Source organism: Stieleria sedimenti (assembly GCF_025060895.1).
Taxonomy (GTDB): Bacteria; Planctomycetota; Planctomycetia; order Pirellulales; family Pirellulaceae; genus Stieleria; species Stieleria sedimenti.
This window is the reverse complement of sequence record NZ_JANZKV010000148.1, coordinates 1-54418: the sequence shown is the minus strand read 5'-3', so window position 1 is coordinate 54418 and position 54418 is coordinate 1. Positions and strand designations below refer to the sequence as shown.

Sequence of the window (54418 nt, the reverse complement as noted above, 5' to 3'; positions counted from 1 at the left end):
AAAAGTGCAAAACTGGAACTTAGGCTGCGGTCGAGGGTTACCCTCGCTAACGGCATTGTTGTTTACACCACCGAAGAAACGCTCCCTGGCAGGGAGGGTCGAGCGGAGCGAGGGGAGGGGCGATTGGTTGTCGCTGCGTGATTTCGAGCCTCAGCAACCCTCCCCGCGTCGTCGCAAACTCCTCCGCGACCCTCCCAGAGGGAGGGTGGCTTTGAAACCCAAACGACCTCGCGGCTCGGGGCGTTGCCGGACCGATCGAAGCTCCCGTTCAACCCCAACGAAGTCGATGGACAACCAGCAGCAACCAGCAGCCGGCTCGGACGATGCCGCGGCGGGCGGCCCCGAGCGGCCCACCGCGATGCGCGAGATCAATTACCGGCACAGTTCGAAATTCGTTCCGTTGCTCGAACACCTCGGTTGCTCGTTACTCATTTCGACCTATGCGGCGGGCAAAGTCGTCAGCGTCGGTGCCTGCGACGGTCAGCTTCATTTGGGGTTTTCGAATTTTCAACAGGCGATGGGGATTGCGCCCCCGAGGCAGGCGTCCGATGCGGTCGGGGTGAAGACGTCATCGATCGCGGTCGGGGGGCCGAACGTGATTTGGTTTCTTCGCGATGGCGGATCGTTGGCGCGCCAAGTCGATCCGGCGGGGACCTATGACCGCGCCTACCTTGCCCGAGAATCGTTTGTGACGGGCAACATCCATGTGCATGAAATGCAGTGGGGAGCCGATGGCCAATTGTGGATTGTGAACACTCTGTTTTCTTGTCTCTCGACGTTGCACGAGGATTTTAATTTCGTTCCACGCTGGCAGCCCCCGTTCATCACGGAGTTGGCGCCACAAGACCGTTGTCATCTCAACGGATTGGCGATGGACGAGGGGCGGCCCAAGTATGTCAGCGCGTTGGGAACGAGTGATGCGGCGCGTGGCTGGCGCGAAAACAAGTCCGACGGCGGGGTGCTGATCGACGTGCCCAGTGGGCAGGTGGTCGCGGGCGGTTTCTGTATGCCCCATTCTCCGCGGTTGCATGACGGAAAGGTTTTCATGCTTGACAGTGGTCGCGGAAAACTGGTCACGATCGATCCACATCGCGGCCAAGCCGACGAGGTGGCGTCCTATCCGGGTTATGGACGCGGGTTGGCTTTCCATGGCCGGTACGCCTTTGTGGGCATGAGTCGTGCGAGGGAGACCTCTGTTTTCGGAGGCGTGCCGATCTGTCAGGATCGCGATTCGATGCGTTGTGGCATTGTCGTGATCGACTGGATGTCCGGGCAGAGTCTTGCGTTTCTGGAGTTTGAAAGCGGCGTGGAGGAGCTGTTTGATGTTCAGGTGATGCACGGCAGCAAGCGAACGGTCGTGTGCGGGCCCTATCCACGAGAGGATCAGCAACTGCCCGTTTGGGTGGTCCCGCGCGGCGAACAGGTCGATGCGATCCTCGGTGGAGCGAATGGCGAGTGCGTTCAAAGAAAACGGACCTGCTGAATCGTCCGATTTTGCGGCCTTGAACGCGCGGTTTGTCTATACTGCCACCCTTGTTCTTCGGTGAAGTCGCATCAAGTCGCCTTGGGGGCCGCATCGGCCGCTCTCAACGTCGCCTTCCATGGGGCCGTTTCCGGCTTGGGGTCGGCGCCGCAGCACGTCGGTGTTTACGCCTGCGGTTTGCTTCATCCTCGTCACGCTAAACCTCTGTTGAGAAGCCCCTATGGACGGATTGCGATCGCGACGATCGGCCGTGTCGCGGTTCCCTTTGCGGACACGATTGTCTGGACCAAGCGATGCAAAACGGCATCGAACGCGTGTTCGTCGTACGCGTCGTCGGCGATTGGGGTCGGCGATCGAATCGCTGGAGAGCCGTCGTCTGCTGACGTTCGCGATTGACCTGTTCCAAGACATCAACATGCTCGGCGTGTCCTCGGGGATCGATGAGCTGGTTTCGTTCGGCGATGAATCGTTCTTCGTCGCCGATGACGGCGTGCATGGAACCGAGCTTTGGAAAACCGACGGGACGGTCGACGGAACGGCGATGGTGAAAGACCTGTTGCCGGGACCTGACACGTCATCGCCGGCGGAATTGACCGTGCTCGGAAACAAATTGTTTTTCACCGCATTGGATGAGGGCGGCGAAACCGATTTGTGGAAAAGCGACGGAACCGAAGCGGGGACGGTCAAGGTCTTTGATGCCGATGCGGTGGGCGTGTATTACTTGACCGACCTGACCGCGTCGGGATCGAAGCTGTTTTTCACGGCGTACCAACCGGAGTTTGGAGGCCAACCGGCGACCGGATATGAGCTTTGGGCGCACGACGGCACGTCGGGAGGCACCGCGTTGGTCAAAGACATCAATCCCGACCAACAGGTGATCGATCGTCCGCAAGAGCTGACCGACGTCAATGGCACCTTGTTTTTCACCAGTTACGACAATGGATACTACAACCGCGAGCTTTGGAAGAGTGACGGGACCGCAGCAGGGACGGTGATGGTGAAGGATCTGGGGATTGATCCAGGCACGGATCCCGGCACCGCCGACGATGATCCCACGGTCAGTTCCAATCCTACGTACTTGACCAGCCACAACGGGCTGTTGTTCTTTGCCGCCGAAGACTTCACCGATGGGGTGGAGCTCTACAGAAGCGATGGAACCGAAGCCGGCACGGTGCGGGTGTCGGATTTGAACCCGAACGGTTCGTCATACCCCGAAGAGCTGACTCCGTTCGGGGCGGAGTTGTTTTTCTCGGCCAGCGATGGAACCAGCGGACGCAACTTGTACAAATCCGACGGCGCCACGATCACGTTGGTCGCCGACACGACGCTCGGTCTCGGTTCATCCACTCCGTTCGAGTTTCAAGTGGTCGGCGACACGTTGTTCTTCGTCGCCAACGGGGCGGTACCCGCAACGACGATCTCGGTGAGTTCGCCGACGATGACGGCAGACAATTCTCGCGTGGTCAATGGCAACTATGCGGGGATCGTCGCCGAGACGGCGACGGCTTACGGTGGGACGTTGTCAGGGTTCAACGCATCGATCCAGTTCAACAGCACCGCACAGGGCGGATCCAACGACAATCTGGGTTGGGTCTCGTCGAGCGCCCGCATCGGTGACTCGGGCGTCGGGCTGCAATCGATCGAAGTCGGCGATTTGTACGTCGAAGACATCGACAACAATGGTGAGCTGGCGGTCAACGCGTGGGAATGGACGATTGCGGATTCCGCCGGTTTGACGAATCTCCGTTTTTCCGGATTCGCGTCGGGGAACGGATTGGCCGATGCGACGTCGGGAAGTGAAGAAGGATTGTTGTTCGAGTTGTTTCTCAACGGCAGCACGACCCCGGCAAGCTCCACGACCGTGTCAGGCCCCGAGCTGGATAATTGGTACCTCGGTCGAGATGCCAACAATGTCAATCTGACCAATCCCGGCGGTGCGACGGTGACCACCGCAACGGTTCGATTGTCTTTCGGCAATTCGACGTTCCCGGGTTTCCCGGATGAGTCCACCGAAGCGTTTGTCGTCGGTGCGACGTTGTCGGCTGATTTGAGTGTCGGCACGACCCAGTTGGTAGATGCGGGGCGTGAACTACACAAGACCGATGGGACGACCGGTGGTACCAAGATCGTCAAAGACATTGTTCCGAGGGGCAGTTCCAATCCGTTTCAATTGACCCAGGTCGGCGACAAGTTATTCTTCGCCGCCGATGACGTCCTCGTCGACGGTTTGGAGCTTTGGTTGTCCGATGGAACCGAAGAAGGAACGGTGCAAGTCATCGACTCGTTGCCGGGCAATGACCTGTATGGTGCTCCGTTGGATGGTGCACCGAGGTTGTTCGGTGAACTCAACGGCAACTTGCTGTTTACGACGACTGATTTGGCACGCGACCGTGAATTGTGGATCACCGATGGCGATCCGTTGAATACCGAAATGCTGGTCAATCTGAATCCATCGACCGCTGACGCCGACGTCAGAGATCTGGTTCCATTCGGTACGGACATCTATTTCGTCGCCGATGATGGGCTCAACGGCGAAGCGATTTGGAAAGCGGATACCGTGGCCGGAACGGTTGAATTGTTCGAAGATATTTCTCCGTCAAGCACCGACCGGATCTCGACCCTGACGGTGTACAGCGCCCTGACCGAACAAGTCGTTTTCTACAACAACTCGCTCGGCACCGAAGGAGGCGTTTACCTGACCGACCCGAACGGTCCGACGCGACAGTTGTCCGATCGACGTCCCGTCCCACTGGATGAAGACGGGACGATGTTTGTGATTTCCAACGGGCTGATTTACTTCGTGGCCGACGACGGCGTCAGCGGGAACGAGTTGTGGAAAAGTGATGGCGGCGGTCCGGCCGAGAGGGTCTGGGACTTGATCCCGGGTTCGGTGGGAAGCAATCCGATGGAACTGACGGCGCTGGAGAGTTTTCTTTACTTCTCTGCCGATACCTCCGCGGAGACGGTGACCGACGGCGTCGATCGCAAGGATATCGGCCGCGAGTTGTTCAGGACCGATGGGACGTCGGTCAGTTTGGTCCGAGACATCAATGCCGTCGTGGACCCGAATGATCTCAATCGAACGTTTGATTCATCACCCGAGGAGTTGACGGTGGTGGGGACCGAGTTGTTCTTCACCGCAGACAACGGAATCAACGGGCGCGAGTTGTGGCGAAGGGATAGCTTGGGGAACACCCATCTCGTTTCGGACATTCGCAGCGGAGGCAACAGCTCGGATCCGGTTGACTTGACCGACGTCAACGGGACGCTTTACTTCTCCGCCAACAACGGCTCAGACGGGGTGGAACCCTTCCGCTCCGACGGCACCGGCGATGGCACCAGCCAGATCGCCAACATCCATTCGGGCGGCGGATCGAGCAACGCCGGCGGTTTCTTTCCTGCACTCGGGGAGGTTTACTTTGCCGCCGATGATGGAACCGTTGGCGAAGAGTTGTGGAAGACCAGCGGAGTGGCCGGCAACGCGACGTTGGTGTCGGACATTCAATCCGGCGGCGGCAGCGGGCCGGTGCCGCTGTACGACACCGGCAAGCGATTGCTGTTCAGTGCAGCCGGTACCACCAACAACGACCGCGAGCTGTGGGCGACCGATGGCAGCGACGCCCTCACCTTGTTGGTGGAAGATCTGTATCCGCCGGAGTTCTTTGGCAGCCATCCGCGAGAGATCGTCCAGATCGGCGGCAAGTTGTATTTCACCGCCGAGAACGGTCCCTTCGGACGCGAATTGTTTGTGCTCGAGGAAATCTCGCCGTCGGTGGTCGACTTGATGGTCGGCGGTGATTCCGGTGCGCCGGTTGAGGAGTCGCAGCGTTCGACGCTTGATCAGGTGACGGTGGTGTTTGACGGCAACGTCGATGTGCCGGCCTCGGCGGTTCAGCTGATCCATCGTGACACTCAAACGCAGCTGACGTCGTTGATCGTCGCCAGCCGTTTCGAATCGGGGCAGACGTTTGTCGAAATCACGTTCGGCAGTGGGCCGTCGGTGGTCGATCGAGACCCCGGCGGAACGACGGGGCTACGCAACTCATTGGCCGACGGCAATTATCAACTGACCTTGCTCGCCGCCCAGATCTCGTCGCCGGTCAGCGGAGCCGTGATGGCGGGGGACTACGACCACGGAGCTGTCCAGGCGGATCGATTCTTCCGGCACTATGGTGATACCGATGGCGACCGCGATGTCGACGGCCAGGACTACGGCCGGTTCGGGCTGACGTTCTTGCAGCCGATGGGCGCGTCGGCGTTTGATGAATCACTCGATTTTGACGGCGATGGTGATGTTGACGGCCAAGACTATGGCCGCTTCGGTCAACGGTTTTTGAAAACGCTGGGTTTCTCGTGAGGGGGGCCGTCGGCTGAGCATCGTTTGACATTCGCCGCGAGCATGCCTGTGTCCGCGCGGCTGCCTCGGCAGGTGTGCCAAACGAGCGCGGAGAAAACGCGAGCACGGCAGTAGCGGCGAGCTAGAGTTCAGCACGCCACGCTTTCCCTCTCGCCGCCGCCGCCGACGATGTTCGCCCGCTCGATCACGAACCCCCAACAACGACCGGATTTGATCCGCCGCTGGCGGTGTGGACGCATCGTGATGCAAGCGGGCAAGCTGGTGCGGATCGAGCGACGCTGGATCTGCGGCAGCGTTTCGATGGCGCAGGTCTGGTGGCAGAGTCGTTACGGGCGACCCGACGACGATCTGTGTTGGTTGGATTATCACCAGCCGTTGGGGATGCCGTCGTTCTTGACGCTGGATTATGTTCGCAGTGGCCGCCGTGCCGGCTACCGGTCATTCGTCGGCGCCTGCCACGTGTTGCACGAAATCGCACGGTTGCGGGGCGCTTCGGCGATCGTCGCCCACGTCTCCAACGGTTCGATCTCGGACCGATTCTTGGAACGCATGGGATGGGAGCGACATCTGCAGCACTGGTCGGGGCGGCACTGGATCCGCCGGTTCTACGACGGGTATCCGCAGGCGGGGGTCGAGCGGTATCTTGCCTAGTGGTGCGTCAGCGTTCAATGTTCGGGTTGCGTTTGTCGAGCGGAAAAGGGGGCGGGTACCAAAAACCAAATGGCCCGAAGGGTGCTTCGCATTTTTGGTACCTGACCCCTTTTCCGCGGCACCCTAAGTTTGAAAGTTGACGCATCACTAATGCCGAGCGGGCAAAGGTTGTCTGCTTGGTGACGCTGCGGCTCAGCCCCCGAGGGTCGTTGCCCCGAGTGGTTCCTGCCCCGCCCTGTCCCGCATGAATTCCTGCCCCGCATGAATTTTCTCTCCCACGCGATACCGTATCTGGATCACCCGCTGGTCGCGGTCTGTACCGGTGTGCCGGATTTTTTGAGCGTGGTGGACCGCAAGATTCGCGCCCGAGAGCGGATGGCGACGGCGGCGCTCGATTCGGACGACGATGCGGTGCGGGACGTCGCGACCGGGATTCTGCATCACATACGTGACGATCGCTGGTTTCACAACACGACGGTGTTCGTCGAGTCCAATTTGCAATTGGCCGTGGGGCTGCGAGATTTATTGCCCGGTGATCGCGGATTTCGCCCGATGTTCGTCGGTCACATTCTGATCGAGATCTTGTTGGATGCGTTTTGGATCCGCGATCGACCCGAGCTGATCGAGCGATATTATCAACTGGTCGATGACATGTCGCCGGAATTGATTCAGCGGTGCGTCAATCAGATCACCGGGAAACCGACCGACCGATTGGTCGGCGCGATCCGTCGCTACGCCGAAGCCCGGTTTTTGTACGACTACGTGGACCACCGCCGGCTATTGATGCGGCTCAATCAGGTGATGCGGCGTGTCGGTTTGGCCGAATTGCCGGATTCGGTTTTGCCCTGGCTCCAAGAAGCCAGCGAGTTGGTAGAATTCCGGCGTGTTCGATTCCTGACTCCGCCCGACGGATCGACTCTATTTCCACCCATTCCCTAGGATGAACGATCAATGAAGTACGGCATGAATCTGCTGCTGTGGAGCGGCGAAGTCACCGAAGCAATGTATCCGGTTTGCGAAAAACTCAAGTCAGCCGGTTTCGACGGCGTGGAATTGCCGATTTTTAATTTGGATTTGGATTACGCAGCGATCGGCGCGGAGCTGGATTCATTGGGGCTTGGCCGCACCGGCGTGACGATTCGCGGCGAGGAAGACAATCCGATTTCTGCCGACCCCGCAGTGCGTCAGAAAGGAATCGATTTGACGAAACGGACGTTGGATCTGTGTGCCGCGGCGGGCGTCGAAACGCTCGTCGGTCCCTACCATTCGGCGATCGGGGTGTTCAGCGGCGCCGGCCCGACCGACGACGAATGGAAATGGGGCGTCGAGAGCATGCGGCAGGTCGCCGAACATGCCGGTCAAGTCGGTGTGCGGTTGGGCGTCGAAGCGTTGAACCGGTTCGAATGTTACCTGCTCAACTGCCATGCCGATTCGGCGCGATTTGTGCGCGAGGTCGATCATCCGGCCTGTGGCATGATGTACGACACCTTCCACAGCAACATCGAAGAAAAAAGTGTGACCGATGCGGTCCTGGCCGGCGGCGACAAACTGTTTCACATTCACATCAGCGAGAACGATCGCAGCACACCCGGAAAGGGTGGAATCAATTGGAAGGATAACTTTGATGCGATCGCCAAGAGCGGCTACAACGGCTGGCTGGTGATCGAAGCGTTCGGATTGGCGCTGCCCGAAATCGCGGCGGCCACAAAGATCTGGCGCAAAATGTTTACCGACGAGATGACACTGGCCACCGAGGGTCTGGCGTTCATGAAATCGGAATTGGCGAAACGTCAGTGAGCCAGACGCCTGTGAACCAAACGAGCGATATTGACGGCGCACCCGCCGTCGTCTTTTTATCGGGTGATCTGATGTTTGCCTCGCGGGTTCGCGCTGCGGCCGAGGCTGAGGGGCTGGAGTTTCAACTCGCCGCGTCACTGCCCGACCGCGGTGACATCCGCTGCGTGATTGTCGACCTGTCGACGCGCAGTGGTGTCGTCGAGGGATTGATGGAGCGGTGTCGTCAGGTTTGTCCCGACGCGAAAGTGATGGCGTATGGACCGCACGTTCAAGTCGCCCGATTGGACAAGGCCAAGCAGGCGGGGATTCCCGTGGTCGTGACACGCGGGCAATTTGATCGATCCCTCGGCTCGCTCTTTAACAGTGCTGACTGACAGCGATGAAAACTAGTGATTGTCCGGAAGCAGGGCCGTGGTTGGTTCTCGCATCCGGCGATGAATGAAAGGAGATTTTGATGCCTTCGGTTCTTGCCATTGCCGCTCACCCAGACGACATTGAGTATCTGATGGTCGGCACGATGTTACAGCTCGCGCGGCGCGGTTGGGAGTTGCACTACGTCAACCTGTGTGACGGTTCGCGTGGCAGCACGACGATGGACCGCGAAGAGTGCGCGCGGACGCGTTTGGCCGAAGCCAAGAACGCGTGTCAAATGATGGGGGCGACGTTTTACGATCCGATCTATCCCGACATGGCCGCGACCTACAGCTTCGAGAATCTGGCCAAGGTCACCGCGATCGTTCGGACGGCCAAACCGTCGGTGGTGCTGACCCATTCGCCTTCGGACTACATGGAAGATCACGAGATCGCCTGTCGTCTGGCCGTCAGCGCCGCGTTTTCGCATGGCATGCCCAATCTGGTCAGCGATCCGCCGGTCCCGCCGTTCTATGAACCGGTCACGGTGTATCACTGCCAGCCGGTCGGCAATCGGACTCCGCTGGGCGAGCTCGTGACGCCCCATTTTTTCGTCGACCATTCCGATTTGATCGACAAGAAAGTCGAGCTGCTCGGCTGTCATGCCAGCCAGAAGGAATGGTTGGATGAAAGTCAGGGGATGGACAGCTACCTGCAGACGATGCGGGACATCAACGCCGAAACGGGACAGATGAGCGGCAAATTTGAGTACGCCGAGGGCTGGCGGAAACACCTTCACTGGGGATTTTGCGGTCCCGACGATGACCCATTGCGAAGCAGCTTGGCCGACGTCATCGTCGAGGCGAATGCGCCATGACCGCTGAGCGGACGCCGATCGTGATCGCGCACCGTGGTGCGAGCGGCTATGTGCCTGAGCACACGCTGGTCGCGAAAGGAATCGCCCATGCGATGGGCGCGGATTATTTGGAGCAGGACGTGATTGCGACCAAGGACCATCATCCGGTCGTGCTGCATGACATTTATCTGGATACGGTGACCGACGTCGCGAGGCGCTTTCATGGACGTAGTCGTCCGAACGGCCGTTATTACGCGATCGATTTCACCCTCGCCGAACTGAAGACGTTGGAAGTCCTGGAGCGGTTCGATCACCGCAACGGGCGGAATGTCTTTCCGGGACGCTATTCCGGCGGCGCCGGCGGGTTTCGGATCTGCACGTTGGATGAAGAGATTCGTTTCATCCAAAACCTGAATCGGACGACCGGCCGCCAGGTGGGCATTTATCCCGAGATCAAGCAACCGTCGTGGCACCGCGATGAAGGCTGTGATTTGACCAGCATCGTGCTCCAGTCTTTGGATCGATTCGGTTATCGGGACAAGAGCGACAATTGTTTCTTGCAGTGCTTCGATGAATTCGAGGTCCGTCGGATCCGCGAGGACTTGTCCTATCAGGGACGCTTGATCCAGTTGGTCGGTGACGGGCACGACGCCCGCTCGGGAACCGATTACAGCCGTATGAAGACGTCTGAGGGGCTGGCCGATTTGGCGAAGGTCGTCGATGGCATCGGCCCCAACCTGGCCGCGATCGTCCGCTGGGATGATTCCCAGGCGGCGAAGCTGACCGAGCTGGTGGCCGAGGCGCACCGATTCGGTTTGGCAGTGCACCCCTGGACCGTGCGGGCGGATGACTTGCCCAAGGGATGCGCGACGCTGCAGCAATTGATCGACACGCTCCGACAAGCCAAGGTCGACGGTCTGTTCAGCGATCATCCGGATCAAGTGCTGACTTGCTTGGCGGCCTGTTGATTTCATCGGAGTCCTTCCCGTCATCCATCCACTCACGCCTGATCCGACGAATTGACTCATGCATAAAGATTCAAGCGCGATCATGTTTCTGCTGCGCTGTTCCATGCTCAGCGTGGTTGCTTGCTCGACGACGTGGCTAGGTGTTTCCTTTGCCCAGGAGCGACAGACGGACAATGCGGAACAGATCGGCCTGTACATCGATTCGTTTTGTCGCGGCGGCACGCCATTGCCGGTACCTGGTGCGATGGCGACCGACGGCGAGACGGTCCGATTGTCGTACACCAGTGCCGTGCCTCTCAAGTCTGCCCAATTGCACGACACGACAGATACGGGGCTGCGTTCAAAACGCGATTGGCAAAGTCTTTCCGCAGAAATCGCCAGCGACGAAGTCACCGCGCCCCGGCCGCCCGCCAGCGCCAATACCTGGTTTATCGCATTGACCGATCAGCGCGATGCGATGGTGACGACTCCTGTTCAGTTTGCCAATCAGTGATCAACCGGCGGACGTGGCCACCGACTGCCCGCACGTTGATCACCCACAACAGTGGCGTGAGCTTCCAGCTTGCGACTCCGGCACCGCAAGGTGCCCGCCCACACCATCCTGCGCCGCGTTAAAAACCCCCTTCCCCTTTTTGTCTTTTACCGGAACCGCAGCAACCGATTCAGAAATCGGACGGTTCTGCCAAGAATGGAAATCGGTTCGGCGGTGATCCTGGCCGAGACGTCGGCTCCGGTTAGCAACGCGTCTTTGGCGATGGGGTCGGTCGTGTCGAGTTCCACGCGGACCACATACGATGTTTCAGTCGGCGTCTCCATCCGCGTCGCCTGTTCATCGTCGCGTCGTTGTCGGTTGTCATCGATCGTCCATTGTTTGGATGAGATTTCGGCGACAGAGCCGGTCAACGGATGCGCGGGGTCGGATTCCAATATCAACTTGACCTCGTTGGAAACCTTGATGCGTTGGACTTGGGAAGCGGAGACCACGAGTTCGGCATCCCAGCGGTCAGCGCCGATCACGGTGAACAATTCGGTGCCGGGTTCGACATAACAGCCGCGGTTTCGAGGCTCCGTCGGATCGCCGCTCCAGCGGGTCAGCGTCAAATCCGTCGCTCGGGCTGAGGCGGGATCTGTGGTCGCTGGACGTCGCGGCGGTGCGATCAAACGTCCCGCCGCCGGCGAGCGGATCTTTAATGCCTGACGACGACGTCGATGCGTTTCGAGTTGTTGTTCCAGTTCGACGAGCATGGCTTCGGCCACCGGCAATTCGTTGGCGGCATCGGGAAGTTTCAGGCGGCTGGATTTCAGCGTTTGGACCAGTTCCCGTTGGGACTTCACCCGCGCTTCGGTTTTCGAAAATTGATGAACGACTTCGGGGTTGGACAGCGTCGCGATCAGATCACCTTCGTCCACCGACATGCCGGCCGAGACGACCAAGTCGTCCAGATGACCTCCGGTGGCAATGTAGATCGGAGTCTCTTCGCGGGGTACGACGCGGCCGTCGGCTGACTCGCCGGACGGAAATGGAATGCTTGCGATGACCAGCAGTGTCGCGATCACCAATCCGGAACGGATCAATCGATTCATGCGAATCTGTCTCCTTTTGCCAGGGTGGCGGAGAAACAAAACGGGACCACGGAAGCTGGACACGAGCAAGCCGCCGGCGGCGACGATGCACAGCACGATGCCGATCGATTCCAACCGGTAGGGACGCAGCATCAACATCAGAAACCACAAGATCAGCAGCGTGAGTGCCCAGCGATACACGGTCGCCATCACGGCGTAGACGACCAACCAAAATCGTTCCCGGCGGCCGATCGATTGTTCGTCGGGGGCTGCGACGCCACACAACACATGTGCCGCCAGTCGCGACGTCAGTTCACGTGACTTCTGGCCCAGGTTGGGTACATCGCACAGGTCGGACAACACATAATAACCGTCGTAACGCAGCAGCGGATTGGCGTTGAACAAGACCGTGCTGACGCTGCAAACGACCATCACATTCATGGCCAGCGAATGAATCAACGACGGCCCCGTGGATGCCCACAGGAGCGTCGCGATCGATGCCAAGAGAACTTCGGTGCCGATGCCGGCCAGTCCGACCGCGGCACGGGCGAAGCGGTTCGGCAACATCCAGGAATCCGACGTGTCGCAATAGAGCGCCGGGGTAAACACGAGCAGCATCGGGCCGATCTGATGGCACTCCCCGCCGAAACGTTTGCAGACCAACGCGTGCCCGAGTTCGTGCAGCACCTTGGTGGCACCCAGGACGGCGGCCAGGGTGAAAACGCAGCGCAGTTGGAACCACTGTTGCATCGAGGGGAACTCGGCCGCGAAACGATCCCAGTTGGAGGCCAGCGTCAGGATCGCCACGACCGCGAGGAGCGACATGGCCGCCAAACCCGCGGCGCTCACCAGCGGCCGGACCAGGGGGTACAAACGCCGCAGCAGCGGTTCGGGGTCGACGCCTGGGAATCGCAGGAACAGGATGCTTGAAAATTGTTGGGTGATGCGTCGTCGTCGATCGGACTGTCGTTTTTCCAACAATCGATCGCCCTGCCCTGCCCTGTCCGAAACGGTCAACCCGAGTTGATGGAGTCGAAACAGCAAGTCGTTTAATTGTGACAGCGTGACCTTGGCCGGGCGAAAGCGTGCCTGGTATTGGTCACGAAGCGATTCGAGCGAAACACCCCGACACAGCCGCTGGAGCACGAACCATTCGTCGTCGCGCAGGCGGTGATACTTCATCGCGATCGGATCTTTGACGACGACCGCGGAATCGTGTTTGTGTTCGGTTTTTACAAACACCAGATCCGGGCGTTTGCGCAAACCGATCGGTGATTTCGCGGAGCTTTGCGATCGGTGGTGACGAAGCGGCGTCAGCGTCATCGTATCGGTGTCATCGCACGTAAAAGAGAAGGTTGCGATGGACGAAGTCGGCGACGTCCCCGAACCAGCTGCCCAGAATGGAGCGTCGTCCACAACGGATCTTGGCCGTCGCCTCGACACCGTTGTGCGCATCGGCTGAGGCAAACGTTTGCATCCCGAATCGGCGATCGGCGTCGACTGGCGGATCGACCGTCGCGATGGCATCGATCACGGTGGCGCCCTGTGCGTTTCGTCTGGCCGCGCCGGAGACGGACTGGAGTGTGGCGACGAAGGTTGATTCGGGATGGGATGCGGCGGCGAATTCGACCTTCAGTGCGTCCTCGGCGGTCGACGCGCGAAAGATTTCGGCGGCGTCTTCGTCAGGAATTTCCAGCCGCAGCTGCCAGGGGCCATCGGTGCGAACGATGCTCAGCAGATGATTGCCCCGCGCGACCGGCCGGTCGGACAGTTTGCGTTTGAGTTGCCACGCCGACACCACGCCATCGATCGGAGCGGTGATCTGCAGTTCGGAGAGTTGGTTGCGAACAAGATCCAGCTGGCTTTGCAGGTTGTTCAGCTCGCTTTGCAGTTGGCGTTGTTCGATCGCCATCCGACCGGACTGTTTTGCATCGGTGGCCGGATCCAGCAGCATCGATCGGATTGACGTCAGACGCTGCGCGGTCGTCTGGATTTCACCCGACAGCGATTCGGCGGTGGATTCCAAGTCGGCGTTTTCCAGACGCATCAACAGGTCACCTTCTGCGACCTGTTGGCCGTCGCGGACATAGATTTCTTTGACGACTCCATCGGTACGTGCGAAGACATTTTGTTGTCCCGACGGTTCGGCGAATCCCGTCGCAATGATCTTGTGATCGACTTGGATCATCGTCGCCGCGATCAGCAGCATGACTATCGCCATCAGTCCGAGCGTGGTGTACGGCAGACGACGTCCGCCAAACCAGTCGCCGAGGGATTTCAGGACACGCAAGCCGAAGATGCGTTGGTGCTCGCGAGAATTCGCCAGCGCCATTGCGGCTTCGGCAGCGATTTCACGCATCGCCGCGGTGGGGTCGACTTCGGCGTCTTCGGAAAAAGACTCCAGCAACAGCACTCCGATCGGTTCGGCGTCGCTGAAGAGGTCGTCGGTGAAATCGGCGTGTGACGGTTCCACAACCTCGCCGGCGGATGATCGATTTCGATCGTCGTCTGTCGCCTTGGACGTGAGGGGCTGATACAGCGGCATGATCCATACCGAGGCGACGTCCGTTTCTTCCAGGTAGTGATCGAGCGGATCGGCCAGCTGTGGCGGCAGCGGGTCTGAAGAAGGCAGCTTGATCGGCCTGCCCAAGACCAGGGCACGCTGCGCAAGCGTCTCCGCGGCGGCGATCGCGTTGGCCCGTCGATCGACAACGGCAACGCCGCTGACCGATTCGACGCGCAGCCGGCGACCCTTGGCGACCAAGACCGTGACTCGATCGAACGCCAGCACTCGCCGGGTTTCATTGGCGATCCGATAGGCGGTGGCGGTGACATCCAAATCGCGATGGAAGTGGCGCAACGCACGCTCGCCACCGGCAGCGATCCCCGTCACCGGCAGCTCTTGTTTCGCGTGATCGTCGCGGTAGCTGTGAAGCGCGATCCGGCAGCAGCCGGCGAATTCGGCCAACTGCCTCAGTTGACGAATTTGAGCGGCGACGTCGGGGACGTGGCGATCGGCGTAGATCAGCAAGACGGCGCAGGGTTCGCGTCCGTCCATCAAGCGGACGTGCAACCCGCGAGCTTGATTTCTCGAATCTGGTCCGGTTGATTCAATCGACCGAGAGAGCGTTTCCGAAAGCGGCGAGTCAGGCGAGGGCTGTAGTGGCAGATCGCAAGCGGTTGCGGCCGAGGTGGAAGCCGCCAGCAGGTTTCCGATGCGATGGGGATCGAGCCGCCGAGTCAGCTCCGCGTCGGACGCCAGCACCATCGGCGCGGGCCAGTTGGGATGCGCGACCGCGACAACGTCCGCCGAAAACGAGGTCAGCCAGCGGCCAGCGATCTGTTTCAGGAATTCGGTCGGGCAGGATGACTGAGCGGCGATGGCCAGCACGGTGGCCGAAATCGGATCTGTTGAGTTGCGCTGCTCCAGACCTCGATCGACCTGGGCATCGGGCAGCGTCGGGGGCTCCGATTGCCATTCGTCGTGGGGAGCGGTGGGGGACGCGGCGTCGTCAGATGATTTCGTAGAACTCGGCACGGTCGTGGTTGCGCGGATCGCGAATCGAGAAACAGGGGTGGGGCGATGTGGTGAAACTAATCGGATTACCGCGCAGGACGCAAATTACCGTGGGGCTTCCGCCATGAATTCTAAACGGGGGGGCGATGGGGTGGGATGTTCGGGTCGGGAGGGAGACGAAGAATCCCAAAAGACAGGAATTCCAAACTTGACGTTGTAAGAGAGCGAGTTCCGTCGGGTAGTTCTTGCGGAGGAACGTGCCGACTGTCATGGTCGGTTCGGTCGCTATACTGTCTTGCACAATCGCACGCTTGGTTTTTTGCGCCGTCACCGCCGGTGGCCGAGTGGACCGAACTTCAAAATTGAGACAGACAGGGTGAGCGAATCTCCTGTGACGCGAGCGACGCTCCTTTTGAGGCTTCGCGACGCCAACGACCACGAGGCATGGAGCGATTTTTTGCGTGACTATGGCCCGATGCTCTACCGATTCGTCCGCAGCCGGGGGCTGCAAGACGCCGACGCGGCGGACATCGTGCAAGACGTCTTTCGGCGGGTCGGTTCGGCGATCGGGCGGTTGGAGTATGACAAGGAAAAGGGCGGCTTCCGTTCGTGGTTGTTCACGATCACCCGGAATCGGCTCTACAGCTATTTTGAAAAGCGAAAAAAAGCCGGACCGTCGGGAAATGATACGGCTCAATTGGAATTGTTGTCCCAAGCTGCTGACGACCGAAATGAACTCAGCGAGCAGTGGGAATTGGAACACCTTCGTTCACTTGCTGCGATCGCAATGAAAATCGTCGAAGAAAATTCGGATCCCAAAACTTGGTCTGCCTTTCGGATCACGGCGGTCGAAGGCCGTCCGGCTGCCGAGGCGGCGAAGGAATTGTCGATGAGCACCGGCGCGATCTACGTCGCCAAAAGTCGAGTGACGGCGCGTCTCCGTGCCGAGATCCAGCGACTGGAACAAGAAGAGGAAACGCGATGACAGTTTCAGCGTGCCCGACCAAGACACAATTGAAAGCGTTGGTCGGTGGTTCGTTGCCGGAGGCGGAAGCAAGTGGTGCAACCGAGCACATCGGGGGCTGCACGCGCTGCCAAAGTGTCCTCGAATCGGTCGCGATTTCAGGCAGTGCGATCCTCCAAGGTGCCGCGGCCAAGGACATGCCGATCGAGGATCTCGTCGGGCAAGCGGTCGGGGCGCTGCCGCCGAGCGATTCAGCGTATTGGAAGGCGGTCGCCGCGGTGTCGGGCAGTGTTCACGGTCAGGACACCCCAAACGTGGACGCCAGCGTGACGCACCTGCCCGCTCGCGCGGGCGGCGAATCGGGCACGCGTGGCGAATCGAACTCCGCCGGCCCATCGGGTCAGCCCCCGGCGGGATCGGATCCGGACTTGACGCCGACGATCGAGGCGGCCACTCCCGTCGCGCTGCCGTTTCTGAAAAAATCCGACGACCCGGCCTACATCGGTCGCCTGCACCACTTCGAAGTTTCACGAGTGATCGGTCGAGGCGGCATGGGGATCGTGTTGGAAGCCTTTGATACGCACTTGCAACGCAACGTCGCGATCAAGGTGCTCAATCCCGAGTACGCCAAGAACGACGTGGCCCGTCAGCGTTTTTGTCGCGAAGGCCGTGCCGCGGCGGCGATTTCCCACGAACACGTGGTAGCGATGCATCAAGTGGCGCGCGAGGATCAAGGCGAAGTCGCGTTCCTGGTGATGCAGTACATCGAAGGCGTGACGCTGGAGAAGCGACTGCAAGACGAGAAACCGTTGCCGCCGAGTGAGGCCGCTCGTATCGCGATGCAGATCGCTGCGGGACTGTCGGCCGCGCACGGCCGCGACATGGTGCATCGTGACATCAAGCCGGCAAACATCTTGATCGAATCGGGAACCGACCGCGTCAAGTTGACGGATTTCGGTTTGGCCCGCGCGACCGATGACGTCCGCTTGACCAAGACCGGGATGGTCACGGGAACGCCGCTGTACATGTCACCCGAACAGGCCACCGGCGCGACCGCGGACGAAAAGAGCGATCTGTTCTCCTTCGGTGCGGTGCTCTACGAAATGTTGACCGGTGTGTCGCCGTTTGAAGCCCCGTCGATCGTCGGCGTGATGAAACGCATCATGGACGAAACGCCGACGCCGCCGGTGAAGCTGGATTCCAAGATCCCCTTGCCGTTGTCCGAGCTGACGATGGCGTTGATGGACAAGAACCCTGCGCGGCGCCCCGAGTCGGCTGCCTTTGTGGCCGAGACCTTGGCCGAAATCGTGACCAGTTATGGCCCGATTTCACCGTTACAGGTCCCCGCGGTCGCGAACACGACGAAGAAACTGCGACGCAGCGGTTCGCATCGACTCGTTTCCCGCAATACACTCCGCGCCGCTTGGGCAGCCGGATTGATCGGGATCGCCAGCTTGTGTGCCGCGATGATCTTTCTGGCCACCCGCGGTGAACCGGCCGCGGTCGCTCAAGTCGATGCCGGTCCGGTGTTTCCGTCAGTCGTTTTGGGCGGAAACCCGGGAACGGTTTGGGCGGTGGACTTTGACGCGAGTGGTGAAAAGGTGGTCGCCGCGATCGAAGACGGCAGCGTGCGGTTGTGGGACGTCAAACAGCAAAAGGTGTTGCGGAGCTTTGACGCCCATCGCGGAATCGTTTGGATGATCCAGTATCATCCGACCAAGTCCATCGTCGCGACCAGCGGCAACGATGGCAGGGTCAAGATTTGGGATTCCGAAACGTTGGAGCTGCTTCAGGAGTGGGACGCCCACAGTGCGGTACGTAAGATTGCGTTCTCACCCGATGGGACGCGAATCGTTGCCGGCGACCAAGACGGCATGATCCACACCTGGGACATCGATTCCGGTCAACCGCTGGCAAGCGTGACGCAACCGGGAGCGATTTTCGGCGTCGACTGGTCACCTGACGGACGCTTGATCGCATCGGTCGGCAGCGACAAGATCGTGCGAATCTGGGATGCCGAAACACTCGAAACACGTCAAACAATGCTCGGTCACTCCGGTCCCATCTACAACGTCAGATTTGCGCCCTCGGGAACCCAGGTGGCGACCGTCGGGTGGGGAAAAACCATTCACATTTGGGACACGGCGACGGGGCTGGAAGACCGTCAGCTTGTCGGCAGCAGCGGTGACAATTGGAGCGTGGCGTTTTGCGGCGATGGAACGCATGCCGTCGTCGCCAGCCAAGACGGAAAGTGTCGCATTTGGGACTTGGCCAGCGGCGAACTGGTGACCACGCTGTCCGGACACGAATCCGCCGTGCACAACGTTTCCCTGGACCCGGTCGCACACCAAATCGCCACCAGCGGCCGCGACGGAACCATCCGCGTCTGGGACTTGAGCGGGCTGCAGCAATAGCGGTTGCGACGCAGAACGTCGAGGGGAGGGTGGGGAAATTCAAACGCGAGAAACCCACATTGCTCGGCGTAGTGTTGCCACACTTTGTGATAGGGAGCTTCCGCGTGTTGCACCCCAGTCCGGATGCTTCCCACTCGGCCGCGACCGGAATAGCCCGTCCCCGGGTATCTCCATTTCTGTCCGACCTGTTCCAGGAGCTTGTCGTTGCGAACGCCGATGATTTCTTCGGCAGCCGGAGCTGCGGCGAGAAGGACGACGACAAGACAGATGGGAATGACAAGCAATCGTTTGGGAAAGCTGAAACGCATGATTGATCTCCGTGAAAGGAATTGAAAAGAGGTGTCCGGCACGAATCGCAGGGGCATCGTTAACGGGGATTCAGCAACCGTTGGTGTCTAGCTTTTAGGCGATTCCCGGTGGCTGCGTCGCAGCGACAGAGACTAGGCACCAACGGTTACTGAATCAATTCTGACTGAATTCTCCGCTGTTCGCGGCCGAACGCTGTTTTGATAGAAATGTGACTTTGATACGATGGAAATATCGATCTTGTCAGCAATCTGAGTGATGAGTCGCAGCTGCATTCCTACAATTTGAAAGGAGAATGCCTCGATGCCAGCGGGTGACGCGCAGCGAGCTTGGTTCCCGGAGATGCTTACGGAACTGGAGTCGTTTTGGAAGACGGAGAAGAGTTGGCCTGAGGTCATCTCGTTTTGCGAACAGATGACCGCGATGCGATCGGACACCAGAAAAGTGATCCGGATGAAACCGGGCGAACCGCAACGTGCGGTGGAGAGGGGGTCTCACCGACCTGATGGGCAAGGTGGCTGCGTGGGGAGGTAGGAAGATTTTGGAGGTAGGAAAATTGGCAGAATCGAATCGAGGGTCAATCGCAGCATCGATTAGGCGTGGCGGTTGTGGGCGAGACAAAGGGGCGCTAACACGATCCGGCTGTAGGGCATCAACACCGCGGTCGCCGTCACGCAGTGCCACAAGGCGACACGGTCGCTGGGCATCCATTGCCAAGCGATTGCCGCAATCAGGAACGTGCCCGCGAGATAGCCGACGAACAGTCCGATGACGGTTTGGCGCTCGGCCAGACCGGAGCGATAGAGCAGCATGGTGGCGATGATGACGAGGACCGCTTTGGTCGCTGCCAACCAGGGCAGCAGTGCCGGTAACTGGGCGATCGATTGCCACGCCCAAAGCGTCCAGGCTTCCCAATCGGGAAACCGCAAGAACTGAAACAAGAACCAACTGAAGGCGGCGAAGGCGACGGTGAACTTTGCGGCGATCATCCAGTACACGAATCGTTTCTCGTCGGTCGAACTCGCCGCGATGTTCCACGTGGTTTGGCGGATGACAAGTAGCATCGCGACAAGGACGGAGATTCCCGTGAGTCGCGTGAGGGCGTCGGGAGCGTCGAATTGCGAGCCGATCACGCGCTGCCAGGCGCCGACCATCGGTGCACTCGCGCCGGTGGTGTGCCAGATCAGCATCACGACTGGAACTCCAAGTAGCGATGCAAACCAGATCACCGTGGTGATCAGTTGATGGGTCCAGACGATCGTCGTCGTGCGGATCGGCGCCATCGCCAGCGTGTGTGGCAGGAAGTTCTCGTGCAGCCCCGACATCTTCCATTCGTTCAGGAAGATGCCTGGAAACAGAAACACGACCACCAGGAAGACAAAGGTGTCGGTTCCGGTCTGGCTGAATAGGGAGAAGAACAGGACGATCAGCAACCAGCAGGCGGCAACGATCTTCGTCCCGGATTCGGCGAATTTGGACGCTTCAAATCGCAGCAGTGCGACGATCGGTGAGATCTTCGCGGGAGGTCTCTGTGATGTCGGGGACGATGCGACCGCGGCCACGGCAGGGGAAGCGGTTTCCGCAGACGCCATCCAGCCGCGTGACTCACTGATTTGCCCGGCAACGTTGAAGCGTGCCAATCGGACGGCGCGGAGCGCGAGCAGGGTCAGCGCCGCGTAGGCCGACAGGCCGATGATCCATGCGGCGGTGATCGAGGTGGGATCCGACGGCACGTCGGAGCGTTCGTTGGCGAACGCGAGTGAAGCCGATGCGATCAGCCATGCGTAGGCGGGGACGAATAGGATTCCGATCAGCGAAAGACGTGTGTAGGGCCAGCGAAACGGGTGCCAGATGACCAGGCATGCCAAGACGAAGATCGTGGTGATTCCGATCGCCGGCATGAACCAACGCTCCAAAGGGGTTCCGAAGAACCGCGCCGTCAACGCAATGGCACCACAAATGGCGAGCGTCCAGAGCGTCTTCAGACCCAGCGGAACGGCGGCCAGTTTCCATGTTTTTACCGGCATGCGTAGCAACCATGGCAAATAACCCGTCGCCCCGCTGCTGATGTCGCCTTGTTCACTGAAGTCGAATAACGCGAACGTGATCCCGAGCAGCGGCAGCGAGAGCATGACGACGATCATCGTCGCGGTGCGTTTGAGTGCAAGTTCGCCACCGACATCGCCGTCGCTGAACACGCCCACGCTAAACAGGGCCGCGCAAACGTGGATCACCAGCAGGTAGGCGATGGCGAGGGTCAATGCCGTTCTGGAACGTGTGATCAACAATCTGGCCAGTGCAATGCTTTCAGACATGTTGCACGCCCTCCATTGGAGTCGAGGATGCCGTCGGCTTGCGTTGTACGCGACCGGCGAACCAGCGGTGAACGGTCGCCGGTTCTTGACGCACCAATTCCCAACGCGATCCGTGAGATTCGATCGAGGTGGTCGTCGACAGAGACGCTTCATTTTCGGAGTCTATCAACACCGACCATTCCGACGCGTCGCCCGTTCCGCCGAACGAGCCCGGGATCTCGGGAGCACGCGACGAAGGTGTTTCGGTGCGATAAAAACACTCGGTGTAACGCTCGGGCAAGGTCGCCGCGGGAATCGATTCCAACAGCACGCCGTCGTGCAGCAGCGCGATGTGGTCGCACACCCGATCGATCTCTTCGAGCAGATGGCTGGAAAACAACACCGTGCGGCCTTCGTCGGCCACGGTGCGGATGATCGCTTCCAAAATGTCGGCCCGCGCGATCGGGTCCAGCCCGCTGCTCGGTTCGTCCAAGATCAGCAATTCCGGTCGGTGCGCGATCGCCGCCAACAGCGCCACGCGGGCTCGGCCGCCCTTGGACAGCGACTTGAGTTTTGCGGTCGTCGACAAACCAAACATGTCACACAGTTGCGTCGCATAGCTGTCCGACCACGTCGGATAGACCGTCCGGCAGAAGCTGATCAGGTCGCGGATCCGCATCCATTTCGGCAGCGAGTCTTCTTCGGTCATGTAGCCGATTCGGGCGAGCAGCTTTTCCGGGCGGATCGTCGGATCCTGGCCGAGCACGTTGACGCTTCCGTGCAACGCTTTGAGGGAACCGATCACATGTTGGATCAGTGTCGTCTTGCCTGCCCCGTTGAGACCGACAAGTCCGAAGACGGACCCGCGGGGGATCTGCAAGCTGACATCGATCAGCGCCTGCGTTCCACGAAAGGAACGCGAGAGTGACTGGACCCGTACGGCAAAATCGTCGGCGGAAGTCATGGCATTATTCCTTTCGTTGAAGGGCTTGCTGACGTGATGCGATCAGTTCATCCAACTCGGCCGCGTCCGCGCCCAGGTGGCCGGCGAGCACGAGTAGCTTGTCGATCTCGGGCGTGAGAATTTGGCGGCGGCGCGTGCGGCTGAGTGTTCCCGATGATTCCGCGACGAAGGTCCCGGTGGTTCGACGCTTTTCGACCAGCCCTTCATGCTCCAGCTCGCGATAGGCCCGGGCGATCGTGTTCGGGTTGACCTTCAGCGTTTCGGCAAGCCCCCGGATCGTCGGCAACTCGTCACCGGCCTTGAGCTGCGCAGACAGGATTCGAAAGCGAATTTGATCGACGATCTGCTGGTAGATCGGCTGGCTGCCGGATTGGATTTGGATCAGCATCGGTTGCACCTTTGTATTAAGTCAATGATACAAGGTGTGGAGGCGGTGTCAAGCGTTGGTGTGACGCTTCGGAGGCGATCGGGAGAGGAATGGCAGAACGATTCGGGGCAGAATGATGGGGGCAAGACAATGGGGGCAAGACGATGGGGGCAAGACGATGGGGGCAAGACGATGGGGGCGGAACGACACGCGGCACTGGCTGACGCCCAATGCCATCGACGTTGACGCCAAGCGGGGTGTTTTTTGTTAGCGGTAGGGCGCGAGCCCTCCCGTTTTTCACGGCGTTTTTGAAACGCGACCGGACGGCTCGCGCCGTTCCGCTAACACTTTTAGAGCCAAGGTTGATGGCATTGGGCTGACGTCATGTGCAGGGATCGCGATGAATCGCAGGCGAACCGTCACGGGTTTCGGACGGTGGCGGTGAGATTTAGACTGGTGGCGGTATTCCGATCGGAATGCGCGGCTGAATCCTCCCCCACCAAAGCAACAGCGTCCCACGCATGTCCTCTGACGACCAAACGCCTGATCCACCCGAGTCCGGCCAGTCCGGCCAGTCCGGCCAGCAGCCGCAGCCGAACCCACCGCTGCGGGCGCGGGTGCCCGATCACGTCGCCGGGGGGACGTTCAGCACCGGTGCGATCGTGATGACGGGACCGAGCGAGTACATCGTCGACTTTTTGCAGACGATCGGACGGCCACATAAGGTGGCCGCGCGGGTGGTGATTCCCCATCCGGTGATGCCGCAGTTCATCGAGGCATTGACGACCAATCTGGAGCTTTATCGGGGACGGTTCGGTGATCCGCACACGCCACAACCGCAGCCGCCCAACCCGGACGCGCGTCGACCGAGTCCACAAGAAATCTATGACGATTTGAAGATGCCCGACGAGGTGCTCAGTGGTACTTACGCCAACGGCGTGATGATCGGGCACGGTGCGACCGAGTTCGGACTGGATTTCCTGACCAGCTTCTTTCCGCAGTCGGCCGTCAGCGCGCGGGTCTTTGTCGCCGCCGGCCAAGTGCCACGTCTGCTGGAATCGCTCAAGGGGGCCGTTCGGCAGCTGGAGCAACGCCGGCTGGGTTTGCCGCCGGCCGATCCGCCGTCCTCGGGCCCACCACCAGCCGGCCCACCTCCGGCCGGCCCACCTCCAGCCGGCCCGCCACCGTCTGGTCCACCGCCGACTGACCCGCCACCGGCTGGCCCCTCGGATTCGGGCGGCGGCTAACGCTTTGTCAACTTTTGAACTTCGGGTGAGACCGGACGGCGCGCGGGGCTGCCGATTGAATGGGATTTGTCGAGTCAATGGTGAGCCGCTGGCCGTAAGGCCTCGGGCGGGCGCCTGGATGCCCGGCCGCTTACGCGTCGCGGCTCACTAAATCGACTGCCCGCTCGCGCTGTTCCGCTACGATTTTAGCGGCAGGGCGCGAGCCCTCCCGTCCGAACCAACCCCTAAGTTAAATCTAGACAGGCCACGACAGTCTTTTTCACATTCGGTGCCAGTAGTATCTCGGTTTGATTGAAGCGATGGCAATTTCAGATGATCTGCCGCTGATGCGCGGTTTAAGTAGAGCCCCCATCCCCGACGGAATTCCGTTGGTACTGGCCAGCGGTTCGCCCCGACGCGCGCAACTGCTACGGGCGGCCGGGTATGAGTTCACGATTGATCCGGCCAGCGACGACGCCGAGTGCGGGGTCTGCAGTCGCGAAACGGCGCCCGAGCTGGTGGCCCGCTACGCGTACCGAAAGGCAGAGAGCGTGGTGCGGCGACACGGTCGGGCGATGATTTTGGCCGCCGACACCGTCGCATCGTGCGGGGGACAGATCCTGGGCAAACCGCACAATGAGGAGCACGCCGCAGAAATGCTGCGAACGCTCAGCGGGCGTCGGCACGACGTGTACACCGGCGTTTGCCTGTGGTCCTCCGGCGAGTCTCGCTGCACCGTCGACGTCGTCCGCACCGAGTTGCAGATGCAATCGCTGTCCGAAACCATGATTCGAGAGTACCTCGACACGCTGTTATGGGAAGGAAAAGCGGGGGCGTTTGGATTTCAGGACGGAAACGACTGGATTGAAATCGTCGGTGGGGGCAGCGAAAGCAACGTTGTCGGGCTTCCAATGGAGCGGCTGAAAGAATTACTGGAAAATTTCCACTCAGTTGCCGAAACCATAGATGCCAGACAATCGGAAACGCCTACTTCAAACGAGTGAGATTTGGTAAAGTTTGACGGTGGTATGCCGATGGCCCACATCGACTCTCGCCGAACGGTCCGAATTGATGATTCATAGTTTTCCCGCCGTGTTGTCTCGACGCAGCACCATGCCTTTGGTTGCGTGGTGCTTGCTCGTTTGTTTTGCTGTCAATTGCGATTCCGCATTCGGGCAGATTGAATCCCGCACGGTTTCGTCACGACAGACTTCCGCCGCTCCATCCTCTTCGGGTGAAAACTGGGCGGAGAAGATGTTCAAGACGACGAGCCACGATTTTCGTATCGTCGGGCGGGGGGCAAAGTGTGAGTACCTGTTCGATTTCACGAACCTGTATCAGGAAGATGTTCACGTTGCGGCGGTTCGGTCGAGTTGTGGTTGCACGACACCGACGGTCACCCAAAACACGCTCAAGACTCACGAGACCGCTTCGGTGGTGGCCCGTTTCAACACCAGCACCTTCATCGGCCAGAAGTCCGCGGTCGTCACGGTGGTGTTCGATCGGCCCTACTACGCCGAAGTTCAACTGAAGGTCAGCGGATTTATTCGAACCGATGTCACGTTTGATCCGCCCGAAGTCGCATTCGGTGAGATTGCCTCGGGGGCTGGAACCCAGCAGGACATCGTGATCACGCACACGGGAAATCGTGATTGGCAGATCACCGATGTGCGATCGTTTTGCGACGACTTGGAAGTCCAACTGAGTGCACCGCAGAAATCACCCGGGATGGTGCGTTACCGGATGCGGGTGAAGGTCTTGGGATCGATGCCCGAGGGCGATGTGCACGAACGGTTGACGTTGATCAGCAACGACGTCGATTTTCCGACGACGGAAATGTCGATCAACGGACGGATCCGCCCGTCGTTGAGTGTTTCGCCCTCGGCGGTCAGTTTCGGGACCGCGGAACCTGGGGCGACGGTTGAAAAGCGACTGGTGATTCGGGGCGACGAACCCTTTGCCATCAAAGAGATCGTTTGCGCCGACCAACGGTTTGAGTTCACGGCGCCCAGTGGCAGCAAAAAACTGCACTTTGTGACCTTGCGATTCAACGCGGGGGAAACCGAGGACCGCGTCGGCCAGGAGATTCTGATCAGCACCGATCTGGATGGCGGCAAGTCGGTCAAGTGCATCGTCACCGGCGTCATCAGCGGTTGAGCCGACTCGCCGCGGCGACGTTCACTGGCTGTTGATTGGATCAGCCGTTTGGCGCGAGCCTACGGGCCCTGGAGTGTTTTCTTCGTGTTACGCCACCCGCTCGCGTGAAACGGCTGATTTCAGCTGTGATCGGATTCGATCAACGGGCCGTTGAGCACGCATCACGCGGCTTTTTGAGACGGTGCGTCGGCCTGAGGTGTCGTGAGCTCGATGCATGTCGCTTCGGCAGCAGCCGATTCGACGGAGCCGGTTTCGACGTTCCCGGGTGCGAATGCCATCGCCAGGGATTCGATGCCGGAGAACGCCAGCAGTAGATAGCCGAACAGTTCGGCGAATTCCTCCACCGCTGCCTTCGTCATTTCAGGCGATTCGCTCAGTCCGCCGGCGGTCCAAAGGTCCGGGACATCGAACGCCTGGCAGAGGGTGCAGATGTAGATGCCCGCGATCGCGAAGATCGTCATCGATGGCGTCCGCAGCAGCACCCGCGACTCGATGACGATCCGTTTTCGACCGCGTACCAAGGCCGCCATTGCCACGCCCAGCAGCGGCAATCCGGCCAGATACTTGTAGGCATCATCAAAGAACACGGATTCGAACCAGGAATCGCATTCACGCGCCGCGGCGTAACCGACCAGGCAACCACACACGACCAACAGCGTGCGGCCAAAGGGCATCTGGACGGCGGCAATCATCAGGCAAGCGGAGGCGAATAGGGCCATGCCGACCTGCGCCAGTTCGACGGGACCGTTTTCGCGGGCGACGAACTCGATTCCCAGGCCACGGACCGCTAGCAAGATCAATTGACAGACGGCAGCGGCAATCAAGGTGTAGGCGACTAAGCGGACGGGATAGTCGAACGTCGTCCGGGGTTGCTGGGCCAGTTCCTCGCTCCGCCCGCCGCCGCTTCTTCGCGATTTTTTCATTGAACCTTCCTTGATTGACCGATGAACGAACCACTCTTAGTGCTTACCCGCTCTGGTGGGAAGGTCAGATGTGAAACTGTCGCTGGGAATCGCTCAGCGACGACCGCTCGACCCTCCCCTCGCTGCGCTCGACCCTCCCTGCCAGGGAGGGTGACTTGACTTATCGATACCTCTGCCAGCAAGGAGGGTGACTTCGGACAGTCAACGACACCGCCCGTGTAGACACCGATACTTGATCGGTTCGGTTACAGCACGGCGACCGGGTACGACCCCAAGATTTCCAGTCGGCGTGTGATCGAACTCAATCGATCGATCGCGGTGGCCACCCGTTCCTCGCCACGGTGCCCGCTGAATTCGACAAAGAACAGATACTCGTTCCGCGATCCGGGCAGGGGGAAGGATTCGATCCAGGTCAGGTTCAGTTGCGACTGGCTGAACACGCTCATCGCGCCGGCCAGGGCGCCGGGCTGATGTTCGACTTGGAACAAGAGTGACGTTTTGTCTTTGCCGGTGGGATGGGTTTCGTCGCGTCCGAGGACGGCGAAACGCGTGACGTTCTCGCGGTTGTCTTCGATGTTTTGATTCAGCACGTCGAGTCCATATTCACGCCCGGCTGGCAGGCTGGCCACCGCGGCGATGTGGGCATGCCTTGCGGCGGATTCCGCGGCCGCCGTCGTGCTGCCGACTTCGATCAGCGTGGCGGCCGGGAAATTGGCGGCCAGCCAAACGCGGCACTGGGACAGGGCTTGGGGTTTGCTGTGGATCTCGGTGATTTGATCGCGTTTGCCGCTGGCCAGCAGGTTGTGGTGGATCGGCAGCAAGACTTCGCCGCAGATCTGCATGTGGCGACGGGCGAACATGCCCAGCGTGTCGACGACGCGGCCGTCGGTGCTGTTTTCGATCGGGACCAGACCGCCGGCGGCATCGCCGCGGTGGACGGCATCGAAGACTGCGGGGATCGTCGCCACCGGGGCAAACGGGGTTGCGTCGCCGAAATACTTGATCGCGGCCAAATGGCTGTAGCTGTACTTCGGTCCGAGGAAGCTGACGGCGCCCGGCCCCACCCCAAGGCGACAATAGCTGTCGATGTGTTGGAGGGTTTGACGCAACGATTCGACGCTCTTTTTTTCACGCGTCTGTGTTGACTCGCGGCAGAAGCCGTCCAACGCCTGGTCGAGCCGGGTGTTCGATTGGCCGACCGAGGGAAGGGATTGGTCGTCGGCCAACGTCTCGACCAGCTTGCGGCGCTGTTCAATCAGCCGCAGCAATTGAAGATCAAGTTCGTCAAGCGTTTCGGGTTGCGAAGCAGGCATGAAGGAGATGAATGGCAGTGTAAAATGGGATGATCTCGTCGCAGTTTATCAAGGATTGTTCGTTGCCTTGCAATGGTGGCGTCGACCGGAGGACATCGACGGATCGAATTGACGTGTCGCCGCCAGCGGCGTGCTCCGCATCTGGGTGGGCGTAACTCAAGGTTACTCAGCCATTGCGGAAAACAGGTAAGAAGATTTTGGAGGTAAGAAAATAATGCAGTGCACGATCCATTCGATTTCGGCAATTTTCCTACCTCCAAAATCTTCCTACCTCCCCGCCGCCACCGTGTCCTGGCCGGGGATCAAACAAAGTCGCCCTGGTCATCGAACCGGAGCGGTTGGGGATCATCGAGGATTTCAAGCTGGCCGCTGCGTCGTGCGTCTTCCAAATAGGCTTCGCTGCAATGGATTGTTTCCAGATCGAGTGTGTTGGGGATCCGCAGCCAACGCCGTTGATCGGCGTCCATCGGTGTTTGTCCGATGACGGCCTCGAGCACATCGCGATCGCAGTCGAACCAGACCGGCAGCGCGGCCGCGGTCGCGTGGCCTGCGGTGATGCAATTGATGCGCGTCTTGACCGGATCAATCTCCTCGGCGACGCGTCGATGCGTGTATTCGGCGATGCCGATTCCGGATGCGTTGCCGGCGGTCTTTTCCGTCAGCGAGCGAACGTAGATCTCGTCGATCTTGGGCCATTCGTCGTCTCCGGCCATCTTGTCGTGCCACTTACGGCCGACGACATTGGTGTCCAATCCGGTGCCGCTGATCTCTTTACCGATCGCATCGATGATCAGCAAGTCGGCCGTTCGAAACGGCAGTTTGGGCATCCACTCGATCGCCCGGCGGAGCAGTGTCGGTTCCAGGTCCAGCAATTGATCACCGGTGGCGACGGCGATCTGGCCGATCGAGTCATGGGCGTCTTCGACGAGTGCGATTCCGAACAAGAACGGTGTCGCCGCCAGGATCTTTGGAATCACATCGCTGGTGATTCGGTCCAGCCGATGATCGAAGGATTTGAACGCGGGATGAAAGGCGAGCGCACCGCGATGTTTGCCGAGTCCGATCATCAACATCTTGCAGACACCGCTTTGGATCGAACCGGTCAGTTTGGTGTGGGGCTTGATGCGATTGATCACGATCAGATGGTCGGCGGCTGCGGCGTAGCGGTCAAAAGACAGCGGGATGCCGCCGGGGCCTTCACCGATCGGGACGGTTTCCATCGATGACCGGATCGGACAACCGATCGATTCGGGAGTGATCCCGAGTGCCGCGAGCGTGGCGGCTTGGCCTTGGTCGGTTGCACCGCCGTGGCTGCCCATCGCGGGGACCACGAACGGCTGGGCATTGCGATCGATCAACAGACGCACAACGGTTCGCGTGACTTCGGCGATTCGGTCGATGCCACGGCTGCCGACGGCGATCGCCACCGATTGCCCGGGATGGATCTGCGTGATCGTCGCTTCCGCCTTGAGCTGCTCGGTCAGTTCGGCCGCGACGTCGTCGATGCGATGCGAAGTGAGTGATTGCTTCGCGGTGAAGAAGCGGGGAAAGGTCATGGGGCGCGGAGCTGCAGGGGATTGATGTTGCAATCGGGACGAAGCGTTTTGAGTTTTGCCAACCCGTTGCTGGTGATGTCGGTGCGTTGGACATCGATCGATTGCAGCGTGCCGATCGCGGCGAGCGTGGGAATCGACGCATCGGTGACTCGGGTTCCCGTCAACCACAGCGTTTGAAGCGCGCGGTGGTTCGCGATGGCCGCGACGGTTTGGTCGCCGCACGGGGTCCAGCTGAGATCGAGTTCGCGCAAGTTCGTCGCCTGCCGCAGCCAGGCTTGGAGGGAATCATCAACCCGCGTCGCTTCGAGTGACAATTGATCCAGCTGAGCCGGTGTGGGGCAAAGTCGCGTGACATCGGCGGTGGCAACCGGTTGTCGCGACAGATCCATCCATTGGCAGTCATTCGACGTTGTCAGTGAAGCGAGTCCGGTTGGGGTGGTTTCACAATTTGACAAACACAGTTGCGTCAACGGACGGCTGGTGGGGTTGTCACGAAGCACGGTGTCGTCGACTCGAAGGAAATCGATCAGCCCGCGTTCGGGCGACTCGGGAGCGGCGGCGGCCGGCACGTCGAGCGGGATTTGGTAAAGCGTGGCGAGTTGCTGGTAGACCCAGCGCCGATGGGCAACGGAGTCACCGTCGAGCAGCAGATGCGTGTAGGCGATCGCGTTGGCGTACCAACGGGCCAGATCGGATTGTTGTTGTGCGGCAGCGTGACCGGCGCTTCGTAATTCTTGTAGCGGTATGAAATCGCGACCACCTAGAACCCGGTAGCGGGCGAATTGCAGACGCGGGCTATCCCAGCCACCGACCGTCGCGCGGGCACGGTCGACGTGCAGCGATTCGAAGTAGCCCGCGATGCCTTCGATCAACCAAAAATCAGCTCGCGCGCCGGGCAGTTCACCCATCAGTCGGGATCGTGTGGCTTCGCGGAACAGTTGGTGGATCAATTCGTGTCGGCGTGATGCGACGGCGTCGGCCGATGTCGAGGGATAAAAGAACGACGTCTGTCGTTGGTCGCTGTAGAACCCGGTCGACTGGTCGATGCCGGGCATCGATGTGCCGAGTGTTCGTGCATAGTCGTCGGCGTCTTTGAGCAACACGATGCGTAGCTTGCGCCGTGACGAAAGTCTGGCCGGATGTTTTGCCAGAGCGTCGGCGACGCTCTGGTCGGCATCGATGTCGCGCAGATGAAGAGCGACTTGATGATTGCCTTCCCAAAGCGGAAAGAACAGTTGTGTCCAGATCCAGTACACACGTTCCATGTCCGTCGCGACTTCACGCGTGGTGGCTTCGTCGGCGTGGGAGAAGAGTTGCAGGTGGGGCGTCTCGATTTGCCGATAGGATCCGCTTCTCCAGCCCAGCCATTTCGGGGCGCTGCGGCCGCGCGCCGACTTGATCACAAACGTGTCGTTTTCGGCGGCCGATCCGATCGGAAGCCCGAGGTACTTTCGCAGCGCCGGGTCGTCGGGGTCGGCGGCCAATTCATCCCACAGACGTTGGTAGGCCTGCCAGCCCTCGACGTTCCAGCTAGGAATGTTCTTGTCCGGTTCGGCTCGGCAGAGTCGCCGGACGCTGTTGCCGCCGGGTTGGTCATGCGGCTTCGGGGTGGAGGGTGAAATCGTGATCGCCGCCATCCGGTCGGCGGTCATCGCCGCAGACGGTTGGGCGTGCACGGGTGCCTGGGCAGACACGGCGATCAGCAGGGCGGCGGTCAGCAGCAACTTCGCCCCGCTCCGCTCGACCCTCCTACAAGGCATTGGTGTCGACACAACTTCAGTCACCCTCCCTGGCAGGGAGGGTCGAGCGCAGCGAGGGGAGGGTCGAGCGGTCGTCGCTGAGCGATTGCGAGCCACATCGACCCTCCCCGCGTCGTCGTAAACTCCTCCGCGACCCTCCCAGAGGGAGGGTGACTTCGACTCTTGCGATTCGTGTCGACGCCAATGCGTGTCACTAGGGTGACTGGGACAATGGCAGGCCGAGCAAGGATGCCGCCGATGTTGCAATGGAATCTTCATGCGTTCCATTTTAAACAGACGCTCGTCCCGGCTGGGTCAGTAAGCTCGCAACCGGTTGCGGTGGTTGCGAGCTTACTCCGGGACGAGCGTAGCTGTGTCGGGCGTAGCGGTGTGGGGCGTGCGGCAGGCCACCCCGGGCCAATCACCCGAGACATTACCCCGGGCCGCCGCCCCTGCCGTCGGCGTTAGTGACGAATGTTTTCGTCGCGAGAGGCGAGTTGGAAATGTCCGTAGAGGGTTTGTTCGCGGCGGACGATGTAGAACTTCGCTCGCGGACCCTTTTTCATGTCGGGGTGATCCAGGATGCCCGCCAAGTCACCGATGCTGGCGGTTTGCCATCCGTGGATGCCCAGCAGCACGTCACCGACTTGAATCCCCTGCTCCGCCGCGGCCGAGCCGGGGCGAACCGAAGTGATGTACAGACCACCGCGGTAGGGTGTTCGCATTCGCGAGTTCAGCCGGTTCATGGTCGATTGGCTGACCGGTTTGGCGCGGATTCCGAGCACGGCCCATGCGGTGTCGCTGGGGTTGTCGGCATCGGATGCTTTGGACGGCGTGGTTGCGACGGCCAGTTCCAGCGTGCTGCCGTCACGTTCGACGGCGATCGGGATGCGTTGGCCCGGTCGCATTTGCAACAGGGCGAGCGAAAAGTCCAAACGGTCGTCGACGGGACGCGAACCAACGCGGACCACGCGGTCACCCGGCTTCAGCCCCTCTCGTGCGGCGGGGCTGCTAGCGGAGACATGTGCGATGGTAATGCCATCGCCGTCGCGCGGACCGCCGTTGGTTCGCAATCCGGTATCAAGACGCTCGGCGTTGTGTTCGTCAATCATCGACGTGACGATTTCGACGACCTGGTCGATCGGAATCGCAAACGCGATCTGTTGGGCACCGACACGGACGGCGACGTTGACGCCGATGATTTCACCGTCGATGTTCAGCAGCGGACCGCCGGAGTTGCCCGGATTGATTCCGGCACTGATTTGAATCAGGTCTTCGTAGTCCTGCGTGTCGTTGACCGGGACGTCGCGATGCAGGGCGCTGATGATGCCTTGGGTGCAGGTGTGCACGTAGCCATACGCGTTGCCGATCGCGATCACGCTTTCGCCGACCATCAAGTCGCTGCTGGTGCCTCGGGGCACGGTCGGCAAGTCCGATTCGACATCGACTTTCACCAAAGCCAGGTCGTTCCGCGGCCGGGCGGCGATCAGTTCGGCCGATGTCACGGTTCCGTCGTGCAGCGTGACGCGGATGTTATCGACGTCTTCGACGACGTGATAGTTCGTGATCACGTAGCCACGCGGGTCGATCACCACACCGGTGCCCATCCCGTTGACCTGTCGGAATCCGCCGCCGTCGGTGGCACCGGCCAGGCCGGCGGCGGTGCTGCGGATGGTTTTTTGACCGTGCAGGTTGACCACCGAGGGACTGGCACGGCGGACCGCGAGCACCGTCGGAGTTTCACGTCTGGAATCGGTCACGCGTCTCGACGCGGTCGCCGGTTCGAAGGACGTCAGCGAGGCAACTTGAGCGCTAACGCTCGAAGCATCAATCGCCGTCATCATCGAAAGTGCGAAGCCGACTTTCGCGATTCGATGCAGCCACTGGGTCGTGGTCTTGCGGAATCGTCTGTTGGTCGGGGCAAGTTGGATCGGTGGTCGCATAGGTCCCCGTACCCGTTGAGCAGAACTGGATGCGTCGCTTGTCGATCGAAGGTTGCGGGCTTTCGATCGTCATGGGAGCCGGAATCCCCGGCACGAGAGAGTGAATCGGAACAACCAGTAGGATCCCTTGATGGCATGGTCTGAACGCCGCAAGGTTTACCAGCCTTGACTAACCGCCACCGGGTGGTGTCCAAATTGCACGGTCGCGCAGCGTTTGTGGTCGCCGGCGCAAGACGCTCCGATGCCTGGCTGAAGTGAATCACGCGAAGAATGAAAAGAAAGTGAACGAATTCGCGTTTCAGTTTGCCAAGAATGCCCATCTGACGGGCGAACAGGATAGCCTGGATTTGCGGTCACCCTTGGATCGCGCCATCGCGATGAGCCCAGCCACCGCGAAAGCGGGCAAGAGTTTCAAAGTTTTTTTTCGCCTCGACCGATCGCGGCTCGCCGTTGACCGCTTCACACCGAATTCTGTGCAATGAAGTGATTGAACCAACCAACGAATTGTCTTCCCCGGAAATCGAATCGGTGGACGAGACTGGCGGTCAGCAGATCGGTCGGCAGGCCGACACACATGCGTCCTCGGCCGCAGTCGGCACGATGCCAATGACCGAGCTGCCAGCCGAAGTTGAGGCAACGACCGAGGGCGAATTGCCAGCCAGCGGTGAATTGCCAGCCAACGGCGAATTGCCAGCCAACGGCGAATTGCCAGCCAACGGCGAATTGCCAGCCAACGGCGAATTGCCAGCCAACGGCGAATTGCCAGCCAACGGCGATGCGTTGGTTTCCGCGGAGGAGACATCGTCGCCTGCCCGCCGGGGTGTGGTTCGGACCGTCGTCGCGGGAATCAGCTGGTTGATCCGTGGTCTGTTTAGCCTTGCCTCGTTGATCGTTTGTCTGGCGGTCTTGGCGGCGATCCCGATTCTGCAGTTGATCACGTTCGGCTATCTGTTGGATGTTGCCGGCCGATTGACGCGTGGGGGAACCCTGCGTGAATCGTTGCCCCATCTTCGTGCGGCCGGACAAATCGGGATCGTGGTGCTGGCGGTCGTCGTCGGATCGTTGCCTGTCCAACTGTTAGCCCATTGGGAAAGTGTCGCTTCCTTGATCGCGCCCGGTGCGGCTCAAGCAACCGTTCTCCGCATTGCCGCGATCGCCGCGGCTTGTCTGGGGGTTTTGTATTTGCTCTGGGCGTTGGCGCGGGGCGGACGGCTGGTCCATTTTTTGTGGCCGCAGCCGAAGCGGATGCTGCGACAGGCGTGGCGGCCGAGTACGTATCTTCCATTGCCCGACCGGCTATGGGATTTCACGCATTCCTTGGAACTGGGGCGTTTCTTTTGGCTCGGATTGCGTGGAGCGTTGGGGACGTTGGTGTGGTTGATCCCGGCGATGATCATCATTGCCGCCAACCGCAACGGCGAGACGGGGTTGGCGGGGCTGGTCGGCGGGTTGGCGTTGATCGCTTTGGGGGTGGTGCTGCTGTACTTGCCGATGCTGCAGGCGCACTTTGCGGCGGAGAACCGAGTGCGGGCGCTGTTCGAGGTGCGTCGCATCCGTCGGTTGTTTTGCTATGCGCCCTGGGCGTGGCTGACGGCGATGGTGCTGGGGTTGGTGATCCTGCCGATTCCGCTGTACCTGCTGAAGATCGAAGCGACGCCGCGCGAGGTCGTTTGGTTGCCGACGCTGATGTTTGTGGCGTTCATTTTGCCGGCGCGATTGGCCGAGGGGTTGGCGATGCGTCGGGCCAAACGAATCGCCCTCCATTTCGGGGACGGGGCCGTGAAACCGACCGGCAAATGGAGTTTTCTTTCGCGTTGGACGGTGCGATTGTTGCTGCCCGGTGTCGTTGCGATCTATTTGTTCTTCGTCACGCTTTCGCAGTACACCAGTTGGGACGGATTGCAAACCTGGGTGCAACAGCACGCGGTGCTGATTCCGATTCCATTTTTGGGCGGGGTGTAGCCATAAGCGGCTGGGCAGGTGGGGATTTCCGTTGGGCTGATCGACGCCGTACAATAGGCAGTTCGCGGTACCGGCGTTTGCGCTGCCCCGATCACAGCCTGACGATCACCGCCCAAATCCCTTCACACAAGTTTGTTTCAGCGTATGCCACCCCGCAACTTCAATCTGATTCTCTTTGCGGTGGTCGTCAGCATTTTGTGTCATTTCACGTACCGCAACACCCGGACGGCGAGCATTTTGGGTGAAGCGATCGAACTGATCGAACAAAACTATGTCGATCCGGTCGACCGCAAGGGGTTGGTGATGGCGGCGATGGAGGGCGTGGTCAGTCAGTTGGACGAGCACAGCGGGTATTTCGCCGTCGATGCGTATCGGTCGTTTCAGGACAACATGCATCAGGAATTCGCCGGCATCGGGATCTACGTGGATCAGCCTAACCCGGGGGAGCCGGTTCGGGTGGTCACGCCGCTGGTCAATTCGCCGGCGTTGCGTGCGGGCGTCTTGCCGAACGACCTGATCATCAAAGTGAACGGTCAGGATGTTTCGGAGATGTTGTTGGCTGATGTCAGCGATCGGTTGAAGGGACCGCCGGGCACGATGGTGTCCCTGACGGTGCTGCGTGGCGACGAGCAACACACGATGTCGGTCCAGCGCGCGACGATCGAATTGGAATCGGTCGTCGGTGATCATCGCGACGCGTCCAACCGCTGGGTGTACCGGTTGGCCAGCGAGCCTTCGGTGGCCTATGTCCGGCTGAAAAGTTTTGGAGAAAAAACGGTTCGCGAGTTGGAGCAGGTGTTGGCCGATCTGGATAACGATTTCGATGCCTTGGTGATGGATCTGCGCGGCAATGGGGGCGGGTTGTTGTACGCCGCACGCGACGTCAGTGACATGTTTTTGTCGAAGGGGCAAATCGTTTCCACCCGGATCCGCGACGGCGAAATCGAAGAGTCTTACGCGGCCACACCCGGAACGCTGGTCGATGCCGCCAAGCCGATCGCCATCCTGATCGATGAAAATTCCGCCAGCGCCAGCGAAATCGTCGCCGCGTGTTTGCAGGACAACGGGCGGGCGATCGTCGTGGGCACGCGCAGCTACGGCAAGGGAACCGTGCAGGAGATCATGCCGCTGCAATACGGCCGCAGCGCCTTGCGGTTGACCGTGGCGAGATACTTTCGCCCCAACAACAAGAACATCCACCGCACCGCCGATGCAACCGAAGACGACGATTGGGGCGTGACGCCGGATCCGGGATTTGTGATTCCGATGGAACCCGAGGCGCTCGCCAAGCTGGCCGATCGTTGGCGCGAGGCGTCGTTCCCCATGCTGGTCGGCATCGATCCACCGGAGGCCAATTCGCCGAGCGAGCCGGACGCGGCGGCCGACATCGCTTCTCCCGTACTGGATGCCAGGAAGCGAGAGATTTTGAAGTTGGAAGCCGAATTGAATGCGCTGCAGTCCAAGATTCAGCGGTCGGTCCTTTCCGACCAGGCCAAGGCGAATCTCGCTCGCGGCCCAGAGGAGCTTTCTGACGATCCTCCGCTGCGTGCGGCGGTCGGTCGGCTGCTGGAACTGTCCGGGGCGGGGCGAAACGCCGAACCAGAACAGGTGGAACCTCCCGCAGACGCTCCGCCCAAGGAACCCCGAGAAAAAGCCGCCTAGTCGGGGGCTGACGGTCTGGTGAACCCGTAAATTCTGGACCGACGGCTCGAATCCGTTTGCCCGAGCAACTCGGCACAAGTATCCTACAGGGGTTCAATGGCCGAATTCTCTTATCGGTCTGTACGCCGACCTATCGGCAAGGTTGCTGTCGTCTATTCTTCCGCAATATTCGCCTGCAACGGCTAACTTGCACGCAATCAACCGATCGACTTGTCAGAGGACCCCAACGTGATGATCCGACATTCTTTTTCTCTCGCACCGCTGGCCGCGCTCGCGCTCATCGGAGCAATGCTCGGCTCACACCAAGCCAGTGCACAGAACGAATCCATCCTGGCCGAGATCTATGGCCGGGGGGTGCACGCGTATTATGCCGGTCAATACACCGAAGCGTACGACTACCTGTCGCAGGCCATCGACGGCGGAACACGTGACCCGCGTGCCTATTACTTCCGCGGCATTGTGGCCCACAATCAGGGACGGACCGCCGAGGCGGAGCTGGATTGGCAGGTGGGAGCGCAGATGGAAGCACGTACCGGAGGCGCAGACGGTATCGGGCGGTCCCTGTCGCGGTTCCAGGGTTCGGCTCGCCTGAAGCTGGAAGAGATTCGGCAGAAAGCACGGGTCAATGCGATGATGAACGCGGCAACTCGATCCGACACGCGAATGATGGAATTGGGAGTCCAGCCCAGCGCTTCACCGGCTGCCGCGGCACCAAACGCGACGGCTCCGCCGGTTGCGGTCACACCGGCCCCGCCGGCTCCGAGTGCGCCTGTGCCCGATGATCCGTTCGCCGACGACGGTCCCGCGCTGGCCGACGGACAGCCCAAAGTCGAAAAGAACAATGCCTTGGAAGGACTCGATGACAATCCGTTTGCCGACGATGCACCGGCAGGGGCTGCAGCCGACGCCGGCGATGCGGGCATGCCGGCCGCGGGCGACAACTCGAATCCATTCGGCGAGCCTGCTGCTCCTGCCGGAGGCGATCCGTTCGGCAGCGATGCGGGAGCGGATCCATTCGGAGCTCCGGCGGGCGGAAGCGCCGATCCGTTTGGCGGCGACCCGTTCGGCAACTGAGAGGTCGGTGCGTAGGGAACGGCGGAGTCGGGTGATCCGGCACCGGAACCAGATCACCCGACTCGAAAGCCATCCGTCAAGTTCTGCCCAGCGAGGTGTCTCGGCAGCACTCTCTGATGCCCGAGACACAATTCCCCGTTGCGTCTCAAGCGACCATCCATAGAAGCATGTGCATCCCTGCTTCCTCCCTGCCCTGAGTCGGTTGCATGCGACGTGCCAGTACGCACGCGACGCGGACCAGAATTTCACGGCGCGGCCGCAAAGGTGTGTGTGGTGGTTTTGTTTCTGCTTTAGCGGTCTCCTGAGTGCCTTTGTGGTGCTCGGCGACGTCATTGGAAAATTGCATCAGCGTATCTTGCCAGTCATCCGAGCATTCGGTCTGCCCACGAAGTGGGCACCGGATTGGAAACACGGTGCAAGGAATGAGCACGTGGTCGGGCGCGTCGCGCCGCGTCGGTGGACGGCAGCGCGAGGGGACAGACCCCGGTGCCATGGGAGGAATGGGACGGATAGGACCTATATGACCCATAGGGCCCATTTGCCCTGGGTGGTCCGTTCGGGCGAGAAAGGTGCCAAGGGGACAGACCCCGGTGCCAAGGGGAAAATGGGCCGGATAGGACCTATATGACCCATCTGTCCTATAGGTCCCATCTTCCCTGGTGGGCTGTTCTGCCGGGGACAGGGCTCGAGAGCTCGGATTTCGTTTTTTAACGCTAGATGGCGTCTTCGTTGCGGCCCATCAGATTGACGTTGGTGGCCGGGACGATGCGGGTGACGTTGACCTTGTTGCGTCGCAATTCTTCGATTTCGGCGGCCATTTCGGCAATCAAATTTGCAATTTCCGTCCCCGCGGCCTCTCCGATATTGTTCATCAACGCCTTGCGAGAATTAAAGGTCAGGCCGGTACGATTCATCGTCTTTCTCATCCGAATAGAAAAGGGTTCCTGGTCATGGATTGCTCGCCGGGTCGACTTGGCCCCCGTCTCGGCGACGATCATCCCATGCTCATTGGGCAACAATCAAGAGCGTAATTTCGCTGCGGGTATCCGCAAGGAAAGAATGCCATTTTGGGTGGAATGTCACTACTCCACCGTCACACTTTTGGCCAAATTTCTTGGCTTGTCGACGTCACAGCCCCGCAGCAGTGCGATGTGATAGGAGAGCAGCTGCAGCGGCACGACGGACACGATCGGCTGGATGATGGCCGGAACGTCGGGGATATGGATCACGTCGTCGGCGACGGCATCGATGTGCGGATCGTTTTTGCTTGCAACGGCGATGATCGGGCCTCCACGGGCCTTCACCTCCTCCATATTCGCCATCACTTTGTCATACGTGGTGCCTTGGGGGATGATGAACACGCTGGGGGTTTTTTCGTCGACCAGTGCGATCGGGCCGTGTTTCATTTCCGCCGCCGGGTAGCCTTCGGCGTGGACGTAGCTGATTTCTTTCAGCTTCAGGGCGCCTTCCAGGGCGGTTGGGAAGTTGTATTGGCGGCCGAGGTACAGAATGTTCGTGGCGTCCTTGTACTTCTCCGCGACGGTTTTGACGTGTTCGTTACAGGTCAGGGCCTCCTGGACCGCTCCGGGGGCTTGCTGCAGGTCGCGGATGATGTTTCGTCCGGCTTCGAAGCTGAGGTGTCGGATCCGTCCGAAGTACAGCGCCAGCATGGCCAAGACGCAGCACTGCGACGTGTAGGCTTTGGTGCTGGCCACGCCGATTTCCGGCCCGGCGTGCAAGTAGACGCCGCCGTCGGCGGCCTGGGCGATGGAGCTTCCTACGACGTTACATAAGGCCAGCGTGCGGTGTCCTTTGCGTTTGGTTTCCCGCAATGCGGCCAGCGTGTCGGCCGTCTCGCCGCTTTGGGTGATCCCGAACACCAGCGTGTTGTTTTCGATCGGCGGGTTGCGGTACCGCAATTCGCTGGCGTATTCGACACAGACGGGGATCCGCGCGAGTTCCTCGATCAGGTACTCGCCGACCAGCGCGGAATGCCAACTGGTGCCGCATCCGGTCAGGATGATGCGTTCGACGCTGCGTAGTTGTTGCGGCGTCAGGTTCAATCCGCCAAACACGGCGGTGGCGTTTTCTTCGTCCAGCCGGCCGCGCATCGCGTTCTTCAGCGATTCGGGTTGCTCATAGATTTCCTTGAGCATGTAGTGTTCATAGCCCTGCAAGCTGACCTCTTCTTCGGCTGCTTCCAAGGGCTGGATCTGGACCGTCACTTTGCCCTGTTCCCGGTGCGTCACCGAAAAGCCTCCGGGGCGGAGCACTGCCAATTGGTGATCGGCCATGTAGACGATGCGATCGGTGCAACCGGCCAACGGGGACGAATCGCTGGCGACGAAGTATTCCCCGTTGCCGATTCCGATCACCAGCGGGCTGCCGAATCGAGCGGCGATCAACAAGTCGGGTTGATCACGGAAGGCGATCACGAGTCCATAGGTGCCGCGCAGCTGGGCGACGGCCCACTGGACTGCCTGCACGTATTGCAGCGACGGATCCTCGGCCGTCTCCGGCGTCACGCGCAGGCCTTCGGCGATCAGGTGGGCGACCACTTCGCTATCGGTCGCGGACTGAAACGCGTAGCCTTTTTCGATCAGCTCGTTTTTCAGCGTTTGGAAGTTCTCGATGACTCCGTTGTGCACCAGGATCACTTCGCCGTCGCCGCCGATGTGCGGGTGGGCGTTTTCCTGGGTCGCCGGTCCGTGGGTGGCCCAGCGGGTGTGGCCGATCCCGATCGGTCCGTCCACGGGATTTTGGCCCAACGAGCTCGCGAGGGCGTCGATTCGGCCGACAGCGCGGGTGATATGGAACGTGTCACCGCCGTGGATCGCCACGCCGGCACTGTCGTATCCCCGGTATTCCAAGCGGCGCAGACCACTGAGCAGGAAATCGCCCGCTTTGTCCGAACCGACGTATCCGACAATTCCACACATCGCAATTCAATCTGTTTTGGAGGTCAGTCTGTTCATTCCCGGCCGGCCTTGACCGGGGGGAATCAATTTAGTTGCCGTTTCCGGCATGAACAAACCTAGCTCAAAACACAGACGCTGCCGATCCCAGAAATCTTTCCGGTCCCGTCGACGATGCCGGTTGGAACGGCTGGGATCGATCAGGCGGCCCGTTTTCCGGCAGCCAGGCCGGGCAGCGTTTCGGTCCAGCGGCCGTTTTCCTGGGCGAACACGATGGTCTGCGACTTGCTCAAGCGAGCCAGCGCGTTGTGCTGAGCCGGGGTCGGCGGCAGCTCGGCGGACCACAGGATTAGATCGACTTGACCGTACGTTCGGACCACACGATCCAGGCCGGCGTCGATCGCCATCGGCACCAGGTGTGCTTTGGCCGGGTACTCACGCAACTGTTTGTGAAAGTCTCGCAGCGAAAGCGCGTTGCCCCCCAGTTCAAACTCATCAATCGCGATGTAATGGATCGGGGTCGAGTGGCCTTTGTGGGTCAGTGCGTGCAACATCGCCAGCGATCGCCGTCCGTCACCGACACCGACTTCCAACACCGATTGAACGGACAGCGATTCCATCCGCCGAAACAGTTTCTTGTCGTCGCGTGTGGCGGCACCTGAAATGGACTTGGACGTCGCAGCGCGAGCCGGCGCGGTCGCGGGGCGTTGCGTCGGCGGGGAGGTTTGCTGGGCGGGCTGCATGCCTGGTGCTGGATTCAAACCTGGTTCCGGGCACCCTGTCCCTGGAATCACCGTCTCTGAACTCGCACGGGCTTTTGGCGTGGCCGACTTGCCACGAATCGAATTCCAGAGTTTTCGAAGTGGCATCACACCCTCACCGATACGAGAACGCCAAACGAAACAGACCAACGACACACCGGTTTTGAATCGGCGGCGAGTGGTTCATCAATCGAAGGAAATTGTCGGGATTCGCTTTGGTGCCGGTTTGGCAAACTGTGCGGGCTGATCGCCAAGCCCGCCAAGTTCAGCTCGACGAGGAGGCCCGGACGCTAGCGCNNGCGAGCCTACGGGCCCCGGTTCTGGGCACGACCGCGCGAACTTAGCGGTATTGGGTTATCGTCCCAGTCGAATACCCAGGGGCAGCGAGTCGCCGAACACGGCGGTCTCTTCGTCACGATCCAGCGTTCCGCCTTCGGTGAGCAGGGTGACGAAGTGGCCCGCCGCGTCCCTGGACTGCAGATACCGAGCGGCTTTGTCTCGGGTCGCTGCGGCGATGTCCCGGTAGCGGTCGCCTGTTTTTCGCCCCAGTTGAACGAGTGTCAGCGGCACGTCGGATTCGGGCGGATCGATGGCGACCAGCGACTCGATCCACGATTCAACTTTGGCGACCGGGATGGTGGTATTGAGCGGGCCGTAGGCGGGTTGGCGTCCGCCGAGTCGGCCCAGCGCCCAGAGCAGTGCGGGACGCAACCGGACGTTTTTCTTGCGGCCGAATTCTTTCAAGGCGATGTCACCGAGTTCGATTTTTTGTCGCACGTCCAACCGTTCCAGCGACGCGATCAGCCGCCAAAACTCATTGGCCTCGTGCGGCTCGATGCGTCTGGACTTGCTGCGCAGCGTGGCCAGCATCGGAGCGGCGAGTTGCTGTTGTTGGCCGGCCGTCAGTCCGCCCGCGATCCGCCGCCACAGGATCATCGATTCGGTGCGTGATTGGGATGCCGGGAACGCCAACCGTCCGTGCAGCATCCGCCACATTTGTTGAACCCGCCAGTCATCCACCGCGACGCCATATCCCGGCCGCAGACAGAAGCCGGCCAAGTTCAACCAACGGGCTTCGTGGGCGGGGGTTTTTCGGCGGCCGGTTTCGGCATCGGCCAAGAATTGCCACAGTTCGCGAATCAGCGTGGGTGGCCAATCATTGCGGCTGGTTTCGGTGATCGATTCGAGTCGCTTGACGATTTGATTGGGTTTGATGTCGGCCTCGGCACCGAAGGCGGATTCGATCGCATCGGCGCAGGCTTCCACGGTTTCGCTATCGACGATCCCCGCCGTTTCGCCGCTTCCGGTATGCGCGTCTCGGTCGGTTTCCAGGGTGCTGCGGATGTCGAATTCCAATTTCCATCGTTTGCCGTGTTCGGCGTCGACGCAGTACATGCCGACCGTCCCGATCTCGCTCAACTCGGATTCCACGAACACGCTCAATTCGGTTTCTTCACGGCGTCGGCCGCGTACCAGGGCAGTGCAAATCGGCGGCAGCGCGGACATCTCGTTCGGGTCGATCGCAACCAAGTCGCCGACGCGATCAGCCAGACGTGTGCTGCTGACCCACAGCGGGAACTGCACCGGCGCGCCGACTTGCAGGTGCAGCGGATGATCATCGGCGCGGAATTGCTGTCCCGCTTCGGCGTCGCCGGGGATCAGGCACAGGGCGCGGGGCGGATCGTGTTGCACTTGCATGTAATACGAACGACCCAGATTGGCCGCGATGCGGACGCCCTGACCTCGCCGAACCATCGCGTAATAGGCGGCGCCGCGGGCGACGGCCAAGTCCAAACGCTGTGACGCGAGAACCTTGGGTTGCCAGCTTTCGCCGGGGGCTTGGAACCAGTCGCGGAGCGAATCGACGATCCGCTGTCGAATCGCCGGAGCGGCCAACACGCCGCCGTTGAACAAAACCAGATCGGGACGATCGGCCGATTCGGCGTCCTGCTCGTCGATGCCGCTGCGACGATGTTCGGAGAGAAATTCTGCCAGGTGGCGTGTGATCGCGGGGTCGGCGGCGTAGGGCAAGCCGAACTCTTGAAAACCGCTCTGTTGGCGACTGGGGCGATCGGTGAACTGGACGCGTGGAAAGAAACCGTCCAACAGCGTGGCATCAATTTCTTCGGCCGTCAGTTCGACCTGGATCGCACCGGCCAACAACTTTGCCCCTTCGGCGGCTACGTTCAGCGTGAACGAGGCTCCCCGCGCTTCGTCCAACATGGATTCTTTGACCGTGCGAGATGCTTGCACCATGCGGTCCCACTGGCTGGCCGAAGGAGGTGTGCCGCCGGAGGTCTCGTTGAGCTTTGCCTCGGCCAGCTTGGCGACCGCCAAATCCATGTTGTCGCCGCCGAGGATCAGGTGGCGACCGACGGCGACGCGGTGGAACTGAACTTGATCGTTGGACTGGCCCGCCGGCCGCACGCGAATCAGGGTCAAGTCGGTCGTACCGCCGCCGATGTCACAGACCAAGATCAACTGACCGGGCCGAACCAGGTCTTGCCAGTCGCGGCGATGGCCATCGATCCAGGCATAGAACGCCGCCTGGGGCTCTTCGATCAGATAAACACGTTTCAGCCCCGCCTGCTTGGCAGCTTTGATCGTCAATTCACGAGCCACTTCGTCAAACGACGCTGGCAACGTGATCACCACGTCTTGTTCGTGCAGGGGATGTTCGGCGAAGGCATCGTCCCAGGCTCCGCGCAGGTGACGAAGGTACTCGCTCGACGCCGCGACCGGTGACATCCGCGGCACGTCGGCATCCCCATGCCAGGGCAGAAAGTCGGCGGTGCGATCGACCCCGTCGTGGGACAGCCAACTCTTGGCGGAATTGATGCGTCGACCCGGATGCCGCGCGCCCGCATCACGGGCGAACACGCCGACACAGGACGTCGGTTTCGCGGAATCGTCGTGCCAGGGAAGCGTGCCGGCTTGTCCGCCCGCTTCGCTGGCCGTCAGCTCGTAATGAAACGAAGGCAGGGTCTCGCGTTTTTCGAGCTGACCGAGATCGACCCACTGCGGGATTCGAAACGTTTCGACCTGCCAGTCGGATGCGGACGTGTCGACGTAACACATCGCGCAGTTCGTCGTGCCCAGGTCGATGCCGACGACAAATCGTGCTGGTGTTGCGGTGGGGTCCGTTGACGTGTCGTTATGCTCAGACAAAACCTGCTTCCATCTCGTGGTAGACCGTTATCGTTTCTCGCGAACGTTGAATTCCATTTTCCACTGTTCGTCGGTGCGCGTCGAATGGCACCACAGTTCAAACATCCCCAGTTCGGTGACGCGGCTGACGAACCGCACGGGGACGAACGGTTCGCCGGAGCCCGATTCGCTGCCTGTTTCGCCGGCGGAGTCGCGCGAGAGTGTCAATTCGATCGGTTCGCTTTCGACCAGTTCGTCCGGTGTCCAACGATCCAGTTGGGTTCCGACGGTGTCGTCGCCGCGTTTGGAGGAGGCGAAAAAACGGAACCGTGCGGGCGTTCCAACGACCAGGCCGATTTCATTGCCCGGCACTTCGGCTTCGGTGCCCTCTTCCATCCCCTGTGGGGCGACGCAGAGTGCTCGTAAAGGACGCGGTGCGCCGGGGATCGCCAAGCCGGCCGTCTCGATGCCGATGTAATAGGAACGCGCGGTGCCGCCGCGGATTCGGATGCCGCCGACCTGCTTGGACCAGCCGTAGTAGGCAGCACCGAGGGCGACGGCACAGTCCAGGTCTTGCTGCTGGCCGAGTACTGTCGGCGCGGTGTCGCACCAGCTGTTGATGACGTCGCGCATCCGCGTGCGTAGCGTTTCGCTGCGGAACACGCCGCCGTTGAACAGCAGGTGGGTCAGTCCCGTGGCGCCGCCGGTTTCGGCATCACCGTTTGACGCGGGAAACGCTTCGGCGTGGTCGGCCAAGAAGGCGCTGACTTGCTTGGTGATCGCCGGATCCGCTTCGTAGGGTAGCCCGATGTCTTGGAAACCCGACGCCGTACGGCGCTCGGGACGTTCTTGGGCGGTGCACTGGGGGAAAAAGCCGTCGACGATCAAACCCTGGGTCTCGGCCGCGGTCAGCGCAGTCGAGATCGTGCCGCCGATCAACGAACTGCCTCGGCCGAGCACGGAGATCGTGTGTTCCTCGGGGCCCTCGGCGGCAAGCAATTTTTCTTTCGCATCGCGACAGGCGTGCCACAGCGAAACGCTTTGCCAGGGATCAAGATCGTGGCCCTGTTCTTGCAACCGCGTGGCGACGTGGTGGGCCAAGGCCAGGTCCATGTTGTCCCCGCCGAGCAACAGATGGTTACCGACGGCGAGTCGTTGCAGATTCAGCTCGCCACCGTTTTCTTCGACCGTGACCAGAGTCAGGTCGGTCGTCCCGCCGCCGACGTCGACGACCAACAGCACGTCACCGGCACCGAGTTGCTCGCGCCACTGGTCGGCATTGGAACCGAGCCAGTGATACACCGCCGCTTGCGGTTCTTCCAGCAAGACGAAGTGATCCGGCAAACCGGCTTCGATCGCGGCTTGACGCGTCAGCTCACGGGCGGCCGGGTCGAATGATGCGGGCACGGTCAGCACGACTTGCTGGTCCGCTAAGGGAGCTTCGGGATGGGCGGCGTGCCAGGCGGCAACCAGGTGTGCGAGGAATCGCTGGGTGCAATCAAAGGCCGACACCTTGGTCACTTCTGGCGGGGATTGCCAGGGCAGGACCGCTTCGGTGCGTCCGACGTTTCCGTGGCACAACCAGCTCTTTGCGGCCACGACGACACGTTGTGGGTTTTCAGCCGATTGCTGCCGCGCGTAGACGCCTGCGATGCCGCGACCCGGATCGCCCACCAGCGGCGTCTTCAAGGATTCGATTTCGCCCTCGCGAGGCAAATACAGAAACGACGGCAGCGACGGCCGCGATTCAATCTGACCCGGCGCGATGACTTGGGGGATCGGAAGCAATTCCAATTTCGGCTCGGATTTCTTGCCGTCCTCCGAAAGCGGCGCAAAGGCGACCACCGAGTTGGTGGTGCCAAGGTCAATGCCGATGCAATACCGTGAGCCCATGTCGAATCTACTGGTGTGAAGTCGATTGGTGTGAAGTGAACGGAGTGTTACGGGGCTTGGACTTGGGCCGCGGCGACGATGTTGGCATCGGCGGCGTCACCGGTCCACGTCGGCAATTCCAGCTTAGAAACTTCCCAACCGTGATGAACCAATTTGCCGGACGTGCCGGTGCCTTCGCCGATCCACTGATAACGGGTTGGTGAGGCGTCGGCGGCCACATCGACCATGGCGCCTTCGGCGGCATCGAGCAGGGGTTTCAGCCCCATCACCCGCTGCAGGACTCCGCCGCACTGTTGCAGACAGGGCCGTGCGGCAGCGCCGACTTGGGCGTCGGAGTATTGGCTGAGGTCTTCTTGGATCAAATCGATCAACCGGGCTTCCCGTTGCAGCGTCGCCAACAGCGTCACGGCGGGGTCGCGAAGCGTGGGTTCGGGTTGCTTCGCGACGGGGCGTTCCGCCGGTTTCTCTTCGATCGCCGGGACGCTCGGCTGCTGGCCACGCAGGATCCCATCGATCTGAGTCGCCTTTTCTTTGTTCCCCAACGCGGCGAAAAAAGCCTTCAACGCGATTCCTAAACTCATCTTGCCAACCTGCAATGAACAACGGCCTGAAAATCAACCGTTCAGCTTGGCGTTCCCGCCGAGTGCGTCAAGAGGCGGGGCGGAGATTGCGGGGGGATCGGCCGTAGCGGGGGCGTGCGGTCGATGCCACGTACTTTCGCTCTGAAGGTGTTAGCGGAACGGCGCGAGCCGTCCGGTTTTAGCGTGAAAGACCGGAGGGCTCGCGCCCTACCGCTAACAAAAGCACTCCGCTTGGCGTCAAACTAAGTGGCATGGGGCGTGCGGCTCGGAATCTCGCAGTGGCAACGAAACGACCCTCCCCTCGCTTCGCTCGACCCTCCCTGCCAGGGAGGGTGACGTCCGAAAACGGCTCGACCCTCCCTGCCCGGCAGGGTTCTTTCAAGATGTGTCGACACCGAGGCCTGGAAGTTGTTCGAGCAGGTGCAGCGGCCGACGGCAGCGATTATGTTACTCGCTCCCCGTTTCCGTCTTCTTGCGAGTGAGTCCCTTGAAATCAATCATCGCGTTTGGATTGCTGATCACGTCAGCCTTCTCGTTTGGCCTGGCACACGCCGAGACGAAAAAAATTGTTTTGGTGGCGGGCAAGCCGTCCCACCCGCCGCGGATGCACGAATTCAACGCCGGGGTGCAGCTGATGGCGAAATGCTTGTCGGGTGTGCCCGATGTTGACGTCCAGTTTGTGCTCAACGGCTGGCCGCAGGACGAAACGATCTTTGACGATGCCAACGCCGTGGTGTTCTTTATGGACGGCGGTGGCAAGCACGAAATCGTCCAGCAGGACGGACGTCGATTGAAATTGATCGACGACTGGGCCAAGCGGGGCGTGGGACTGGGGTTCATGCACTACGGGGTGGAAGTCTTGGCCGATCAAGCCGGCAACGAAATGAAGCGTTGGATCGGAGGCCATTACGAGCACCTGTTTTCGTGCAACCCGATTTGGCAACCGGCATTTGAATCCTTCCCCGAACATCCCGTGACGCGGGGCGTCCAGCCATTCGAGATCAAGGACGAATGGTATTTCAACATGCGGTTTGTGTCCGACATCACCGGCGACCGGTCGGGTGAGTCGGCGGGAATGAAGTTCGTCCCGATTCTGGTCGCCGTGCCCTCGGCGGACGTCCGCGACGGACCTTACGTCTATCCGAGAGGCCCGTATCCGCACATCCAAGCGTCCGAGGGTCGCGCCGAAGCGATGATGTGGACGGTCGAGCGTGAAGACGGCGGCCGGGGATTCGGCTTCACCGGCGGCCACTTTCACGACAATTGGGGCAACGACAACTTCCGCAAAGTCGTGCTCAACGGCCTGCTCTGGATCGCCCAGGCCGAGGTGCCCGAGGGTGGCGTCGAGTCCTCGGTTTCGGCATCGGATCTGGATGCGAATTTGGATCCGAAACGCGCCCGCAAGTGATCACGCGTCTCTGAAAGGAGATGCGGAGATGCAGGAAGAGGGTAGGAAGATTTTGAGGGTAGGAAGATTTTGGTTGTCGAAAAAAGGTTCTCCTAATCCAATTTTCCTACCTCCGAAATCTTCTTACCTTTTCTTCGACGCCAGGCAGTACGCCGGGGCTTCAACGGCCCGTTAGGTGGCTGATGGGGACGCATCGTCGGTCGGTCCGTTCGCTTCATCGACGGCCGCGTCCTGGACGCGGCGAGGCAATTCGATCACTTGTTCGCCGTCGGTCAGCGAGGAGGGGCAAACCTCTTGTTCATGGCACTGGCGGCACACCACCTTGATCGCGTCTTGGCTGGCGATCTGAAGATCGTGTTTTTCGCACAGGGCAAACAGTTCTTGCAGGTGTTCGCAGGGCATGGCTTCTATCTGGTTCGAAAGGGGGGGCGGAAACTGAACGCGAGTGGCCAATTTCCATGATCCTCCTGATCGCCCTGTGATGCAATATGTCGTGATGTCAGACGCAATCCGACGTCAGCCGACGGTCTCGGTCCCGCCGCCGGCCCATCGGTGCTAAGATTGACGGCGTCAAACCGTGATTCGTTCGAGGATTAAACGCAGTGAAAGTTGGCAGTGGTGGTGGATTTCGGGCGATCTGGTACACGTTCAAAAAGGGGCGTGAGGCGGGCGGCATTTGGAAGCTGTTCAAAGCCATGCGAACCCGCAACAGTTGCAAGACCTGCGCCGTCGGGATGGGGGGGCAAAAAGGCGGGATGGTCAATGAACTCGGCCATTCCTTTGAGGTTTGCAAGAAGAGCCTGCAGGCCATGGTCGCCGACATGCAGCCGGGGATCGATCCGAATTTTTGGAAACAGACTTCGATCGAACAACTCAAGCAGCTCTCGCCGCGCGAGCTCGAATCGCTCGGCCGATTGATCCATCCGCTCCGCTATCGGCAGGGCCAGTCGCATTACGAGGTCATCACGTGGAAGGAGGCTTTCGAAAGCATTGCGGCAAAGCTCTCGGCGACCGCGGCCGATGAGACGTTTTGGTATTTCAGTGGCCGCAGCAGCAACGAAGCCGGCTTTTTGCTGCAGTTGTTGGCCAGGGTTTACGGCACCAACAACGTCAACAATTGCAGCTATTACTGTCACCAGGCCAGCGGTGTCGGATTGCAAAGCAGCGTCGGCAGCGGCACGGCAACGATCGTCTTGGACGACCTGGAAAAAGCCGACACGGTCTTTCTGATCGGTGGGAACCCGGCCAGCAATCATCCGCGTTTGATGACCAGCTTGATGCGGGTGCGTCGTGCCGGTGGCAAAGTCATTGTGATCAATCCCGTCCGCGAAACGGGGCTGATTAATTTTCGCATCCCCAGCGATCCGATTTCGCTGTTGGCGGGCACCAAGATCGCCAGTCACTACGTTCAGCCGCACATCGGCGGCGACCTGGCGTTGTTGTGGGGGCTGGCTAAGGCGACGAAGTCGCTGGGGGCGATCGACAACGCGTTCCTGGCCGAGCACACCAGCGGGTCCAAGGAGTGGTTGGCGGCCGTCGACGAGTTGTCTTGGCAAGAGATCGAAACCAAATCCGGCGTCGCTCGCAGCGAGATCGAATCGATCGCCGAACTCTACGCCGCGTCAAAGACGTGTGTCTTCGCGTGGACGATGGGCATCACTCATCATGCCCATGGCGTCGACAATGTTCAGGCGATCGCCAATCTTGCGTTCGCCCGAGGGATGGTGGGACGTCCGGGTTGTGGCCTGATGCCGATCCGCGGCCACAGCAACGTGCAAGGCATCGGTTCGATGGGAGTGACCCCGAAGCTGAAGGATCAGATCTTTACCGCACTGAAAGACAAATTCGGAGTCCAGTTGCCCGAGACACCGGGCAAAGACACGCTGGCATGCATGGAGGCCGCCGCGAGCGGCGAGATCAAAGTCGGCTTCTGCTTGGGCGGCAATTTGTACGGATCCAATCCCGATTCCACGTTCGCCGATCATGCACTCTCGAGTCTGGAGATGAACGTGATGGTGAACACGACCATGAATACCGGCCATGCCCACGGTCTGGCGAAAGAAACGATCGTCTTGCCGGTGTTGGCGCGTGACGAAGAGCCGGCGGCGACGACACAGGAGTCGATGTTCAACTTTGTGCGGCTGAGCGACGGCGGACCGGCTCGGTTGCCCGGACCTCGCAGCGAGGTGTCTGTGATCGCCGCGATCGGTAAAGCCGTCGTGCCTGACGTGCCCGGCGTGGACTGGGATGACTTGGCCAATCCCTCGACCATTCGCAGGTGGATCGGCGCGGTGGTTCCCGGTTACGGCAAGATCGCCGAGATCGACCAGACCAAACAGGAATTTCAGATCGATGGCCGCACGTTTCACGATCCGAAATTCGGGACCGCCGACGGCCGCGGCGTGTTGCATTGCCATCGACTGCCGGATCTCAAAGGCACCGAAAACAATCATCTGCGATTGATGACCGTACGCAGCGAAGGGCAATTCAATACGGTTGTCTATGAAGAAGAGGATCTGTATCGCAATCAGGAACGGCGCGATTTGATTTTGATTCACCCGGACGACCTGAAACGATTCGGTCTGGAAAACGACCAACGCGTCACCGTCAAAAGCGAAACCGGGGCGATGAGCGGAATTCTGGCACGCTCGTATGATTCCATCCGCAGCGGGAATGCGTTGATGTATTATCCCGAATCCAATGTGCTGGTTGCCCGGCATGCCGATCCGCAAAGCAAGACGCCGGCATTCAAAGGTGTCGTCGTCGAGCTGATCGCCGAGTGACGCCGCCGAATGCTCACCACGCCGTCTGATTCCGGCCGATTTGCGCCGCCGCGGCATGCGAGTTACAATGGCAACCATGTCCTCGATTTCCGCCCCCTCCCTACCTGCTTACCCCCGCACCATGGCTCACCGACTTCGGCTTTTCCTCTCGGTCGTTTTGTTCAGCGCACTGTTTGTTCCATTCAGCTCGGCCGCTCCGCCCAACATCGTCCTGCTTCTCAGTGACGACATGGCCTGGACGGACTATGGGTTCATGGGCCATCCAGACATCCAGACGCCGAACTTGGACAAGCTGGCATCCGAAGCCGCGGTGTTTCCCCGCGGCTATGTGCCGACCGGACTGTGTCGACCCTCCCTGGCGACGTTGTTGACGGGCCATTACGCGTCCACGCATGGAGTGACCGGCAACGATCCGTCGCCCAAGTACGCTGCCCGTGATTCGGAGTTGTTTAGCCGGCAGCGTGCGCAACTGATTTCGTATCTGGATCGTTTTGAAACCGTCCCCGAAGCGCTCGGCAAACTCGGCTACCTGAGTCACCAAAGCGGCAAGTTGTGGGAGGGCAGTTACCAGAACGCCGGTTTCACTCACGGCATGACACGCGGGTTTCCCCAGCCGGGCGGGCGTCACGGCGATGACGGTTTAAAAATCGGGCGTAACGGCATCGAGCCGATCAACGAGTTTCTGGATCTGGCCGTTGCGGAGGACAAACCGTTCTACCTGTGGTACGCCCCCTTCATGCCGCACACGCCGCACACGCCTCCCCAGCGGTTGTTGGATAAGTACCGCGACGGACGACCGATCACGATTGCCAAGTACTACGCGATGTGTGAGTGGTTTGACGAAACCTGTGGCCAGCTGATGGAGTCGCTTGAACAACGTGGACTCGACGACAACACGATGATCGTTTACCTGACCGACAACGGTTGGATCCAAGATCCAGAGAAAAACGGGTATGCACCGCGGAGCAAGCAAACGCCTTATGAAGGCGGAGTGAGAACGCCGATCTTTTATTGGATGCCGGGCAAGATCAAGGCTGGCACACGACCCGAGCTGGTCAGCAGCATCGACATCTATCCGACGATGTTGGCCGCCGCCGGTGCTCCGCTGCCCGATGATCGTCCCGGATTGAACCTGTTGCCCCAACTGACCAGCGGCGACGCGATCCCCCGCGACACCCTGTTCGGCGAAGGGTTCGCACACGACATCGCGGACATCGAAGACCCCGAAGCCACCTTGCTCTATCGCTGGTGTATCGAGGGCAAGTGGAAGCTGCTGCTGACCTATGACGGGGAAGTCAATCGCTATCAGTCGACTCACCCCAGAGACGAGAAAGGGCCGCAACTGTTCGATCTGATCGCCGATCCCGCCGAACACAACAACCTGGCCAAAGAGAACCCCGAAGTTGTTGCCCGATTGGCGGAGAAGATCAATAATTGGTATCCCGTCAAACGAGCCCAAACCATCACCACGCCGTCCCCATGATCCGATCCAGGCACTTCTTTTTATCAACCTTCGTGATGCTGGTTTGTCTGGCGGCGACCGCTGCGTCAGCCGGCAAGTACAACACGGTTCTGGACATCGGCGATACCGCTCCGGCGTGGAGCGAGTTGCCGGGGACGGACGACCGTGTGCATTCTCTCGAGACGCTTGAACCGAAGAAGGTCGTCGTCGTTGCGTTCACCTGCAATTCTTGTCCCTATGCGGTCGATGCCGAAGATCGTTTGAATGCGTTGGTCGATCGTTACGAGGGCAAGTCGGTCGCCGTGGTCGCGATCAATGTGAACAAGGTCGAAGAAGATCGGATGCCGGCGATGAAGCAGCGCGCCAAGGAGAAGGGATTCAAGTTTGCGTACCTGTGGGACGAGTCACAACAGATTGCCAAAGATTACGGCGCGAAGTACACGCCGGAGTTCTTTGTGTTGGACGAGGATCGCAAAGTCGTCTACATGGGGGCGATGGATGATAGTCCCGCCGGCGACGAAGTCACAAAGACCTACGTCATCGATGCCATCGAAGCCAGCTTGGCCGGTCGAGAGGTCCAGGTCACCGAGACGATTCCGATCGGTTGCCGCATTCGGATCGAGCGGCAACGGCGAACGCGGTGAAGAAACCTCTCGGGCCAGTCGCTCAAGCGAATCGTCGACGCCCTCGGTTTCGATCGACCTCGCGACCGCGTGGCGGTGTTTGGGCCGTGTTGGGGGGCCTGGGCGGCGCCTTGTGCTTCGCGTTCTTTACGACGTTGTTGCTGCTCGTCAACGGCACCGCCACCCTGGTCCTGTTCGGCGCATTGGTCGACTCCGACCCGTCGTGGGCGGATCGCAAAGGGGTGATGCAATTCGGGCTCTTTGCGCTGCCGTTGGCCATGCTCGTGGTGGAATGGTTGATCTGGGACGTTTTGTGCGGCTTATTGCGGCGCGAATCGGCGGATGAGGATCGATGAATGCGACTTGTCCGGCGTTTTTTGGGAGAGACATCCAGACGCAGGCCATTCGTTGAATCGGGGCGATGGGGGCAGAACGATG

41 protein-coding genes are annotated in these 54418 nt (G+C 60.4%); 23 read left to right on the top strand and 18 right to left on the bottom strand.

Annotated elements, in window-relative coordinates:
* Window positions 1-286 precede the first annotated feature (286 nt).
* The 9 genes from NZK35_RS19240 to NZK35_RS19200 all read left to right on the top strand — a co-directional run bounded on the left by NZK35_RS19240 (window position 287) and on the right by NZK35_RS19200 (window position 10956).
* Window positions 287-1483, top strand: a complete 1197-nt coding sequence (locus NZK35_RS19240) for a TIGR03032 family protein (protein WP_259634148.1) — start codon at window positions 287-289, stop codon at window positions 1481-1483.
* A 277-nt stretch (window positions 1484-1760) separates the two neighbouring features.
* Complete coding sequence (locus NZK35_RS19235; protein ID WP_259634147.1) at window positions 1761-5840, top strand: ELWxxDGT repeat protein; 4080 nt, start codon at window positions 1761-1763, stop codon at window positions 5838-5840.
* A 168-nt stretch (window positions 5841-6008) separates the two neighbouring features.
* Window positions 6009-6491, top strand: coding sequence for a hypothetical protein (locus NZK35_RS19230; RefSeq protein WP_259634146.1), 483 nt, complete (start codon window positions 6009-6011; stop codon window positions 6489-6491).
* A 261-nt stretch (window positions 6492-6752) separates the two neighbouring features.
* Complete coding sequence (locus tag NZK35_RS19225) at window positions 6753-7430, top strand: hypothetical protein (protein WP_259634145.1); 678 nt, start codon at window positions 6753-6755, stop codon at window positions 7428-7430.
* A gap of 12 nt (window positions 7431-7442) precedes the next feature.
* A complete protein-coding gene (locus NZK35_RS19220) occupies window positions 7443-8288 on the top strand; it encodes a sugar phosphate isomerase/epimerase family protein (protein WP_259634144.1) in 846 nt (281 codons plus the stop codon).
* Window positions 8285-8662, top strand: a complete 378-nt coding sequence (locus NZK35_RS19215) for a histidine kinase (RefSeq protein WP_259634143.1) — start codon at window positions 8285-8287, stop codon at window positions 8660-8662. The genes NZK35_RS19220 and NZK35_RS19215 overlap by 4 nt, the downstream gene beginning before the upstream one ends.
* A gap of 80 nt (window positions 8663-8742) precedes the next feature.
* Complete coding sequence (locus NZK35_RS19210; RefSeq protein ID WP_259634142.1) at window positions 8743-9516, top strand: PIG-L deacetylase family protein; 774 nt, start codon at window positions 8743-8745, stop codon at window positions 9514-9516.
* Complete coding sequence (gene glpQ, locus NZK35_RS19205; RefSeq protein ID WP_259634141.1) at window positions 9513-10463, top strand: glycerophosphodiester phosphodiesterase; 951 nt, start codon at window positions 9513-9515, stop codon at window positions 10461-10463. The genes NZK35_RS19210 and glpQ overlap by 4 nt, the downstream gene beginning before the upstream one ends.
* A gap of 58 nt (window positions 10464-10521) precedes the next feature.
* On the top strand, window positions 10522-10956 hold the full coding sequence (locus tag NZK35_RS19200; RefSeq protein ID WP_259634140.1) for a hypothetical protein: 435 nt from the start codon (window positions 10522-10524) through the stop codon (window positions 10954-10956).
* 146 nt (window positions 10957-11102) lie between these two features.
* Here NZK35_RS19200 and NZK35_RS19195 read toward each other — a convergent pair whose 3' ends face one another.
* Window positions 11103-13349 (bottom strand): HlyD family efflux transporter periplasmic adaptor subunit, encoded by a 2247-nt coding sequence (locus NZK35_RS19195; RefSeq protein WP_259634139.1) that lies wholly within the window; start codon window positions 13347-13349, stop codon window positions 11103-11105.
* A gap of 10 nt (window positions 13350-13359) precedes the next feature.
* Window positions 13360-15564, bottom strand: a complete 2205-nt coding sequence (locus NZK35_RS34730) for an efflux RND transporter periplasmic adaptor subunit (protein ID WP_259634138.1) — start codon at window positions 15562-15564, stop codon at window positions 13360-13362.
* 355 nt (window positions 15565-15919) lie between these two features.
* On the opposite strand from NZK35_RS34730, the gene NZK35_RS19185 reads away from it, so the two are divergent.
* Genes NZK35_RS19185 through NZK35_RS19175 form a run of 3 tightly spaced genes read left to right on the top strand, consistent with a single transcriptional unit; the run spans window position 15920 to window position 19235 of the window.
* Entirely contained in the window at window positions 15920-16528 is a 609-nt protein-coding gene (locus NZK35_RS19185; RefSeq protein ID WP_259634137.1) for an RNA polymerase sigma factor, read from the top strand.
* Window positions 16525-18921 carry a WD40 repeat domain-containing serine/threonine protein kinase gene (locus tag NZK35_RS19180; protein ID WP_259634136.1) on the top strand — a complete coding sequence of 799 codons (2397 nt, stop codon included), beginning with the start codon at window positions 16525-16527 and terminating at the stop codon, window positions 18919-18921. Before NZK35_RS19185 ends, NZK35_RS19180 begins: the two co-directional genes overlap by 4 nt.
* A 29-nt stretch (window positions 18922-18950) precedes the next feature.
* Complete coding sequence (locus NZK35_RS19175) at window positions 18951-19235, top strand: hypothetical protein (RefSeq protein ID WP_259634135.1); 285 nt, start codon at window positions 18951-18953, stop codon at window positions 19233-19235.
* A 585-nt stretch (window positions 19236-19820) separates the two neighbouring features.
* Here the strand turns inward: NZK35_RS19175 and NZK35_RS19170 are convergent.
* Genes NZK35_RS19170 through NZK35_RS19160 form a run of 3 tightly spaced genes read right to left on the bottom strand, consistent with a single transcriptional unit; the run spans window position 19821 to window position 22873 of the window.
* A complete protein-coding gene (locus NZK35_RS19170; protein ID WP_259634134.1) occupies window positions 19821-21542 on the bottom strand; it encodes a hypothetical protein in 1722 nt (573 codons plus the stop codon).
* Window positions 21535-22485 carry an ABC transporter ATP-binding protein gene (locus NZK35_RS19165; RefSeq protein ID WP_259634133.1) on the bottom strand — a complete coding sequence of 317 codons (951 nt, stop codon included), beginning with the start codon at window positions 22483-22485 and terminating at the stop codon, window positions 21535-21537. Before NZK35_RS19165 ends, NZK35_RS19170 begins: the two co-directional genes overlap by 8 nt.
* 4 nt (window positions 22486-22489) lie before the next feature.
* Window positions 22490-22873: a GntR family transcriptional regulator gene (locus tag NZK35_RS19160; RefSeq protein WP_259634132.1), complete on the bottom strand. Its 384-nt coding sequence runs from the start codon at window positions 22871-22873 to the stop codon at window positions 22490-22492.
* Window positions 22874-23373: 500 nt separating this feature from the next.
* On the opposite strand from NZK35_RS19160, the gene NZK35_RS19155 reads away from it, so the two are divergent.
* Entirely contained in the window at window positions 23374-24099 is a 726-nt protein-coding gene (locus tag NZK35_RS19155) for a DUF3467 domain-containing protein (RefSeq protein ID WP_259634131.1), read from the top strand.
* Between the two features lie 326 nt (window positions 24100-24425).
* Window positions 24426-25082: a Maf family protein gene (locus NZK35_RS19150; protein ID WP_259634150.1), complete on the top strand. Its 657-nt coding sequence runs from the start codon at window positions 24426-24428 to the stop codon at window positions 25080-25082.
* 72 nt (window positions 25083-25154) lie between these two features.
* On the opposite strand, the gene NZK35_RS19145 is transcribed toward NZK35_RS19150, so the two are convergent.
* On the bottom strand, window positions 25155-25340 hold the full coding sequence (locus NZK35_RS19145; RefSeq protein WP_259634130.1) for a hypothetical protein: 186 nt from the start codon (window positions 25338-25340) through the stop codon (window positions 25155-25157).
* Here NZK35_RS19145 and NZK35_RS19140 point away from each other — a divergent pair.
* Window positions 25333-26235: a DUF1573 domain-containing protein gene (locus NZK35_RS19140; RefSeq protein ID WP_259634129.1), complete on the top strand. Its 903-nt coding sequence runs from the start codon at window positions 25333-25335 to the stop codon at window positions 26233-26235. The two genes, NZK35_RS19145 and NZK35_RS19140, sit on opposite strands and share 8 nt — an antisense overlap.
* Window positions 26236-26396: 161 nt before the next feature.
* Here NZK35_RS19140 and NZK35_RS19135 read toward each other — a convergent pair whose 3' ends face one another.
* From NZK35_RS19135 to NZK35_RS19115, 5 genes are all read right to left on the bottom strand, one after another.
* Window positions 26397-27158, bottom strand: a complete 762-nt coding sequence (locus NZK35_RS19135; RefSeq protein ID WP_259634128.1) for a hypothetical protein — start codon at window positions 27156-27158, stop codon at window positions 26397-26399.
* Window positions 27159-27403: 245 nt separating this feature from the next.
* Window positions 27404-28471 (bottom strand): prephenate dehydratase, encoded by a 1068-nt coding sequence (gene pheA / locus NZK35_RS19130; RefSeq protein WP_259634127.1) that lies wholly within the window; start codon window positions 28469-28471, stop codon window positions 27404-27406.
* A 302-nt stretch (window positions 28472-28773) separates the two neighbouring features.
* Entirely contained in the window at window positions 28774-30027 is a 1254-nt protein-coding gene (locus NZK35_RS19125) for a nickel pincer cofactor-dependent isomerase, group 22 (protein ID WP_259634126.1), read from the bottom strand.
* On the bottom strand, window positions 30024-31787 hold the full coding sequence (locus NZK35_RS19120) for a leucine-rich repeat domain-containing protein (protein ID WP_259634125.1): 1764 nt from the start codon (window positions 31785-31787) through the stop codon (window positions 30024-30026). The genes NZK35_RS19125 and NZK35_RS19120 overlap by 4 nt, the downstream gene beginning before the upstream one ends.
* A gap of 443 nt (window positions 31788-32230) precedes the next feature.
* Window positions 32231-33709, bottom strand: a complete 1479-nt coding sequence (locus NZK35_RS19115; RefSeq protein ID WP_407699808.1) for a trypsin-like peptidase domain-containing protein — start codon at window positions 33707-33709, stop codon at window positions 32231-32233.
* Between the two features lie 483 nt (window positions 33710-34192).
* Here NZK35_RS19115 and NZK35_RS19110 point away from each other — a divergent pair, with 483 nt between their 5' ends.
* The 3 genes from NZK35_RS19110 to NZK35_RS19100 all read left to right on the top strand — a co-directional run bounded on the left by NZK35_RS19110 (window position 34193) and on the right by NZK35_RS19100 (window position 38407).
* Window positions 34193-35671, top strand: coding sequence for a DUF4013 domain-containing protein (locus NZK35_RS19110; RefSeq protein WP_259634124.1), 1479 nt, complete (start codon window positions 34193-34195; stop codon window positions 35669-35671).
* A gap of 144 nt (window positions 35672-35815) precedes the next feature.
* Entirely contained in the window at window positions 35816-37333 is a 1518-nt protein-coding gene (locus tag NZK35_RS19105) for a S41 family peptidase (protein WP_259634123.1), read from the top strand.
* A 231-nt stretch (window positions 37334-37564) separates the two neighbouring features.
* A complete protein-coding gene (locus NZK35_RS19100; RefSeq protein WP_259634122.1) occupies window positions 37565-38407 on the top strand; it encodes a tetratricopeptide repeat protein in 843 nt (280 codons plus the stop codon).
* Between the two features lie 713 nt (window positions 38408-39120).
* Here the strand turns inward: NZK35_RS19100 and NZK35_RS19095 are convergent.
* The 6 genes from NZK35_RS19095 to NZK35_RS19070 all read right to left on the bottom strand — a co-directional run bounded on the left by NZK35_RS19095 (window position 39121) and on the right by NZK35_RS19070 (window position 47704).
* Window positions 39121-39321 (bottom strand): hypothetical protein, encoded by a 201-nt coding sequence (locus tag NZK35_RS19095; protein WP_095739335.1) that lies wholly within the window; start codon window positions 39319-39321, stop codon window positions 39121-39123.
* 168 nt (window positions 39322-39489) lie between these two features.
* The gene (glmS, locus tag NZK35_RS19090) at window positions 39490-41346 is read right to left on the bottom strand and encodes a glutamine--fructose-6-phosphate transaminase (isomerizing) (RefSeq protein ID WP_259634121.1); all 1857 of its coding nucleotides are present in this window, start codon (window positions 41344-41346) and stop codon (window positions 39490-39492) included.
* A gap of 176 nt (window positions 41347-41522) precedes the next feature.
* The gene (locus tag NZK35_RS19085; RefSeq protein ID WP_259634120.1) at window positions 41523-42083 is read right to left on the bottom strand and encodes a hypothetical protein; all 561 of its coding nucleotides are present in this window, start codon (window positions 42081-42083) and stop codon (window positions 41523-41525) included.
* Between the two features lie 354 nt (window positions 42084-42437).
* A complete protein-coding gene (locus tag NZK35_RS19080; RefSeq protein ID WP_259634119.1) occupies window positions 42438-45251 on the bottom strand; it encodes an Hsp70 family protein in 2814 nt (937 codons plus the stop codon).
* 27 nt (window positions 45252-45278) lie between these two features.
* Window positions 45279-47123, bottom strand: a complete 1845-nt coding sequence (locus NZK35_RS19075; protein ID WP_259634118.1) for an Hsp70 family protein — start codon at window positions 47121-47123, stop codon at window positions 45279-45281.
* 47 nt (window positions 47124-47170) lie between these two features.
* Window positions 47171-47704 (bottom strand): DUF2760 domain-containing protein, encoded by a 534-nt coding sequence (locus NZK35_RS19070; RefSeq protein ID WP_259634117.1) that lies wholly within the window; start codon window positions 47702-47704, stop codon window positions 47171-47173.
* Window positions 47705-48182: 478 nt separating this feature from the next.
* On the opposite strand from NZK35_RS19070, the gene NZK35_RS19065 reads away from it, so the two are divergent.
* Complete coding sequence (locus NZK35_RS19065) at window positions 48183-49112, top strand: ThuA domain-containing protein (RefSeq protein ID WP_407699807.1); 930 nt, start codon at window positions 48183-48185, stop codon at window positions 49110-49112.
* A 171-nt stretch (window positions 49113-49283) separates the two neighbouring features.
* Here the strand turns inward: NZK35_RS19065 and NZK35_RS19060 are convergent, their stop codons facing one another.
* Window positions 49284-49514, bottom strand: coding sequence for a hypothetical protein (locus NZK35_RS19060; protein ID WP_259634115.1), 231 nt, complete (start codon window positions 49512-49514; stop codon window positions 49284-49286).
* A 200-nt stretch (window positions 49515-49714) separates the two neighbouring features.
* On the opposite strand from NZK35_RS19060, the gene NZK35_RS19055 reads away from it, so the two are divergent.
* From NZK35_RS19055 to NZK35_RS19040, 4 genes are all read left to right on the top strand, one after another.
* Entirely contained in the window at window positions 49715-51895 is a 2181-nt protein-coding gene (locus NZK35_RS19055) for an FdhF/YdeP family oxidoreductase (RefSeq protein WP_259634114.1), read from the top strand.
* Between the two features lie 121 nt (window positions 51896-52016).
* Window positions 52017-53378 (top strand): sulfatase family protein, encoded by a 1362-nt coding sequence (locus NZK35_RS19050; RefSeq protein ID WP_259634113.1) that lies wholly within the window; start codon window positions 52017-52019, stop codon window positions 53376-53378.
* Window positions 53375-54001, top strand: a complete 627-nt coding sequence (locus NZK35_RS19045; RefSeq protein WP_259634112.1) for a thioredoxin family protein — start codon at window positions 53375-53377, stop codon at window positions 53999-54001. The genes NZK35_RS19050 and NZK35_RS19045 overlap by 4 nt, the downstream gene beginning before the upstream one ends.
* Window positions 54002-54135: 134 nt before the next feature.
* Window positions 54136-54336, top strand: a complete 201-nt coding sequence (locus tag NZK35_RS19040) for a hypothetical protein (RefSeq protein ID WP_259634111.1) — start codon at window positions 54136-54138, stop codon at window positions 54334-54336.
* The last annotated feature ends 82 nt before the right edge of the window (window positions 54337-54418 follow it).

What these genes read in the sequence shown, in the direction of transcription:
- NZK35_RS19140 (WP_259634129.1), top strand. Translation starts at nt 25,333, where the DNA reads ATGTTCAAGACGACGAGCCACGATTTTCGTATCGTCGGGCGGGGGGCA.
- glmS (WP_259634121.1), bottom strand. Translation starts at nt 41,346, where the DNA reads ATGTGTGGAATTGTCGGATACGTCGGTTCGGACAAAGCGGGCGATTTC.
- NZK35_RS19165 (WP_259634133.1), bottom strand. Translation starts at nt 22,485, where the DNA reads ATGACTTCCGCCGACGATTTTGCCGTACGGGTCCAGTCACTCTCGCGT.
- NZK35_RS19240 (WP_259634148.1), top strand. Translation starts at nt 287, where the DNA reads ATGGACAACCAGCAGCAACCAGCAGCCGGCTCGGACGATGCCGCGGCG.
- NZK35_RS19100 (WP_259634122.1), top strand. Translation starts at nt 37,565, where the DNA reads ATGATCCGACATTCTTTTTCTCTCGCACCGCTGGCCGCGCTCGCGCTC.
- NZK35_RS19155 (WP_259634131.1), top strand. Translation starts at nt 23,374, where the DNA reads ATGTCCTCTGACGACCAAACGCCTGATCCACCCGAGTCCGGCCAGTCC.
- glpQ (WP_259634141.1), top strand. Translation starts at nt 9,513, where the DNA reads ATGACCGCTGAGCGGACGCCGATCGTGATCGCGCACCGTGGTGCGAGC.
- NZK35_RS19070 (WP_259634117.1), bottom strand. Translation starts at nt 47,704, where the DNA reads ATGAGTTTAGGAATCGCGTTGAAGGCTTTTTTCGCCGCGTTGGGGAAC.
- NZK35_RS19160 (WP_259634132.1), bottom strand. Translation starts at nt 22,873, where the DNA reads ATGCTGATCCAAATCCAATCCGGCAGCCAGCCGATCTACCAGCAGATC.
- NZK35_RS19075 (WP_259634118.1), bottom strand. Translation starts at nt 47,123, where the DNA reads ATGGGCTCACGGTATTGCATCGGCATTGACCTTGGCACCACCAACTCG.
- NZK35_RS19135 (WP_259634128.1), bottom strand. Translation starts at nt 27,158, where the DNA reads ATGAAAAAATCGCGAAGAAGCGGCGGCGGGCGGAGCGAGGAACTGGCC.
- NZK35_RS19095 (WP_095739335.1), bottom strand. Translation starts at nt 39,321, where the DNA reads ATGAATCGTACCGGCCTGACCTTTAATTCTCGCAAGGCGTTGATGAAC.
- NZK35_RS19120 (WP_259634125.1), bottom strand. Translation starts at nt 31,787, where the DNA reads ATGCCTTGTAGGAGGGTCGAGCGGAGCGGGGCGAAGTTGCTGCTGACC.
- NZK35_RS19195 (WP_259634139.1), bottom strand. Translation starts at nt 13,349, where the DNA reads ATGACGCTGACGCCGCTTCGTCACCACCGATCGCAAAGCTCCGCGAAA.
- NZK35_RS19060 (WP_259634115.1), bottom strand. Translation starts at nt 49,514, where the DNA reads ATGCCCTGCGAACACCTGCAAGAACTGTTTGCCCTGTGCGAAAAACAC.
- NZK35_RS19225 (WP_259634145.1), top strand. Translation starts at nt 6,753, where the DNA reads ATGAATTTTCTCTCCCACGCGATACCGTATCTGGATCACCCGCTGGTC.
- NZK35_RS19210 (WP_259634142.1), top strand. Translation starts at nt 8,743, where the DNA reads ATGCCTTCGGTTCTTGCCATTGCCGCTCACCCAGACGACATTGAGTAT.
- NZK35_RS19180 (WP_259634136.1), top strand. Translation starts at nt 16,525, where the DNA reads ATGACAGTTTCAGCGTGCCCGACCAAGACACAATTGAAAGCGTTGGTC.
- NZK35_RS19105 (WP_259634123.1), top strand. Translation starts at nt 35,816, where the DNA reads ATGCCACCCCGCAACTTCAATCTGATTCTCTTTGCGGTGGTCGTCAGC.
- NZK35_RS19230 (WP_259634146.1), top strand. Translation starts at nt 6,009, where the DNA reads ATGTTCGCCCGCTCGATCACGAACCCCCAACAACGACCGGATTTGATC.
- NZK35_RS19150 (WP_259634150.1), top strand. Translation starts at nt 24,426, where the DNA reads ATGCGCGGTTTAAGTAGAGCCCCCATCCCCGACGGAATTCCGTTGGTA.
- NZK35_RS19200 (WP_259634140.1), top strand. Translation starts at nt 10,522, where the DNA reads ATGCATAAAGATTCAAGCGCGATCATGTTTCTGCTGCGCTGTTCCATG.
- NZK35_RS19125 (WP_259634126.1), bottom strand. Translation starts at nt 30,027, where the DNA reads ATGACCTTTCCCCGCTTCTTCACCGCGAAGCAATCACTCACTTCGCAT.
- NZK35_RS19220 (WP_259634144.1), top strand. Translation starts at nt 7,443, where the DNA reads ATGAAGTACGGCATGAATCTGCTGCTGTGGAGCGGCGAAGTCACCGAA.
- NZK35_RS19045 (WP_259634112.1), top strand. Translation starts at nt 53,375, where the DNA reads ATGATCCGATCCAGGCACTTCTTTTTATCAACCTTCGTGATGCTGGTT.
- pheA (WP_259634127.1), bottom strand. Translation starts at nt 28,471, where the DNA reads ATGCCTGCTTCGCAACCCGAAACGCTTGACGAACTTGATCTTCAATTG.
- NZK35_RS19115 (WP_407699808.1), bottom strand. Translation starts at nt 33,709, where the DNA reads ATGCGACCACCGATCCAACTTGCCCCGACCAACAGACGATTCCGCAAG.
- NZK35_RS19050 (WP_259634113.1), top strand. Translation starts at nt 52,017, where the DNA reads ATGGCTCACCGACTTCGGCTTTTCCTCTCGGTCGTTTTGTTCAGCGCA.
- NZK35_RS19170 (WP_259634134.1), bottom strand. Translation starts at nt 21,542, where the DNA reads ATGTCTGAAAGCATTGCACTGGCCAGATTGTTGATCACACGTTCCAGA.